50 protein-coding genes and 5 tRNA genes (2 of these 55 running past the window's edge) are annotated in these 57,671 nt (G+C 72.2%); 32 read left to right on the top strand and 23 right to left on the bottom strand.

What is annotated here, in order from left to right:
* The 3 genes from M1P99_RS03260 to M1P99_RS03250 form a co-directional block, all read left to right on the top strand.
* On the top strand, positions 1-696 hold the 3' portion of the coding sequence (locus M1P99_RS03260; protein ID WP_304451194.1) for a glycosyltransferase family 4 protein. It extends 492 nt beyond the left edge of the window; the window shows 696 of its 1,188 coding nt (coding positions 493-1,188); its start codon lies beyond the left edge, outside the window; the stop codon is at positions 694-696.
* A gap of 131 nt (positions 697-827) precedes the next feature.
* The gene (locus M1P99_RS03255; protein WP_304451193.1) at positions 828-2,096 is read left to right on the top strand and encodes a DUF5685 family protein; all 1,269 of its coding nucleotides are present in this window, start codon (positions 828-830) and stop codon (positions 2,094-2,096) included.
* A gap of 528 nt (positions 2,097-2,624) precedes the next feature.
* Complete coding sequence (locus tag M1P99_RS03250) at positions 2,625-3,962, top strand: TrkH family potassium uptake protein (protein ID WP_304455556.1); 1,338 nt, start codon at positions 2,625-2,627, stop codon at positions 3,960-3,962.
* 323 nt (positions 3,963-4,285) lie between these two features.
* On the opposite strand, the gene M1P99_RS03245 is transcribed toward M1P99_RS03250, so the two are convergent.
* The 5 genes from M1P99_RS03245 to M1P99_RS03225 all read right to left on the bottom strand — a co-directional run bounded on the left by M1P99_RS03245 (position 4,286) and on the right by M1P99_RS03225 (position 5,300).
* A tRNA-Val gene (locus M1P99_RS03245) sits at positions 4,286-4,362 on the bottom strand.
* Positions 4,363-4,390: 28 nt separating this feature from the next.
* Positions 4,391-4,462: transfer RNA gene (locus M1P99_RS03240), tRNA-Cys, on the bottom strand.
* Positions 4,463-4,511: 49 nt separating this feature from the next.
* Positions 4,512-4,584, bottom strand: a tRNA-Gly gene (locus tag M1P99_RS03235).
* A 67-nt stretch (positions 4,585-4,651) separates the two neighbouring features.
* Positions 4,652-4,724: transfer RNA gene (locus M1P99_RS03230), tRNA-Gly, on the bottom strand.
* Between the two features lie 144 nt (positions 4,725-4,868).
* A complete protein-coding gene (locus M1P99_RS03225) occupies positions 4,869-5,300 on the bottom strand; it encodes a roadblock/LC7 domain-containing protein (RefSeq protein ID WP_053615136.1) in 432 nt (143 codons plus the stop codon).
* 392 nt (positions 5,301-5,692) lie between these two features.
* Between M1P99_RS03225 and M1P99_RS03220 the strand changes: the two genes are divergently transcribed.
* A complete protein-coding gene (locus M1P99_RS03220; RefSeq protein ID WP_304451192.1) occupies positions 5,693-6,535 on the top strand; it encodes an aminotransferase class IV in 843 nt (280 codons plus the stop codon).
* A 140-nt stretch (positions 6,536-6,675) separates the two neighbouring features.
* Here the strand turns inward: M1P99_RS03220 and M1P99_RS03215 are convergent, their stop codons facing one another.
* Complete coding sequence (locus M1P99_RS03215; RefSeq protein ID WP_053615138.1) at positions 6,676-7,098, bottom strand: SsgA family sporulation/cell division regulator; 423 nt, start codon at positions 7,096-7,098, stop codon at positions 6,676-6,678.
* A 474-nt stretch (positions 7,099-7,572) separates the two neighbouring features.
* Here M1P99_RS03215 and M1P99_RS03210 point away from each other — a divergent pair.
* A tRNA-Val gene (locus M1P99_RS03210) sits at positions 7,573-7,646 on the top strand.
* A gap of 136 nt (positions 7,647-7,782) precedes the next feature.
* Here M1P99_RS03210 and M1P99_RS03205 read toward each other — a convergent pair.
* Positions 7,783-8,082: a PGPGW domain-containing protein gene (locus M1P99_RS03205; protein WP_304455555.1), complete on the bottom strand. Its 300-nt coding sequence runs from the start codon at positions 8,080-8,082 to the stop codon at positions 7,783-7,785.
* A gap of 527 nt (positions 8,083-8,609) precedes the next feature.
* On the opposite strand from M1P99_RS03205, the gene thrS reads away from it, so the two are divergent.
* Positions 8,610-10,586, top strand: a complete 1,977-nt coding sequence (thrS, locus tag M1P99_RS03200) for a threonine--tRNA ligase (protein ID WP_304451191.1) — start codon at positions 8,610-8,612, stop codon at positions 10,584-10,586.
* 216 nt (positions 10,587-10,802) lie between these two features.
* Here thrS and M1P99_RS03195 read toward each other — a convergent pair whose 3' ends face one another.
* The 6 genes from M1P99_RS03195 to M1P99_RS03170 form a co-directional block, all read right to left on the bottom strand.
* Positions 10,803-10,967 carry a hypothetical protein gene (locus M1P99_RS03195; RefSeq protein ID WP_304451190.1) on the bottom strand — a complete coding sequence of 55 codons (165 nt, stop codon included), beginning with the start codon at positions 10,965-10,967 and terminating at the stop codon, positions 10,803-10,805.
* 129 nt (positions 10,968-11,096) lie between these two features.
* Complete coding sequence (locus tag M1P99_RS03190; RefSeq protein WP_304451189.1) at positions 11,097-11,789, bottom strand: hypothetical protein; 693 nt, start codon at positions 11,787-11,789, stop codon at positions 11,097-11,099.
* Positions 11,790-12,393: 604 nt separating this feature from the next.
* Entirely contained in the window at positions 12,394-12,783 is a 390-nt protein-coding gene (locus tag M1P99_RS03185) for a hypothetical protein (RefSeq protein WP_304451188.1), read from the bottom strand.
* A 96-nt stretch (positions 12,784-12,879) separates the two neighbouring features.
* Entirely contained in the window at positions 12,880-14,037 is a 1,158-nt protein-coding gene (locus M1P99_RS03180) for an acyl-CoA dehydrogenase family protein (protein ID WP_304451187.1), read from the bottom strand.
* Positions 14,034-16,106, bottom strand: coding sequence for a biotin carboxylase N-terminal domain-containing protein (locus M1P99_RS03175; RefSeq protein ID WP_304455554.1), 2,073 nt, complete (start codon positions 16,104-16,106; stop codon positions 14,034-14,036). Before M1P99_RS03175 ends, M1P99_RS03180 begins: the two co-directional genes overlap by 4 nt.
* A 103-nt stretch (positions 16,107-16,209) precedes the next feature.
* A complete protein-coding gene (locus tag M1P99_RS03170; protein ID WP_304455553.1) occupies positions 16,210-17,820 on the bottom strand; it encodes a carboxyl transferase domain-containing protein in 1,611 nt (536 codons plus the stop codon).
* A gap of 136 nt (positions 17,821-17,956) precedes the next feature.
* On the opposite strand from M1P99_RS03170, the gene M1P99_RS03165 reads away from it, so the two are divergent.
* Both M1P99_RS03165 and M1P99_RS03160 read left to right on the top strand, forming a co-directional pair.
* Positions 17,957-18,556, top strand: a complete 600-nt coding sequence (locus M1P99_RS03165; RefSeq protein WP_304451186.1) for a TetR/AcrR family transcriptional regulator — start codon at positions 17,957-17,959, stop codon at positions 18,554-18,556.
* Positions 18,557-18,646: 90 nt separating this feature from the next.
* Positions 18,647-20,119: a catalase gene (locus M1P99_RS03160; RefSeq protein ID WP_304451185.1), complete on the top strand. Its 1,473-nt coding sequence runs from the start codon at positions 18,647-18,649 to the stop codon at positions 20,117-20,119.
* A gap of 66 nt (positions 20,120-20,185) precedes the next feature.
* Here M1P99_RS03160 and M1P99_RS03155 read toward each other — a convergent pair whose 3' ends face one another.
* Complete coding sequence (locus M1P99_RS03155) at positions 20,186-20,611, bottom strand: hypothetical protein (RefSeq protein WP_304451184.1); 426 nt, start codon at positions 20,609-20,611, stop codon at positions 20,186-20,188.
* A 303-nt stretch (positions 20,612-20,914) separates the two neighbouring features.
* Here M1P99_RS03155 and M1P99_RS03150 point away from each other — a divergent pair, with 303 nt between their 5' ends.
* Positions 20,915-22,291, top strand: coding sequence for an NAD(P)/FAD-dependent oxidoreductase (locus tag M1P99_RS03150; RefSeq protein WP_304451183.1), 1,377 nt, complete (start codon positions 20,915-20,917; stop codon positions 22,289-22,291).
* Here the strand turns inward: M1P99_RS03150 and M1P99_RS03145 are convergent.
* A complete protein-coding gene (locus M1P99_RS03145) occupies positions 22,276-22,947 on the bottom strand; it encodes a metal-sensitive transcriptional repressor family protein (protein WP_304451182.1) in 672 nt (223 codons plus the stop codon). The two genes, M1P99_RS03150 and M1P99_RS03145, sit on opposite strands and share 16 nt — an antisense overlap.
* 74 nt (positions 22,948-23,021) lie before the next feature.
* Positions 23,022-23,312, bottom strand: coding sequence for a metal-sensitive transcriptional regulator (locus M1P99_RS03140; RefSeq protein WP_121179995.1), 291 nt, complete (start codon positions 23,310-23,312; stop codon positions 23,022-23,024).
* A 271-nt stretch (positions 23,313-23,583) separates the two neighbouring features.
* Here M1P99_RS03140 and M1P99_RS03135 point away from each other — a divergent pair, with 271 nt between their 5' ends.
* Both M1P99_RS03135 and M1P99_RS03130 read left to right on the top strand, forming a co-directional pair.
* Positions 23,584-23,829 (top strand): DUF2630 family protein, encoded by a 246-nt coding sequence (locus tag M1P99_RS03135; protein ID WP_304451181.1) that lies wholly within the window; start codon positions 23,584-23,586, stop codon positions 23,827-23,829.
* Positions 23,830-23,946: 117 nt separating this feature from the next.
* Entirely contained in the window at positions 23,947-24,609 is a 663-nt protein-coding gene (locus M1P99_RS03130) for a DUF4126 domain-containing protein (protein ID WP_304451180.1), read from the top strand.
* 4 nt (positions 24,610-24,613) lie between these two features.
* Here the strand turns inward: M1P99_RS03130 and M1P99_RS03125 are convergent, their stop codons facing one another.
* A complete protein-coding gene (locus tag M1P99_RS03125) occupies positions 24,614-26,611 on the bottom strand; it encodes a Xaa-Pro dipeptidyl-peptidase (RefSeq protein WP_304451179.1) in 1,998 nt (665 codons plus the stop codon).
* Positions 26,612-26,828: 217 nt separating this feature from the next.
* Here M1P99_RS03125 and M1P99_RS03120 point away from each other — a divergent pair, with 217 nt between their 5' ends.
* From M1P99_RS03120 to M1P99_RS03110, 3 genes are all read left to right on the top strand, one after another.
* Positions 26,829-27,503 carry an HAD family hydrolase gene (locus M1P99_RS03120; protein WP_304451178.1) on the top strand — a complete coding sequence of 225 codons (675 nt, stop codon included), beginning with the start codon at positions 26,829-26,831 and terminating at the stop codon, positions 27,501-27,503.
* A 297-nt stretch (positions 27,504-27,800) separates the two neighbouring features.
* Positions 27,801-29,891, top strand: a complete 2,091-nt coding sequence (locus M1P99_RS03115) for an acetoacetate--CoA ligase (protein ID WP_304451177.1) — start codon at positions 27,801-27,803, stop codon at positions 29,889-29,891.
* Between the two features lie 93 nt (positions 29,892-29,984).
* Positions 29,985-31,250, top strand: coding sequence for a heparan-alpha-glucosaminide N-acetyltransferase domain-containing protein (locus tag M1P99_RS03110; protein ID WP_304451176.1), 1,266 nt, complete (start codon positions 29,985-29,987; stop codon positions 31,248-31,250).
* A gap of 43 nt (positions 31,251-31,293) precedes the next feature.
* Here M1P99_RS03110 and M1P99_RS03105 read toward each other — a convergent pair whose 3' ends face one another.
* The gene (locus tag M1P99_RS03105) at positions 31,294-31,983 is read right to left on the bottom strand and encodes a hypothetical protein (RefSeq protein WP_304451175.1); all 690 of its coding nucleotides are present in this window, start codon (positions 31,981-31,983) and stop codon (positions 31,294-31,296) included.
* 354 nt (positions 31,984-32,337) lie between these two features.
* Here M1P99_RS03105 and deoC point away from each other — a divergent pair, with 354 nt between their 5' ends.
* Genes deoC through M1P99_RS03075 form a run of 6 tightly spaced genes read left to right on the top strand, consistent with a single transcriptional unit; the run spans position 32,338 to position 38,844 of the window.
* A complete protein-coding gene (gene deoC, locus M1P99_RS03100; protein WP_304451174.1) occupies positions 32,338-33,285 on the top strand; it encodes a deoxyribose-phosphate aldolase in 948 nt (315 codons plus the stop codon).
* Between the two features lie 3 nt (positions 33,286-33,288).
* Positions 33,289-34,719, top strand: coding sequence for an aldehyde dehydrogenase family protein (locus M1P99_RS03095; RefSeq protein WP_304451173.1), 1,431 nt, complete (start codon positions 33,289-33,291; stop codon positions 34,717-34,719).
* Positions 34,712-35,656 carry an aldehyde dehydrogenase gene (locus M1P99_RS03090; protein ID WP_304451172.1) on the top strand — a complete coding sequence of 315 codons (945 nt, stop codon included), beginning with the start codon at positions 34,712-34,714 and terminating at the stop codon, positions 35,654-35,656. The genes M1P99_RS03095 and M1P99_RS03090 overlap by 8 nt, the downstream gene beginning before the upstream one ends.
* A 58-nt stretch (positions 35,657-35,714) precedes the next feature.
* Positions 35,715-36,362 carry a GNAT family N-acetyltransferase gene (locus M1P99_RS03085; RefSeq protein WP_304451171.1) on the top strand — a complete coding sequence of 216 codons (648 nt, stop codon included), beginning with the start codon at positions 35,715-35,717 and terminating at the stop codon, positions 36,360-36,362.
* Positions 36,359-37,156, top strand: a complete 798-nt coding sequence (locus M1P99_RS03080) for a purine-nucleoside phosphorylase (RefSeq protein WP_304451170.1) — start codon at positions 36,359-36,361, stop codon at positions 37,154-37,156. Before M1P99_RS03085 ends, M1P99_RS03080 begins: the two co-directional genes overlap by 4 nt.
* Before the next feature lie 17 nt (positions 37,157-37,173).
* Positions 37,174-38,844 carry a phospho-sugar mutase gene (locus M1P99_RS03075; protein ID WP_304451169.1) on the top strand — a complete coding sequence of 557 codons (1,671 nt, stop codon included), beginning with the start codon at positions 37,174-37,176 and terminating at the stop codon, positions 38,842-38,844.
* Positions 38,845-38,876: 32 nt separating this feature from the next.
* On the opposite strand, the gene M1P99_RS03070 is transcribed toward M1P99_RS03075, so the two are convergent.
* Entirely contained in the window at positions 38,877-39,368 is a 492-nt protein-coding gene (locus tag M1P99_RS03070; RefSeq protein WP_304451168.1) for an Lrp/AsnC family transcriptional regulator, read from the bottom strand.
* Between the two features lie 1,060 nt (positions 39,369-40,428).
* Between M1P99_RS03070 and M1P99_RS03065 the strand changes: the two genes are divergently transcribed.
* From M1P99_RS03065 to M1P99_RS03020, 10 genes are all read left to right on the top strand, one after another.
* Entirely contained in the window at positions 40,429-41,427 is a 999-nt protein-coding gene (locus M1P99_RS03065; RefSeq protein WP_304451167.1) for a thiamine pyrophosphate-dependent dehydrogenase E1 component subunit alpha, read from the top strand.
* Entirely contained in the window at positions 41,424-42,443 is a 1,020-nt protein-coding gene (locus tag M1P99_RS03060) for an alpha-ketoacid dehydrogenase subunit beta (RefSeq protein ID WP_304451166.1), read from the top strand. Before M1P99_RS03065 ends, M1P99_RS03060 begins: the two co-directional genes overlap by 4 nt.
* Before the next feature lie 7 nt (positions 42,444-42,450).
* Positions 42,451-42,789, top strand: coding sequence for a biotin/lipoyl-containing protein (locus M1P99_RS03055; RefSeq protein WP_304451165.1), 339 nt, complete (start codon positions 42,451-42,453; stop codon positions 42,787-42,789).
* Positions 42,790-42,928: 139 nt separating this feature from the next.
* Positions 42,929-43,702: an alpha/beta fold hydrolase gene (locus M1P99_RS03050; RefSeq protein WP_304451164.1), complete on the top strand. Its 774-nt coding sequence runs from the start codon at positions 42,929-42,931 to the stop codon at positions 43,700-43,702.
* Between the two features lie 312 nt (positions 43,703-44,014).
* Positions 44,015-45,064, top strand: coding sequence for a BMP family protein (locus M1P99_RS03045; RefSeq protein WP_304451163.1), 1,050 nt, complete (start codon positions 44,015-44,017; stop codon positions 45,062-45,064).
* A gap of 185 nt (positions 45,065-45,249) precedes the next feature.
* The gene (locus tag M1P99_RS03040) at positions 45,250-46,857 is read left to right on the top strand and encodes an ABC transporter ATP-binding protein (protein ID WP_304451162.1); all 1,608 of its coding nucleotides are present in this window, start codon (positions 45,250-45,252) and stop codon (positions 46,855-46,857) included.
* Positions 46,854-48,344 carry an ABC transporter permease gene (locus M1P99_RS03035; RefSeq protein ID WP_304451161.1) on the top strand — a complete coding sequence of 497 codons (1,491 nt, stop codon included), beginning with the start codon at positions 46,854-46,856 and terminating at the stop codon, positions 48,342-48,344. The genes M1P99_RS03040 and M1P99_RS03035 overlap by 4 nt, the downstream gene beginning before the upstream one ends.
* Complete coding sequence (locus M1P99_RS03030; protein ID WP_304451160.1) at positions 48,341-49,603, top strand: ABC transporter permease; 1,263 nt, start codon at positions 48,341-48,343, stop codon at positions 49,601-49,603. The genes M1P99_RS03035 and M1P99_RS03030 overlap by 4 nt, the downstream gene beginning before the upstream one ends.
* The gene (locus tag M1P99_RS03025) at positions 49,582-50,010 is read left to right on the top strand and encodes a cytidine deaminase (RefSeq protein WP_304451159.1); all 429 of its coding nucleotides are present in this window, start codon (positions 49,582-49,584) and stop codon (positions 50,008-50,010) included. Before M1P99_RS03030 ends, M1P99_RS03025 begins: the two co-directional genes overlap by 22 nt.
* Before the next feature lie 67 nt (positions 50,011-50,077).
* On the top strand, positions 50,078-51,367 hold the full coding sequence (locus M1P99_RS03020; RefSeq protein ID WP_304451158.1) for a thymidine phosphorylase: 1,290 nt from the start codon (positions 50,078-50,080) through the stop codon (positions 51,365-51,367).
* Positions 51,368-51,377: 10 nt separating this feature from the next.
* On the opposite strand, the gene M1P99_RS03015 is transcribed toward M1P99_RS03020, so the two are convergent.
* The 4 genes from M1P99_RS03015 to M1P99_RS03000 all read right to left on the bottom strand — a co-directional run bounded on the left by M1P99_RS03015 (position 51,378) and on the right by M1P99_RS03000 (position 54,751).
* A complete protein-coding gene (locus M1P99_RS03015; protein ID WP_304451157.1) occupies positions 51,378-52,409 on the bottom strand; it encodes a hypothetical protein in 1,032 nt (343 codons plus the stop codon).
* An 81-nt stretch (positions 52,410-52,490) separates the two neighbouring features.
* Positions 52,491-53,276, bottom strand: a complete 786-nt coding sequence (locus tag M1P99_RS03010; protein WP_304451156.1) for a class I SAM-dependent methyltransferase — start codon at positions 53,274-53,276, stop codon at positions 52,491-52,493.
* A 158-nt stretch (positions 53,277-53,434) separates the two neighbouring features.
* Positions 53,435-54,013, bottom strand: coding sequence for a hypothetical protein (locus M1P99_RS03005; protein WP_304451155.1), 579 nt, complete (start codon positions 54,011-54,013; stop codon positions 53,435-53,437).
* Positions 54,014-54,238: 225 nt separating this feature from the next.
* Entirely contained in the window at positions 54,239-54,751 is a 513-nt protein-coding gene (locus M1P99_RS03000) for a hypothetical protein (protein WP_304451154.1), read from the bottom strand.
* A gap of 120 nt (positions 54,752-54,871) precedes the next feature.
* Here M1P99_RS03000 and M1P99_RS02995 point away from each other — a divergent pair, with 120 nt between their 5' ends.
* Both M1P99_RS02995 and M1P99_RS02990 read left to right on the top strand, forming a co-directional pair.
* Positions 54,872-56,662 (top strand): acyclic terpene utilization AtuA family protein, encoded by a 1,791-nt coding sequence (locus tag M1P99_RS02995; RefSeq protein WP_304451153.1) that lies wholly within the window; start codon positions 54,872-54,874, stop codon positions 56,660-56,662.
* A gap of 29 nt (positions 56,663-56,691) precedes the next feature.
* Positions 56,692-57,671, top strand: partial view of an acyl-CoA carboxylase subunit beta gene (locus M1P99_RS02990; RefSeq protein WP_304451152.1) — the 5' portion only. Its footprint extends 670 nt past the window's final position; the window shows 980 of its 1,650 coding nt (coding positions 1-980); it begins with the start codon at positions 56,692-56,694; its stop codon lies beyond the right edge, outside the window.

The raw sequence follows: 57,671 nt of genomic DNA, 5'->3' as shown, positions 1-57,671 counted from the left end.
CCGCGGCTCGACGGCATGACCGTCCTGACCGAGGCGGACCGCGACGCCTACCGCGCGTTCCTGGGCGCCGCCCCGGGCTGGCTGACCGCGATGCCCAACCCGCTGCCCGACCGCGACTACCCCAGGTCCACGCAGGACAACCCGATCATCGCCGCCGCCGGCCGGATGGCGCCCGTCAAGCAGTACCCCAAGCTCGTGGAGGCCTTCGCCGTCGTCGCGGGCAAGCACCCGGACTGGCGGCTGCGCGTCTACGGGGGAGGCGGCAAGGACGGGGCCCTGCGCCGGAGGATCACCGACCTGGGGCTGAGCAACCAGGTCACCCTCATGGGACGTGTCGAGGACCTCACGGGGGAACTGGCCAAGGCCGCGATCCTGGCCGTCAGCTCCCGGGTGGAGGGTTTCGGCATGACGATCATCGAGGGCTTCTCGGTGGGCGTCCCCGCGGTGAGCTTCGACTGCCCGCACGGCCCTCGGGAGATCATCGAGGACGGGCGCGACGGGCTGCTCGTTCCCGACCAGGACGTGGACGCGCTCGCCACCGCGATGCTGCGCCTGGTCGAGGACCGCGACGAGCGGCTGCGGATGGGGCGGGAGGCGGTGCTGTCGGCGGGCCGCTACGCCATCGGCCCCATCGTGGAGCAGTGGGAGCGCTTCATCGGCGAGCGGTCGGCCGCGACCGGGCGCCGCCGTCGCTGATCCCGGCGCGGCCGTGCGGTGCCGTGAGGCGCCCTCCCGCGCGCGGAACCAGGGGAACGGGACCGGCGTCATATCCCGCTGGAGCCACCGGAGTCCCGTGGCCCGTGCCGCCAGGAGAAGAGGTCCCGCCCGTGTTCGGAATCCTGCGACCGTGCCGCCACACCCTGGCCGACGGACTGGCCGAGGAGTGGATGTCCCACATGTGCGGGCTGTGCCTGGCACTGCGCGACGACCACGGACAGGCCTCGCGCGTGGCCACGAACTACGACGGGCTGGTGGTGTCGGTCCTGACGGCCGCCCAGTCCGCGGAGTGCGCCGGGACCCGCACGGCCGGCCGTTGCCCCCTGCGCGGCATGCGCTCGGCCGAGGTCTCCGACGGCTCCGGCGCGCACCTGGCCGCGTCGGTGTCCCTCCTGCTGGCCTCCGCGAAGATCACCGACCACATCGAGGACGGGGACGGCCTCTACGGCCGCCGCGGCGTGCGCGCCCTCGCCGGGAGGGTCGCCGAGCGCTGGCGGCGCGGCGCCCAGGAGGCGGGCGCCGGGCTCGGATTCGACGGCGCCGCGCTGGCCGCGGTCGTGGACCGGCAGCGCGAGGTCGAACGCGCGGCGGGACCCGGCACCGACGTCCTGGCGGTGACGCGGCCGACCGAGGAGGCCACGGGCGAGGCGTTCGCGCACACCGCCGTCCTGGCCGGGCGCCCGGCCAACGCCGCGCCGCTGCGGGAGGCGGGGCGCCTGTTCGGACGGGTCGCGCACCTGCTCGACGCGGTCGAGGACCGGGAGGAGGACGCGGAGAAGGACGCCTGGAACCCGATCACCGCCACGGGCACCGACCTGCGCAGAGTCCGCGACCTCTGCGACGACGCCGTCCTGGGCGTCGGCCTGGCCCTGAGGGAGGCGGAGTTCGACGACGACCGCCTGGTCCGCGCGCTCCTGGAGCGGGAGCTGCACCGCGCCGTCGAGCGGGCCTTCGCCCACGGCGGATACCCCGGCCAGGGGCAGGGGCGCCCTGGCCAGGGGCACTCCGGGTACGGGCACCAGGGGCAGGAGTACGGACACCACGGCCACCCGCCGCACCACCGCCGACGCGAGCACCACGGCGGCCCCGGGGGCGGGCAGGAGGGCCACGACGGCGGATCCGGCCACGGCCCGGGTGGGGACGGGGGCAGCGGCACGTGCTGCTGTTCCTGCTCGTGCCAGACCCCACGAGAGGAGTTCCCGCCGAGGAAGCGGGGCGTGTTCTCCGGGTGCGCGGTCGCCCTGTTCATGTGCTGCACCTGCCAGTTCTGCTGCCGCGACCCGCACCCGGGGCCGTGGACGGGCCGACCGCGCAGCTCCTGGTGCGAGTGCTGCGAGTGCTGTAGCTGCTGTGAGGCCTGCACCTGCTGCTGCGACTGACCGGCCGGCGCGGCACCGGTGCGCCTCCGCCGGCACCCGGATCGGGTCCGACCCACTCCGGGTCGTGCACCCTGGGAGATGTGCGACTCGCCACATGCCCTCGCGGGTTCCCGTCCGTCCCCCTTCTGTCCTCCGCTCGACGGGGAAGCGGATGCCGGACCAGGAACGGGGCGCGGACTTCAGTTTTCGGCTGTTAAGAACGTGTTGTCATGATTTGCGCTGTTCGGTCCGTTGTCTCAGAGTCGAATCGGCGCGGGGCATGCGGGCGTCCGGCGACTCGCGGTACCCCGCCTGATCAGTACGGACGGCGCCGGTCACTAGCATCCCTTTTGCACCGGACGACGCGTCCGGCACTCGGTACGGAGGACGAACCACCCCTATGGACGAGCGACAACGGATCCTGGTCGTCGACGACCCTTCCCAGGGCACCGAGGGGACGAGAGGGTGAGGACCGTACGAGGGGCCCGGGAACGGGCGGTCCGCCTCGGGCGGAACACGCGGCAGCGGGCCGACCGGTTCCTCCAGAGCCTGTCCGGCTGGGCCAAGCCGCCCCAGCTCACGGCCGGGGCGTTCGCGACGGTGATCCTGCTCGGCACGGTCCTGCTGTCGCTGCCCGCCGCGACCGAGACGGGGGAGGGGGCCGGCGTCGTCACGGCGCTGTTCACGGCGACCTCGGCGGTGTGCGTGACCGGGCTGATCGTCGTGGACACCCCGGAGTACTGGTCGGCCTTCGGCGAGGCCGTCATCCTCGCCCTGATCCAGATCGGCGGTCTGGGCATCATGGTCCTGGCCACCGTGCTGACCATGGTCGTGGGCCGGCGGCTGGGCCTGCGGATGGCCGTGCGCACCAGCTCCGAGGCCAAGAGCCTGACCCTGGGCGACGTCCGCCAACTGGTCAAGGGAATCGTCACCGTCACACTCGTCGCCGAGGCGGTGCTCGCGGTCGTCCTCGCCCTGCGCTGGTGGCTGCACTACGGCGACCCGCTCGGGCACGCCGCCTACTTCGGGCTCTTCCACGCGGTGTCGGCGTTCAACAACGCCGGCTTCGCGCTGTACTCCGACAGCCTGGAGGGGTTCGTCACCGACCTGTGGATCTCCGTGCCGGTGGCCGTCGCGGTGATCGCGGGCGGGCTCGGGTTCCCGGTGTGGCTGGAGCTGTGGCGCTTCAGCCGCCGCCGGAGGGAGCGGTACCACTGGTCGCTGCACGCCAAGATCACCCTCGTGACCACGGCCGTGCTGCTGGTCGTCGCCTTCACGGCCTTCCTCGTGCTGGAGTGGCGCAACCCGGCGACGATGGGCGGCCTGGACCTGCGCGGCAAGATCCTCGCGGCGTTCTTCCAGGCCGTGATGCCCAGGACGGCCGGGTTCAACAGCCTGCCCTTCGGTGAGATGAACACCCAGACGCTCCTCGTGACGGACATCCTGATGTTCGTCGGCGGCGGCAGCGCCGGGACCGCCGGCGGCATCAAGGTCACGACGTTCGCCCTGCTGGCCTTCGTCATCCTCGCCAACGTGCGCGGCGAGCAGACCGTCCACGTGTCGGACCGGCGCCTGAGCGACGGAGTGGTCTCCCAGGCGACCACGGTCGTCCTGCTGGCCATCGGGCTGGTGATGACGGCGACCGTGGCTCTGATGACCATCACCCCGTTCTCGCTGGACGAGATCCTGTTCGAGACCACGTCGGCGTTCGGCACGGTCGGGCTGTCCACGGGCATCACCGGGGACCTGCCCGTCGCGGGGGAGTGCATCATCATCTTCCTGATGTTCGTCGGCCGTATCGGGCCCATCACCCTGGCCTCGGCCCTGGCCCTGCGCCGCCGTCCGCGCCGCTACGAACTCCCGGAGGAACGCCCGATCGTCGGCTAGCGGGCCCAGGAGGCCACCTCACGGACGCCCCGGTACGCCCCGCCCACCCAACCCCGGCCACCGCGGTGGCGGCGTCCGGAGTCCCTGGACCGGCTCCTGGGCTCCGCGTGGTCCACCACGCCCCCGGGGTCGCGGACCGCCGCAGGCATCGGACACCGGGACGGAGGACTGAAGGGGCCCGGGGGTGCGCGGGCGGCGTCGGAGGGTCGCGCACTGCTGCCGGACGCCGTGGTGTTCGGTGCGTTGTCGGCCGGGCGCGGGGACCGCCCTGGCACCCCGGGCACGCGAAAGGCCAGAGCCGAAGCTCTGGCCCGCGGTGATGCTGGTGGGCGATACAGGACTCGAACCTGTGACCTCTACCGTGTCGAGGTAGCGCTCTAACCAACTGAGCTAATCGCCCTCGTCCTCGTCGGGGGACGAGGCCTACGAGGCGGAGACGGGAATCGAACCCGTGTGCAGGGATTTGCAGTCCCTTACCTAAGCCACTCGGACACTCCGCCAGAAAGCACCGGTGGGAGCCGTGAAGTGACACCCGCATGGGCCTCTCCGAGCGGACGACGGGATTCGAACCCGCGACCCTCACCTTGGCAAGGTGATGCTCTACCAGCTGAGCCACGTCCGCGTGCGGCCGGAGCGCACTCCGGCCCGATGGCTCCGCCACCCTGGGGTGGCGGAACACACCGTTTCCGAGCGGACGACGGGATTCGAACCCGCGACCCTCACCTTGGCAAGGTGATGCTCTACCAGCTGAGCCACGTCCGCGCGGCGAGTTCCCGGGGCGTTCACCGGTGCGACCGGCTGTCCCCCTCGCTGCGTTAAGAACTCTAGCGGATACCCGGCCAAGCGCGAAATCGGATTGCTGAGGGCGCGCTCACACCCCCGGCGGGGCGGGCGCGAGCCGCCCGGCTACTGCTCCAGGTGCGCGGGCGTCGACGGCATGTCGGGGCGCGGCGGAGCGGACAGGTACTGCCCGACCCGTTCGATCACCTTGTTCATCTCGTAGGCGATGAGCCCCACGTCGCTGTCCGCGTCCGACATCAGGGCCATGCACGCCCCCTCGCCGGCGGCGGCCACGAACAGGAAGGCGCGGTCCATCTCGATGATGCTCTGCCGGATACCCCCTGCGGAGAACTGCTTGCTCGCGCCGCCCGCGAGGCTGTGCAGGCCCGAGGCGATCGCCGACAGGTGTTCCGCGGCGGGTCGGTCCAGTCCGCTGGAGGTGGCCATGAGAAGCCCGTCGGTGGACAGAACGATGGCGTGCTGTGTACCGGAGGCCCGGGTGAGGAGATCGTCCAGCAGCCAGCTGAGTTCTCCGCGGGCGGTGCTCGGTGGGGTCATGTCTCTCTTTGCTCTGTCTGTTGGTCGGGCGTGGGGGGACACGCGCACTCTGGACCGTTGGCCGGGCCTCTGTGGGGGAAGGCGCGGGCCAGCCGTCACTGGTCCCGCATAAGCGTTGCCCAGATGATAGCCATTCGTAACTTATCTGTCTGTGGGCCACAGCGTCACCAGGGTGGCCCACAGTCGTTTGGTGCTGGCCTGACCTGCGTTGACGCCCTCATCGTGGTCTGTCGGAATCCAGAACCGCGGCCGGTGCCGGACAAGGGCCTTGCCAACACGGTGTTGTCCCGGGTAGACCACCCTTCCCCGTCATGCGGCCCCGGACACTCCCGGGTGGGAGGATCGTGGTGTCGCCGCGGGTACGCGGACAGCCGAGAACTGGGGGGTTTGCCATGAGGGTGTGGATCGCTGGGGCCGGCTACGGCCGGGGGACGGTCGTCGATGGGTCCGAAGCCCGCATTCCGGTGTCCGACCACGGCATCACCGTCGGCGACGGTGTCTTCGAGACCGTGCGCGCCCAGGGCGGCCGACCGTTCGCGCTCACCCGCCACCTGCGCCGCCTGGCGCGGTCGGCGCGGGGCCTCGGCATGGCCGAACCCGACCTGGAGCTGATCGCCGACGGCGTCGCCCGGGCACTGGCGGCCAATCCGGACCTCACCGACGCGCGCGTGCGCGTCACCGTCACCGACGGGACCGGTCCCTTGGGGTCGGACCGCGCGTCGGGGGAGCAGACCGCCATCGTGGCGGTGGGCCCCTTCCCGTCCGTCCCGCCGCACACCGACGTCGTGGTGGCCCCCTGGCCGCGCAACGAGTTCGGCGCGCTGGCCGGCCTCAAGACCACCTCCTACGCCGACAACGTGCGCGCCCTGGCCTACGCCAAGGAGCGCGGCGGCAGCGAGGCGGTGTTCCGCAACATCGCCGGGAACCTGTGCGAGGGCACCGGCAGCAACATCTTCGTCGTCCTCGACGGCCGGCTCGTGACGCCGCCGCTGTCGGCCGGTCCGCTGGCGGGGATCACCCGCGAGCTGGTCCTGGAGTGGTTCGGCGGGGAAGAGGAGGACGTTCCCATGGAGCGCCTCCCGGAGGTCTCCGAGGCCTTCCTGACCTCCACCGGGCGCGACGTCCAGCCGATCCTGCGCATCGACGGCCGAGAGGTCTCCGCGGGCGTGGGGCCGGTGTCGGCCAAGGCGGCCGCGGTGTTCGCCGAGCACGCCGCCGAACGCCTGGACCCCTGACCGGGACCGGGCACGCCCGAGGGGCGGCGCTGTGGGCGCCGCCCCTCGGGCGTCGTCGTCCTGTGCCGTCGTCCGTTCCCCTGCGCGCGGGGCGCGCGGCGGGGACGGGGCGGGTGCGAAGGCCCGCCCGACGGCCGGTCCTAGGAGTACAGGTGCTGCTGGATCTCCTCGTCGAGGTCCACGAACTGCGCCTCCTGGCCGGCGGGCACGATCTCGTACGTGCGGTGCAGGAACTCCGCCAGGGGGGACACCTGCGTGTCGAACTCGGCCTGCCCGAAGGGCGAGGAGAGGGAGATGCTCACGGTGCGCTCGCCGCTGTCGTCCTTGGAGGGCCACACGCGCACGTCGCCCTCGCCGACCGGGCGGACGATGCCCACGGTGAGGAGCTCGCGGGCGAAGATCCACTCCACTGGGGTGTCCTCGCCCGTGTGGAACGCCACTCGGATCGCGTACGGGTCGCTCGCTCCGTAGTCGAGCCGTGCGACCAGGGGAACCGCGGTACGTTCCGGGACCACGAGCCGCAGGCCCAGCTCGGCGGTGGCAGTGGTGTCGCTACTGTTCATGTTCGCCAAACCTTTTCTCGTCCGGCCCAGCTGTTCCGGCGCGGGTCGGTTGCCGTCTCACTCGCTCCAACGCGCTCGTTCGCGGACTATGACGTGAGTACGGAGACTTTCTTGGTCGGGTGGGACCGGAGGTCTCGCTGCCCGCCCTGCGGGCCCAGCGCGCCGCATGGCGGCTCCACGATCCTTCGTCACTGTAATGACCAGGGGAAACCAAAGATTTCCCCATGTCGCGTGGCCCGCGTCACGTAATGGTAATGACTCGGGCCCCGCGGCGGGAGAGCGGGGGCTGGATCTCCTTCTGTGCGCGGGCTACATGACGGGGGAGCGACGTCCCAGCGAACGCACCGATCGTCGGGTGTGACCTCTGTCACAGTGTGGCCCCGCCGGCCGGTGGGGCGGTGTGCGCGGACCACCCCCGAACATGCGCTAGAGTTCTTGTTGTCCGGCCGACAGGGCGGACAGGGCAGCACATCGGGGCGATTAGCTCAGTTGGCTAGAGCGCGTCGTTCACACCGACGAGGTCACTGGTTCGAGTCCAGTATCGCCCACAGTGCAGAGGGGCCGACTCCGTTCGAACGGAGTCGGCCCCTCTTTCGTGGTTTCGGTCCGGTCAGGACCGGGCAACGTGGACGGTCGTGCCCGGAGCCGGGATTCGGTTTGCTGCAATCGGTGAATCGGGCGTGTCTATTTCGAGCGCGAGGACGTGCGGTGCCCCTTGGCGGCGCGGCGTGCCCGCCACCACCTGAGGTACTGGTCCTTCTTGCGGTGGCCGAAGCGCTCGGCACGCCTGCTCCAGACCCGCACCGGTCGCACCAGGCTGTTCGCCCACCGGAACTCGGTGCTGAGGATGACCAGGCCCAGCAGGACCGAGGCGATCCCCGGTCCGGGGAAGACCATCATGACCAGTCCCGCGAGGATGACGACGGCGCCGACCGTGCCGACGAGCACCCGCCAGGGGAGATGGAGTGCCGGGTGGGTGTGCATGCGCCTGCGGAAGAGGCGCAGCCGTGCGCGCAGGCGCCGCCATCGGCGGACGCGGGCATGGCGGGTGGGGGATGTCTCCGGGGCCGGTGGGCCGCCGCTCGTTGGGCTCGGTGACATGCGCTCACAGTATTCGGTCGGAGTGAGTGGGAGCATTCGGTCGGCCAAGGAATGGGGTCGGATGTCTGCTGATTGTCACTGATCCCGCATCCGTGATCAATGGCCTCCCGGCGCGCTGTGGGTGAGTTCCAGCGAACGTGATGATTCGTGACAGATCGTCCATCCGTGTTCTCCGATCTCCGTCCTGTCCGGTGATGGGCGCATCTCGTGGGGTGGCCGAATCATTCGGGCCGAATCGTCCGCCTTGTCCCCCGAGGTGCCCGCCCCCCCGCCTGTGGACGGCCGAAGCGGACCCGGTTCGGAGCCGATAGCATCGAAGGCGAAACGCCAGGCCGCCCGCGGTGGTGGCACGTGATCGCGTGCGCAAGCCCTGGCGTCCCACCCGACCCACGTCATCACTAGGAGTCACCGTGTCCGCCGCGCCTGAGCTGCACATCACCCTCGCCGGAACCCCGCGTGCGGTGGCGGCCACGACCACGGCGGGACAGGCGCTGGACGCCGACGGCAGGACCGTCATCGCGGCACTGGTCAACGGCGAGCCGCGCGATCTCGCGCGCGAGCTGGCCGACGGCGACGTCGTGGAGCCGGTCACCATCGAGTCCGAGGAGGGCCGGGCGATCCTGCGCCACTCCACCGCGCACGTCCTCGCCCAGGCCGTCCAGGAGCTCTTCCCCGAGGCCAAGCTCGGCATCGGCCCGCCCGTGGAGAACGGCTTCTACTACGACTTCGACGTCGCCGAGCCGTTCACCCCCGCCGATCTCAAGAGCATCGAGAAGAAGATGCAGCAGATCGTCAAGCAGGGGCAGCGCTTCGACCGCCGCGTCGTCACCGACGACGAGGCCCGCGCCGAGCTCGCCACCGAGCCCTACAAGCTGGAGCTCATCGGTATCAAGGGCAGCGACGCGGCCGAGGCGGCCGAGGGCGCCGGCGTGGAGGTGGGCGCGGGCGAGCTCACCATCTACGACAACGTCCACCCGCGCACGGGCGAGCAGTGCTGGAAGGACCTGTGCCGGGGTCCGCACGTGCCCACCACCAAGGCCATCCCGGCCTTCAAGCTCATGCGTACCGCCGCCGCCTACTGGCGGGGCAAGGAGACCAACCCCCAGCTCCAGCGCGTCTACGGCACGGCCTGGGAGGACAAGGACGCCCTCAAGGCCTACCTCGCCTTCCTGGAGGAGGCGGAGAAGCGCGACCACCGCAAGCTCGGCTCCGAACTGGACCTGTTCTCCATCCCCGACGAGATCGGCTCCGGCCTGGCGGTGTTCCACCCCAAGGGCGGCACCATCCGCCGCGTGATGGAGGACTACTCGCGCCAGCGGCACGAGGAGAGCGGCTACGAGTTCGTCTACTCCCCGCACGCCACCAAGAGCACGCTGTTCGAGAAGTCGGGGCACCTCGACTGGTACGCGGACGGCATGTACCCCCCCATGCAGCTCGACGGCGGTCAGGACTACTACCTGAAGCCGATGAACTGCCCGATGCACAACCTCATCTTCGACGCCCGCGGACGCTCCTACCGCGAGCTGCCGATGCGCCTGTTCGAGTTCGGAACCGTGTACCGGTACGAGAAGTCCGGCGTGGTGCACGGGCTCACCCGCGCCCGCGGCTTCACCCAGGACGACGCGCACATCTACTGCACCAAGGAGCAGATGGCGGACGAGCTCGACTCGCTGCTGACCTTCGTGCTCGACCTGCTGCGCGACTACGGCCTGGACGACTTCTACCTGGAGCTGTCCACCAAGGACCCGGAGAAGTACATCGGTGACGACACGGTCTGGGCCGAGGCCACCGACACCCTGCGCCGGGCCGCGGAGAAGCAGGGCCTGGAGCTGGTCATGGACCCGGGCGGCGCCGCCTTCTACGGCCCCAAGATCTCGGTCCAGGCCAAGGACGCCATCGGCCGCACCTGGCAGATGTCCACCATCCAGCTGGACTTCAACCTGCCCGAGCGCTTCGACCTGGAGTACACCGCCGCGGACGGCACCCGCCAGCGTCCGGTGATGATCCACCGGGCCCTGTTCGGCTCCATCGAGCGGTTCTTCGCGGTCCTGCTGGAGCACTACGCGGGCGCCTTCCCGGCCTGGCTCTCCCCGGTGCAGGCGGTGGGCATCCCCATCGCCGACGAGCACGTGCCCTACCTCCAGGAGGTGGCCGCGAGGCTGCGCGCGGAGGGTGTGCGGGTCGAGGTCGACGCGAGCGACGACCGCATGCAGAAGAAGATCCGCAACGCCCAGAAGCAGAAGGTCCCGTTCATGCTGCTGGCCGGCGAAGAGGACATCAGCAAGAACGCCGTGTCCTTCCGCTACCGCGACGGCTCCCAGAACAACGGTGTGCCGATCGACGAGGCGGTGGCCGAGATCGTGGCCGCCGTCCGCGAGCGCCGCTAGGGCGTCCGCGGAACACGCCCTAGGACGACACAGGAGCGCCCGCCCGGTTTCCCCGGGCGGGCGCTCCTTCGTGTGCGGGACCGGTCGGCCGGGGGCGACCCCTGTCCGCGCGTCGGGGCCGGGGTCCGCCGACCGTCGGGGGCGGGGCGGATCGGGGGAGGGGCGCCCAGTGGACGGTGTGCGCCCGGAGGAGCCGGGGCCGGACCGGAGGCAGGATCAGGAGCGTTCCTGCGGCGCCTGCGGCTCCTGGTCGTCCCGGAAGAGGTCCTCACGGGAGATGCGCGCCGTCGCGTTGGGGTCCGGGGCGGCCGCGGTCTCCTCCTCGTCGTCGCGGAAGAGGTCCGCACGCGAGATGCGGTGGGTCGCGTTGGGGTCGCTCATGGGTTCTCCTTGTGCGTTGGGGCAAGCCGGAGTTTATCCCGATCACATGACGAACACCGCACGTCGGCGGCCGTTCACGGGGAGTTCCAGGCCACCCTCCGGGGTGACTCCGTCCTCCCTCGGACGGTGTCAGGCACCGGGGGCGCGCCGCTGCCACGCCTGTGCCGGGATCCGGTTGACGAGTTCGATGAGGTAGTCGGCGGCGGTCAGGGCCCGGTCCGGATCCAGGCCCATCGGGGCCCAGGTCAGGACGTAGTCGCCGGTGAAGCGCACCGGCAGCGACCGCGACCGGGCGTCGGCCAGCAGCCAGGCCGCGGTGTCGTGGTCCAGGACGGAGCGGGTGAACTCGGCGTCGCTGCCCACAGCGTGGAAGGCGGTGCCGAAGGCCGGATCCACGTCGCCTGAGCCGTCGCCCGCCCCGTGGTCGGGCGCGGTGCGGGCCAGGTCCCGGCGGCGGATCTCCAGGTCGGCGGCGGGACCGGGGGTGCGCACGGCCACCACGCGGTAGGTGTGCCGGGCGCGGCCGGTGCCGCGCCGGTCCGGGGCGGAAGCGGTGTGGGTGTGCTCGAACGCGGTGACCAGGTACTGGCCGCGCCGACCGGTGAGGACGTGCTGGGCGCGAGCGTGCTCGCCGCGCAGGGGCCGGGGGAGGACGGCGTCCTCCAACGGGCGCGGGTGGTGTTCTGTGTAGTGCCAGCCGTGCTCGCGGGCCCAGGCGCGCATCTCGGAGGAGCGTTCGGTGCGAAAGTGCGCGGCGACGGTGATCGCCCCCGCGGAGCCCACGACGGCGACCAGCGCGATGACGGCGAGTACGCCTTCCATCTGGTGACTCCTCCGGCCGGGTAGATGGTCGACCATGGACTCGCGGCGGGGCCCGCTCTGGGCGGGACGGGTCGTCGGATCCGGTGCTCGTGGGACCCGCACTGGCCGTTCAGATCCATTCTGTGTCGGTTGCGAGTACTTGTCACCCCTTCGGGTCGTCCCCCGATGACTCTCGGGCACCACCGGTGGCCGTGGGTCCCTCCCGTTCTTCGCGTCCCGGGAGGCACACGGCGGACACCGCGCCGCGCGCGCGTTTCCGACCAGCTCGAATCCGCTGCTGGGGCGGGCTTCGCGGTGCGCGGCCGCGCGGAGCGGACCGGCCCGGGCACGGTGTGCGGGGTCCCGGCCCTCGGCCGGATTCGGTCCTGACCGGAACCGGCCACCGGCCACCGGCCACCGGCCACCGGCCGCCGGCGGCCGGGCGGCCTCCGCGGCCCGGGGGCGTGGCCGGCTGTCGGGGACCGGGGCGCGTGTGCCGCCCGGTCGGCGGCCCCGGAAGGGACGCGGAGAGCGTCGAAGCGGCACCGGGGCACCCCCGGCTTTCCCCGGACGCCCGGCGGCGCGGGCCGGGCGCGGTCCCTTCCCCCCGGGGGCGAGCGGACCCTCAGGGGGCGGTGCCGTCGCGGTTCACACAGTGGTAGGAGCCGTCGTCACCGCGCCCCACGCTGTCGTAGGACCAGCAGTGCAGCGCGGGCGCGAGCGTCCACACCCGCAGTGCCATGAGCACGACCAGGCAGGCGGTGGCGGCCCGACCGCCGTAGGACCGCCAGCCGGTGAACAGCAGCCCGCCGACGGCCGCCGGGGCCGCGAGCACCAGCAGGGAGACGACCATCCACGCCCTGTTCTCCCGCAGCCCGGGAAACGTCTCCATCTCGATGGTCGCCCCGAAGCTGATCAGCACCAGGAGTAGGGCGAAGCCCAAGAGCGCGATGGCGGCGCAGCCGCGGAGGGCCCGGATCATCGGTGGGTCGGGCGCGGACGGTCGGTCTTTCATCGGTGCTCATCCTCGCAGCTCCCGACCGCCCCGCTCACCACGCGCACGGGCTCCGGGCGGTCGCCGTCGATCGCCCGGAGCCCCGCCCCTCCGGGTCTACGCGGGAAGGCCCAACTCGCGGGCGATGAGCATCTTCTGCACCTCGCTGGTGCCCTCGCCGATCTCCAGGATCTTGGCGTCGCGGTAGAACCGGCCCACCGGGAACTCGTTCATGAACCCGTAGCCGCCGAACACCTGCGTCGCGTCACGGGCGTTGTCCATCGCCGCGTTGGACGCGATGAGCTTGGCGATCGCCGCCTCCTTCTTGAACGGCTCGCCCGCCAGCATCCGCGAGGCCGCGTCGTAGTAGGCCAGGCGTGCGGTGTGCGCCCGGGCCTCCATCTCGGCGATCTTGAACTGGATCGCCTGGTACTCGCCGATGGTGTGCCCGAACGCGCTGCGCTCGTGGGCGTAGCGCACGCTCTCGTCCACGCACCCCTGCGCCAGGCCCACCGAGAGCGCGGCGATGGCGATCCGGCCCTCGTCCAGGATCCGCAGGAACTGGGCGTACCCGCGCCCCTGCTCGCCCACGAGGTTGGCCTCGGGCACCCGGCAGTCCTCGAACACCAGCTCGTTGGTGTCCGAGGCGTTCCACCCCACCTTGGAGTAGTGCTGGCCGAGCGAGAACCCCGGTGTGCCCGCGGGAACCAGGATCGCCGAGATCTCCGGGCGCCCGTCCTCGCGCCGTCCCGTCACGGCCGTGACGGTCACCAGGGAGGTGATGTCGGTGCCGGAGTTGGTGATGAACGACTTCGTCCCGTTGATCACCCACTCCCCGTCCTCCAGGCGCGCCGTGGTCCGGGTGCCGCCCGCGTCCGAGCCGGCGCCGGGCTCGGTCAGCCCGAACGCCCCCAGCGCCTCGCCGGAGCACAGCCGGGGCAGGTAGGTCTTCTTCTGGTCCTCGGACCCGAACCGGTACAGCGGCATCGCGCCCAGCGACACCCCGGCCTCCAGGGTGATCGCCACCGAGGAGTCCACCCGGGCCAGTTCCTCCAGGGCCAGGCACAGCGCGAAGTAGTCGCCGCCCATCCCCCCGTGCTCCTCGGGGAAGGGCAGCCCGAACAGCCCCATCCGCCCCATCTTCGCGACGATGTCGTAGGGGAAGGCGCCCCGCTCGTAGAAGTCGCCGATGACCGGGGCGACCTCGGTCCGGGCGAACTCCTCCACGGCGGCCCTCAGGTCGGCGTGCTCGGTCGACAGTTCGTGACGGTTCATGGCTGGTTCTCCTCGCTGGTGGCGGGGTGGGAGTCGGACGCGGCCGGCGGGTGAGCCGCGGCGTCCGGGGCGGGCTCGACGGTGACCAGGACGGCGTCCATCGGTACGGACGCCCCCGGCCGGACCGCCACGGTGGCGACGGTTCCGTCGATCGGGGAGGGCACGGAGTGCTCCATCTTCATCGCTTCGACGACGGCCAGCGGCGTGCCCGCCGCGACCGTCTGCCCCACCTCGACCGGGACGGCGAGCACCGTGCCCGGCATGGGGCTGCGCACGGTGCCGTCGCCCGCGGCGGCGTCGTCGCGCAGGGCGGCGGCCACGGGCTCCTCGTGCAGGGTCCACGCGGTGCCGTCCGCGCCGAGCCACCGGTGGTCGGTGGCCGGGTCGAAGGCCCTCGTGTAGGTGCGGCTGCGCCCGTCGTAGCCGACCGTCAGCCGTGTGCCGTCCGCGGTCCGGCGTGCGCGGGCCGGGACGGGATCGACCGGCGCCGCCGAGCCCGCCGGATCCCCCGGCGCGGGCGCCGCGTCCTCCTCCACCCGGACCAGGAAGCTTCCGGGGCCGGTGCGGCGGACCCGCACCACGGCGGAGTCGTGCCGGGGCGCGCGCAGCCGCCACCGGGTCCAGGCCGGTCCGCCCATGCGCCAGCCGTCGGGGACGGCGAACCGGTCCGCCGCCGTGCCGTCGGCCTCCTCCAGGTCGAGCTGGTGGTCCAGGGCCGCCGCCGCGTACACCTCCGGGGGCACGCGGTCGGGCGCGGGCTCCGGGGGCTCGGACTCGATGAGGTCGGTGCTCAGGTCGCCGGCCACCACGCGCGGATGGCGCAGCAGGCGGCGCAGGAACGCGGTGTTGGTGACGCAGCCCAGCAGCAGGTACGCCGCCAGGGCCTCGTCCATCCGGCGCAGTGCCTCGGCGCGGTCCGCGCCCCACGTGATGACCTTGGCGAGCATGGGGTCGAACGACGACGTGACCGCGCCGCCCTCGGTGATCCCCGAGTCCACCCGCACCAGCGGGCCCGAGGGCTCCGACAGTGACAGGATCGGCCCGCCCGTGGGCAGGAAGCCCCGGTCGGCGTCCTCGGCGTAGATCCGGCACTCGACGGCGTGCCCCCGCAGCGACACGTCGGCCTGGCCGAACGGCAGCGGCTCGCCCCGGGCCACCCGGATCTGCAGCTCGACCAGGTCGACGCCGCGCACGCCGTCGATCGACACGACCTCCTCGGTCACCGGGTGCTCCACCTGCAGGCGGGTGTTCATCTCCAGGAAGGAGAACGACAGGGACCCGTCCGGGTCGGCCTCGGCGATGAACTCCACGGTGCCAGCGCCCACGTAGCCGCAGGCCCGGGCGGCGGCGACCGCGGACTCGCCCATGAGGGCCCGCTGGTCGGCGGTCAGCAGCGGCGAGGGCGCCTCCTCCACCACCTTCTGGTGCCGCCGCTGCAGGCTGCACTCGCGCTCGCCCAGGTGGACGACGTTGCCGTGGGCGTCGGCCAGGACCTGTACCTCGATGTGGCGCGGGCGCTGGACCAGGCGCTCCACCAGGAGTGTGGCGTCGCCGAAGGAGGCCGCGGCCTCCCGTCTGGCGGCCGCGACGCTGGTGACCAGGTCGTCGGGGGAGTGCACCGCGCGCATCCCCTTGCCGCCGCCGCCCGCCGACGGCTTGATGAGCAGCGGGTATCCGGTGTCGCGGGCCGCGGCGAGCAGTTCCTCGTCGCTCATCGGCTGCCCGGGCTTCTCGGTGAACCCGCCCAGGATCGGCACTCCGGCGCCGGCGACGGTGTCCTTGGCGCTGATCTTGTCGCCCATGGCGTCGATGGCGGTGGCGGGCGGACCGACGAAGACCAGGCCCGCCTCGGCGCAGGCGCGGGCGAAGGCGGCGTTCTCCGACAGGAAGCCGTAGCCGGGGTGGATCATCGTGGCGCCGCTCTCGAGGGCCGCGGCGACGATCGCGGCGGCGTCGAGGTAGCCGTCCACGCGCATCGCCCGGTCGGCGGCCAGGGTGTGCGGGGCGTCGGTGTCGGGCTCGGTGAACACGGCCACCGATCCCAGGCCCATCCGGCGGAGCGTGCGCATGACGCGCAGGGCGATCTCGCCCCGGTTGGCGACCAGCACGGTGGCCGGGGGGTCGACGGGTACCGGAGGTACGGAGGGTGCGGACGTCGTTGTCAAGGGTTCCTCACATCCGGAAGACGCCGTAGCCCACCGGCTCCAGCGGAGCGTGGCGGGCGGCGGACAGGGCCATGGCGAGCACGTCGCGGGTGTCGGCGGGGTCGATGACCCCGTCGTCCCACAGGCGCGCGGTGGAGTAGTACGGGCTGCCCTGCTCCTCGTACTGGTCGCGGATGGGCGCCTTGAATGCCTCCTCGTCCTCGTCGGACCACTCCTGGCCGCGCGCGGAGAGCTGGTCGCGGCGCACGGTGGACAGCACCGAGGCCGCCTGCTCCCCGCCCATCACGGAGATGCGGGCGTTGGGCCACATCCACAGGAAGCGGGGCGAGTAGGCGCGGCCGCACATGCTGTAGTTGCCCGCGCCGAAGGAGCCGCCGATGACCACGGTGAACTTGGGGACGCGGGCACAGGCCACGGCCGTGACCATCTTGGCCCCGTGCTTGGCGATGCCGCCGGCCTCGTAGTCGCGGCCCACCATGAACCCGGAGATGTTCTGCAGGAATACCAGCGGGATGGAGCGCCGGTCGCACAGCTCGATGAAGTGCGCGCCCTTGAGCGCGGACTCCGCGAACAGGATGCCGTTGTTGGCGATGATGCCCACGGGATGCCCGTGGATGTGCGCGAACCCGGTGACCAGCGTGGTGCCGTACTCGGCCTTGAACTCGGTGAACTCGCTGCCGTCCACGACCCGGCCGATGACCTCGCGCACGTCGTAGGGCGTGCGGGTGTCGGCGGGCACCACGCCGTACAGATCCTGTGGGTCGTGCGCCGGCGGGCGGGGCTCGCGCACCTCCCAGGCCGGGTCGCCGACCGGGCCGAGGGTGTCGGCCACGCGCCGCACGATCGTCAGCGCGTGGGCGTCGTCGTCGGCCAGGTGGTCGGTCACGCCGGACACGCGCGAGTGCAGGTCGCCGCCGCCCAGCTCCTCGGCGGTGACGACCTCGCCGGTGGCCGCCTTCACCAGCGGCGGTCCGCCCAGGAAGATGGTGCCCTGGTCGCGGACGATGACGGCCTCGTCGCTCATCGCCGGGACGTAGGCGCCCCCGGCCGTGCACGAGCCCAGCACCGCGGCGATCTGGGGGATGCCCATCCGGGACATGGTGGCCTGGTTGTAGAAGATGCGCCCGAAGTGCTCGCGGTCGGGGAACACGTCGTCCTGCATGGGCAGGAAGGCGCCGCCGGAGTCGGCCAGGTAGACGCACGGCAGCCGGTTGTGCAGTGCCACCTCCTGCGCCCGCAGGTGCTTCTTGACCGTCATCGGGTAGTAGCTGCCGCCCTTGACCGTGGCGTCGTTGGCGATCACGACCGTGGGGCGGCCGGCGACCCGGCCCACACCCGCGATCATGCCCGCGCCCGGTGCGTCCCCGCCGTCCGCGCCGTAGAGCCCGTAGGCGGCCAGGGGCGCGATCTCCAGGAAGGGGGAACCGGGGTCGAGGAGGAGGTCGACGCGGTCGCGCGGCAGGAGTTTGCCGCGTTCGACGTGTCGTGCCCGGGTTTTCTCCGGGCCGCCCAGGGCGGCGGTCGCGATCCGCTCGCGCAGCTCCAGGGCGAGGGCGCGGTTCGCCGCGTCGTTGGCGGCGAACGCGGGCCCGGCGGTGTCCACCGCCGAGCCGAGCACGGGTGCCCTGCTCATGGTGTCCTCTCGTGGAGGGATGTTAATGCTCACTAACATCAGTGATGTTAGTAACGACTAACATGTGTGTCCAGACCGGCGCGCGATCCGAGCGTGACAACCGCGGAGGAGGCGGGCGTAGATGGGGGCCAGACCGACGGGGGAGCGCCGGACGGCGATCCTGGGGGCGGCCGCGGAGCTGTTCGCCGAACGCGGGTTCCGCGGGGTGACCATCGACGACCTCGGCCGCGCCGTGGGAACGAGCGGTCCCGCCCTCTACCGGCACTTCCCCGGCAAGGAGGCGCTGCTGGGCGAGGTCCTGGTGGACATCAGCGACCGGCTGGCCCGCCAGGGCGCGGAGCTGGTGGCCACGGCGCGGGGGTCGCGGGAGGCCCTGGACCTGCTGCTGCGCGGTCACATCGCCTTCGCCCTGGACGAGCCCGCGCTCATCACGGTCCACGACCGCGAGCTCGGCCACCTCACCGAGGCCGACCAGCACCGCGTCCGGCGCCTCCAGCGCGGCTACGTCGAACAGTGGGTCGGCGTGCTGGCCGATCTGCGGCCCCACGACTCCGACGAGGTCCTGCGCGCCGCCGTGCACGCCGCGTTCGGGCTGCTCAACTCCACCCCGCACAGCCGCGGCGGCCTCGGTCGCCAGGACATGGCGGCCCTGCTGCTGACCATGGGCACCGCCGCGCTCACCGCGCCGGTCGCCGCAGCGGCGAACGGTGCGGCTCTTTGACCGTAGCTTGACTCCGTGGCGGGTACGTCGGCGGCCGAGAGCTCCCCCGGGAGCCACGGGGGAGAGCAGGCGATCGAGGGAGACTGTTCCATGTCCGACGGACCGAACACGCGTCCCGGCGCGTTCACCACGACCAACTCGGGACGCCCGGCGCCCAGCGACGAGAACTCGCTGAGCGTGGGCAGGGACGGGCCCGTGGTCCTGCACGACGCGTACCTGATCGAGAAGATGGCGCAGTTCAACCGTGAACGTGTGCCCGAACGGGTCGTGCACGCCAAGGGCGGCGGGGCCTACGGGACCTTCCGCGTGACCGGCGACGTACGGGAGTTCACCCGCGCCGACGTGTTCCAGCCCGGACGGGAGACGCCCCTGCTGGCGCGGTTCTCCAGCGTCGCGGGGGAGATGGGCAGCCCGGACACCTGGCGCGACCCCCGCGGGTTCGCGCTGAAGTTCTACACGCGCCACGGCAACTACGACATGGTCGGCAACAACACCCCGGTGTTCTTCATGCGCGACCCGCAGAAGTTCCAGGACTTCATCCGCTCCCAGAAGCGCGACCCCCGGACGGGCCTGCGCGACCACACCATGCAGTGGGACTACTGGTCGCTCTCGCCGGAGTCGGCGCACCAGGTCACCTGGCTCATGGGGGACCGCGGTATCCCCAGGAACTGGCGCCGCATGGACGGGTTCAGTTCGCACACGTACATGTGGGTCAACGCCGAGGGCCGCCGCGTGTGGGTGAAGTACCACTTCCTCACCGACCAGGGCAACGACTTCCTGCCGCAGGCGGAGGCCGACCTCCTGGCGGGGCAGGACGCCGACTACTACCGGCGCGACCTCTACACCGCGATCGCCGGGGGCGACCACCCGTCGTGGACGCTCAAGGTGCAGATCATGCCGGAGGAGGACGCCGCGGACTACCGGTTCAACCCGTTCGACCTGACCAAGGTGTGGCCCCACGCGGACTACCCGCTGATCGAGGTCGGGCGGATGACGCTGAACGAGAACCCGGAGAACCACCACATCCACATCGAGCAGGCGGCCTTCGAGCCGTCCAACCTCGTGCCGGGCATCGGCCCGTCGCCGGACAAGATGCTGCTGGCGCGCATGTTCTCCTACCCCGACACCCACCGGTACCGGATCGGCGTCAACTACGACGAACTGCCGCCCAACCGGCCGCGCGTGCCGGTGCGCTCCTACGCCAAGGACGGGCAGATGCGGTCCTTCGCCCCGGACACCGGCGCCGTCTACCACCCGAACTCCTTCGGAGGTCCGGACGCGGTCGAACAGAGCGGCGCGGACGAGGCATCGTGGCCGGTCGAGGCGGGCGAGCTGGTGCGTGAGGCCTACAGCAAGCACCGGGAGGACGACGACTTCGTCCAGCCCCGGGCACTCATCCGCGACGTCATGGACGACGCGGCGCGCGAGCGGCTGGTGTCCAACATCGCCGGGCACATGTCGACGGTCGCCGACGACGGAGTCCTGTCCCGCGCCCTGAAGTACTGGCGCGACGTCGACTCCGACATCGGTGAGCGGGTGGCCGCCAAGCTCAACGGCGGCTGACCCCGGGCCGGCGCACGAGACGGGGCGGACGGTCCCCGCGGCCGCCCGCCCCGTCCCCGGTGCCTCCTACGGCAGGGCGCCCGTGACGTCCCCGACGCCGCCGACCGGTGCCTCCGGCGTCTCGACCGGTGCCTCGGGAAGTTCGGCGTCCGGGAGCTCAGCGGGCGCCTCCGGCAGCTCGACCGCCTCCAGCGCGGCCAGCGGGTCCTCCATGGCGGCCAGTTCGGTGATGACCGCCAGGGCGTCCTCGTCGCTGAGGAGCTCGACCACGGCCGGGTCGCTCAGGAGGGCGACGACCTCCTCGTCCTCCAGCAGTGCCTGGGCCTCCTCCGACAGCTCGCCGGTGGTCGCCTCGGCGGTCTCGGCACCGCCCTCGACGGCGTCGACGGCCGCCTCCTCGGGCGGGGGCTCGGCGAGAGCGGTGCCGGATCCGGCGAGGGACAGCCCGCCGGCCACGGCGGTGGCGACGGCGATCTTGGTGAACGCACGCATACGCGTTGTCAGTCCTTCCGGTGAGAGGGCCATGCATCTGGTCATCGCATGGCCACACACAGTGAACAAGTCTGCGTGTCGTGCGGTCATGCGGGGGTTACATGGCGGAGAAGCGGCGGTATTCCTTTTCGCGCCAGGTCAAAAGACGGACAAAGAGCACGGAACGCCCCGCGCGGGAACGCGGGCCAACGCTCCCCCCACCCGTACATTCGGCCGCGGTGCAGTGGGTACGCCCCACGTCCCGGCCTCGTCCGGGTGCGATGCACGTACCGCACCACGACACGAAGAAGGAGCGATGTACTCATGTCTCGGCCTCGGATCGTGGTGGTAGGCGCGGGCTTCGGCGGCGTCCACACCCTTCGTCACCTCGAACGCCGCATCCCGACAGGGGCGGCCGACATCGCCCTCGTCGCACCACACGACTACATGCTCTACAGCCCCTTGCTGCCCCAGGTGGCCTCGGGCCTGCTGACGCCCCAGTCGGTCGCGATGTCCGTGCACCGGCTCACCCGGGACACCCGGCTGATCCCCGGACACGCGGTCGGCGTCGACACCGCCGACCGCACGCTCGTCGTGCGCCGCTCCACCGGGGAGTTGGCTCCGGTGCGCTACGACCGGCTGGTCCTGGCCCCCGGCGGCCTGACACGCGGCTTCGACATCCCCGGCCTGACCGAGCACGCCTACGGCGCCAAGACCCTGGCCGAGGCCGTGCTGTTGCGCGACCACGTCCTGGCCCAGCTCGAACTGGCCAACGACAGCCGCGACCCGGTCGAACGCGAGGAGCGCTGCCGCTTCATCGTCGTCGGCGGCGGCTACACCGGCGTGGAGACCGCGGCCTCGCTCATGCGCCTGACCGAGGAGGCCGCCCGGCGCTACCCCGAGCTGCGGTCGGTGATCCGCTGGCACCTGGTCGACATCGCGCCCAAGGTGCTGCCGGAACTCGGCGACCGTCTCGGCCGCAGGGCGCTGGACATGCTGCGCTCGATGGGGATCGAGGTCAAGCTCAAGGTCAGCGTCCGCGAGGTGACCGCGGACAAGGTCGTTCTCACCGACGGGCGGGCCCTGCCCTGCCGCACGCTCATCTGGACCGCCGGCATGGCGCCCAGCCCGCTCATGGAGACGTTGGGCAAGCCCACCCAGCGCGGCCGCCTGGAGGTGGACTCCGACCTGCGCGTCCCGGGGCTGCCCGAGGTGTTCGCGGTCGGGGACGCGGCGGCGGTGCCCAACCTCTCCCACCCGGAGACCCCGTACTGCCCGCCGACCGCCCAGTACGCGAGCCGGCAGGCGGCGACCGCGGCCGAGAACGTGTGCGCCTCGATCCTGGGCCGTCCGCTGCGGGAGTTCCGGCACCGCGACATGGGCCTGGTCGTGGACCTGAGCGGCAAGGACGCCCTGGCCCGCGTGCTCAACGTCGAGCTCACCGGGCTGTCGGCGCTGGCCGTCACCCGCGGATACCACGTGGCGGCGGTGCCCTCGGCGCCCGCCCGGGCCCGCATCATGGCCAACTGGGCGATCAGGGCGGCCACCGGCGGGGAGGTCTCCCGTCTCGGCTTCGCCGACGACGGGCGCCCGGCGTCGTTCGTGGCCAACGAGGAGGTGGAGTACCTGGACACCGAGAGCGCCGGCCGGGAGGGCTCCCGGCTGCTGGAGAACCTGCGCGAGCGCTACGGCGAGGACTGAGCCGGACTCGGTGGTCCGGTCCGCGCCCGCGCGGCGCGGACCCGCCGCCAGCGGTAGGCCAGGACCACGGCGGTGGCGGCCGCGGTGAGCCCCACCGCCAGCGCGGTCGGCCAGGGTTCCAGAAGGGCGATGGCCTCCTCGGCGTAGCCGCGGCCGGCCGAGGCCGGGTCGGCCAGGACCGCGGTCACGAACACGGCCGCCAGCAGGGTCGTCGTGGCCGCGACCATCCGGCCGAGCCGGCCGGTCAGGCCCATACGGCGGCGCAGGACGCCCCCCGCCTCGATGATGCGGGTGACGCGCAGCAGCGGAAGGGTCCCGAACACGCGCACCAGCCGCAGGACCTGGGCCGGACCGAGAGCGAGGAGGACGGCGGGTACGGTCACGGCCGCCACGACGGTCGCCCACCAGTGCGTGCGCAGCCACTCCCGCTTGTTGTCGGCCAGCGCGATCAGCATGATCCACTCGGCCCACAGGACGATGCCGGCCGCCCAGTTGATCCGGTCGCCGGCCGTGGCCCAGATCCCCTCGCCCCAGACGCCGAGGAAGAGGGCCGGCACGGACACCACCGCCGCGACCAGGACGGGAACCGCCAACCGCCGCTCCAGGGCGGTGGAACGGCGGTTGGGCGCGGGGGGACGCGACTGTTCGGGGGACATGGCGCCCAGAATAGGCGGTGGCTCACCGCCCGGTCCGCCGCCTCGGGAGGCGGCCGGAACCGGTCACGCGCTCCTCAGGAGCGGACCAGTCGGGCGATGGCGTCGGAGGCCTCGCGGACCTTCTCGTCGGCCTCGTCCCCGCCGTTGGCGACCGCGTTCGCCACACAGTGCTTGAGGTGTTCGTCCAGCATGGACAGTGCGAAGGAGCGCAGCGCCTTGTTGACCGCCGACGTCTGCGTGAGGATGTCGATGCAGTACTGGTCGTCCTCGACCATGCGCTGCAGGCCGCGGATCTGTCCCTCGATGCGGCGCAGCCGGTTGATGTGGCTCTGCTTGTCGTCGCTGTAACCGTGGTTGCCCACCATGCCGTCGTCTCCGTGTCGTCCCTGAACAGATGCCACAACCATACCCCCTCAAGGTATCCAACCGCGGAGGTTCGGACGGCATTCCGCGCGCACGTGCCCACGTGCCGCTCCGCACCGTGAACACGGCTGTAGTAGGAGTTTCCCAGACAATCGGGGGACCGATACCCCGTGACGGGCCCCGTACGCGGATGCTCGTCAACTTCGGGTCCGCACTCGACAAGCCGGGGCACGGAGCCTTGCCCCGGGCACCGGGCGTGCCGACCATGGCGGTATGAGCCACAGCGCCGAGAACGAGATCCTGTCCACCGTGAGGGCCCTGATGGAGGAGGAGCACACGCTCCGCTCACGGCCCGGAGGGCTGGAACCCACCGAACGGTCCCGGATGAGGGAGGTGGAGGAGTCGCTCGACCAGTGTTGGGACCTGCTCCGGCAGCGGCGTGCCCGCAGAGAGCACGGACAGGACCCCGACGGGGCCGAGGTCCGCCCGGTGCCCGAGGTCGAGCAGTACTGGCAGTAGCGGAGGAGGCGAAACCACAGGGGCTTCGCGAGCGTCCACTCCGGATAGGACGGCGCCACGGCGGGGGCCGCGCCCGAACGCGGCCCCCGCCGTCGCACGCAGCTCACGAAGGAAGCCATGATCGCCACGCTCACCGGCCTGGGACTGTCCTCAGCGGCAGGGCTCAACGCCTACATCCCCCTCCTCGCGGTCGGGTTGATCGCACGCTTCACCGATCTGATCCCCCTGGGCGCGGCCTGGCAGTGGCTGGAACACCCGGTCACCCTCGTGGTCCTCACCGTGCTCCTGGTGGTCGAGTTCGCCGCCGACAAGATCCCCGCCCTCGACAGCCTCAACGACGTCGTCCAGACGGTGGTCCGGCCCTCCGCGGGCGGCATCACCTTCGGCGCCGGTGCCTCCGCGGTCGACCTCGCCGAGCTCACCGGCACCGCTTCCACCTCCGCGGCCGGGGCCGGCGACGGTGTGAGCTGGCTCCCGGTCGTCGCGGGCATGGTGATCGCGCTGGTCTTCCACGCCGTCAAGACCCTGGCGCGGCCGGTCCTGAACTCCCTGAGCTTCGGCGCGGCCGCCCCGGTGGTGTCGTTCGTGGAGGACGTGGTCAGTGTCGTGGCGTCCCTGGTGGCGATCCTGCTGCCGTTGCTCGTCCTGGTGGTGTTCCCACTGATGGTCGCGGCCGGGGTCTGGGCGGTACGCGGGCGCCGCCGGCGCCGTGCCGGGAAGGCGGCGGACGACGGCGCCCCCGCGCGGGGGCGGGGGCGCCTGGGCCGCGGCGACGGGTGACCGGTCAGCCGAGGGCGTCGTGCCCGGAGGCGACCGGCAGGGTCACGTGCGCGGTGTTGGTGTCGACGCTCACCTCGGTCCCGGCCGGGTAGCGCAGGGTGTGGTCGTGGTCGGTTGAGACCACCATGACCCCGATCCGGTGCCCGGCCGGGAACACGTGGTCGCCCGGCTGCAGGTCCCACCGGTAGCGGTAGTACTGCCCGGCCACCACGGGCCGCTGCCGCTCCCACGAGGTGCGGTTGCGCGCGTCCAGCCAGCCGCGCGCGACGATCGCGTGATCGGCCTCCTCGGTGACGTGGTGCCCCGTCGGGACGCAGCCGGTGTCGCCCGGAACGGACTCGCCGTAGCAGTTCATGTCGTCGAAGTCGTACCGCAGGCGTCCGGTCGGCCGCTCGGCGGTGCCCAGGTCGACCAGGGCGGCGGTGAGGAACGGCGAGGGGCCGTCCATCGCCGCGCGCACCGAGATCCGCGCCGAACCGCTCAGGCGCACGTCCTCGCTCAGCTCCTCGGTCACGTAGACCAGTGACGTCGTTCCGGGGGAGTCCGGGTCGCCGAGCAGGTCGTCCGGTGAGAGCGTGCGGCCCTGGTCGGTGAAGGACTCGGCGCCGTCGCGCACCGGCCGCGGACGCGGTGCGAGTCCGCCGGTGGCGGTGTCGGAACCGGTGTTCAGGTGCAGCTTGACCGGCACCGTCCCCTCGCCCGGCCAGTCCGCCTGGGCCGTCCACGTTCCGTCGGTGCCCTCCACGTCCACGGCGGGCTCGTCGGTGATGCCGTTGTCGACCTCGTAGAGCCAGTGGTCGAACCAGCCGTGCAACTGGTCCAGCCACGGGTCGGTGCGCAGGTAGAGCTGGTTGATGTGCGCGCCCTGGTGCAGCCACAGCTTGCGCGGGACGTCGTTCTCCTCCAGGGCCGCCCACAGGTCGGCGGCCTGGCCCGGCATGACGTTGCGGTCGTTGAGCCCGTGCACCAGGAACACGCTCGCCCGGATCTCGTCGGCGTCGTCGAGGTAGTTCCGCTCGGCCCAGAACTCCGAGTAGTCGCCGCTGACGCGGTCCTGCTCCTCGGTGAGCGCGTCGATCACCGGCCGGCAGATCTCCTCGTCCTCGCGCGTGTACACGTACTCGGCCAGGACGTCGGCGTCCTCGCCCTGGTAGCCGCCGGGGGCGCGCACGGCGCCGCCCTCGCGGTAGTAGCCGTACCAGGAGGAGATCGCCGCCTGCGGGACGATCGTCTTCAGCCCCTCCACACCGGTCGTGGCGGCGGCGGTGGGCAGGGTCCCGTTGTAGGAGATCCCGGTCATCGCGGCCGCGCCGTTGGACCAGTCGGCGGTGACCTCCTCCCCGTCGGCGTCCCAGCCGACGGCGTCGCCGGTCAGCCACTCCACGGCCGCCTTGGCGCCCAGCGACTCGTTGTGCGCGCCCGAGGTGGGGCAGCCGGTGGAGTCGCCGCTGCCCAGGCTGTCGAGTTGGGCCACGGCGTACCCGCGCGGCAGGAAGTAGTTGTCGTAGTAGCCGGAGAACGACGTGCGGGGACCGGAGCGCGCGGCCGCGGCGTCCGGGCCGCCGGTGCCCGCGGGGTCCAGGGCCGCGCCCAGGGCGGTCCCGTCGGCGCGCGGTCCGCCCCGCGGGACCGTTCCGGCCTCGTCGGTGTCCAGGTCCACGTCGTGGTTGGTGACCGGGTTGCCGCCCGCCCAGTAGGGGCTGGGCTCGATGATGGTGGCGACGTCCAGACCCGCGTCGCTCTCCTTGGGGCGCAGGATCCGCATGCGGACCGTGTCGAACTCGCCGTCGCCGTCGCTGTCGGCCTCCGTCCGTATGTCGACCTCCTGGTAGATCGCGTCCGCGAACTCGAAGGCGACCTGGGTGCGGCCGTCCTCGATCACCAGAGAGGGGGATTCGGCGGCCGCCGGAGCGGTCAGCACCGCGGCGGCCGTCAGCGCGGCGGTGGCGACGGTGCCCGCGCGCGTGAGGAGGGATCGTGCGTTGCCGGGGGAGGGTGGCAAGGGGGTGGCTCCTCGTCGAAGGGGATCCGAGCCGGGCCATCGTCTCCGAAGCCGACCGTCCGTCCAAGGGGGCCAACGCCGCGTTATCGAAAGCGCTATGGCCGCCGTCGTGTCCTGGGACACTCTTGCGGTGCGAGTACGCGAACGCACGGAAGCGACGCAGGTCATCCCGGAAAAACAGGGCGTCACACCGGGCGATTGTCCTAAAGTGCGACCAATGACTGAGATGACATTCGACCGAAACGACATCACGCACATCGTCTGGGACTGGAACGGCACCCTCCTGGACGACAACCACGCCAACCTCGCCGCGGTGAACGCCGTGTGCGCCGCGTTCGGCCGCCCCCCGGTGGAGCTGGAGTACTGGCGGTCGGTCTTCCGGCGCCCCCTCGTCCCCTGCTACGAGGAGCTCCTCGGGCGCCGCTTCGTGGACGGCGAGTGGGAGCGGGCCGAGCGGCTCTACGACGCGCACTACCTGGAGCACCTGCCCTCCTGCTCCCTGTCCGAGGGCGTGCCCGACGTGCTGCACACCTGGCGCGACGGCGGCGGAAGCCAGTCCCTGCTGTCCATGGCCTCGCACGACCACCTGGTGCCGCTGGTGTCCGAGCGCGGCCTGACCGGCCACTTCGAGCGGGTCGAGGGGCGCAGGTTCGAGGCGGAGCAGGACTCCAAGGCCGAGCACCTGGTCCACCACCTGGACCGGCAGGGCATCGACCCCGCCAAGGTCGTCCTCATCGGTGACATCGACGACGACGCCCGGGCCGCCCGAGAGGCGGGCGCGAACGCCATCCTGGTCGCGGGCGGCCTCATGGCCCGCGAGCGCCTGGCGGCCACCGGCGCTCCGGTCGTGGACACTCCCGCGGCGGCCGTCGCGGCACTGCGCGCCGTCTGAGGGCGGCAGCGGGGGTCGCGTGCGCTCCGCCGCACCCGGCCGTCACACCACGCGAGGTGGGATGGTCCCACCACTCATGGCACGCATCGTCCGGCGGTTGTCAATGGGGGACCTCCACCCTTGGCGCACACCCGGCACGTGGGGCTCCCACAGCCCCACGACCCCCATGGTGACCTGCGCACACGCCTCCGCGTCCCGGTGCTCGCCAGTGCGAGGCCGGGGCTCCGCCGCCCCCGGGCCGTGTTGTTAGATGGGTCTCAGAGCCACACGCAACACACTGATCTGGAAGGCGGGCCAATGACGGAGAGCAGCGTCCCCCGGGTGCTCTGGGAGCCCGACGAAGCGACGGTCGAGTCCTCCAACATCGTCGCGTTCGCCCGATGGGCCGCGGACAATAAGGGGGTGCGGGCCTTCGGCGGGCCAGGGGCGTCCCCGGACGCGGCCGGGGCCTTCGACTACGACGCCCTGTGGCGCTGGTCGACCACCGACATCGAGGACTTCTGGGCCGCGATCTGGGAGTACTACGGCGTCCGAGCCGACACCCCCTACGACGAGGTCCTCCCCGAACGGGCCATGCCCGGGGCCCGCTGGTTCCCCGGGGCCACCCTCAACTTCGCCCGGCACGTGTTCGCCGACCGCGACGACGACAGGGTCGCCATCCGTCACGCCACGGAACTGCGGCCGCTCGCCGCCTGGACCTGGGGCGAACTGCGCCGGCGCACCGCCGCCATCGCCGCCGGCCTGCGCGATCTCGGCGTCGGACCCGGCGACCGGGTGGTCGGCTACCTGCCCAACCTGCCCGAGACCGTCGCCGCGTTCCTCGCCGTGTCCTCCCTGGGCGCGGTGTGGTCCTCCTGCTCACCGGACTTCGGCGTGCGCAGCGTCATCGACCGCTTCGCCCAGATCGAGCCGAAGGTCCTGCTGGCCGTCGACGGCTACCGCTACGGCGGCAGGGACTTCGACCGCCGCCCGGTGGTCGAGGAGCTGCGCGCCGCGCTGCCCACCGTCGAGCACACCGTGCTGCTGGACTACCTCCGGCCGGGCCTGCCGATGGAGGGCACCGTCGAGTGGGGCGACCTGGAGGCGTCCGGCGGGGAGGACGCGGAGCTGGAGTTCGCCTCCGTGCCCTTCGACCACCCCCTGTGGGTGCTGTACTCCTCGGGCACCACCGGCCTGCCCAAGGCGATCGTGCACGGGCACGGCGGCATCCTCCTGGAACAGCTCAAGAACCTGCACCTGCACCTGGACGCCCACGAGGACGACCGGGTCCTCTGGTTCACCACCACCGGGTGGATGATGTGGAACTTCCTCGTCAGCGTGTTGCTGACCGAGGCCTCCATCGTCCTGTACGACGGCAGCCCCGCCCACCGGTCGCCCGCCGCCCCTGCGGCACCGCGGGGCGGCGGGCCCGCCCCCCTCGACGGACGGCCGTCGGCCGCGGCACCCGCTCCGGACCTGGGCGGGCTGTGGGACCTGGCGGCCGAGGCCGGGGTGACGGTGTTCGGTACCAGTGCCGGGTACCTGTCCTCCTGCATGAAGGAGGGCGTGCACCCCGACCGCGGGCGCGACCTGTCGCGGCTGCGGGCCATCGGCTCGACCGGCTCTCCGCTCAGCCCGGAGGCCTTCGCCTGGGTGTACGAGGAGTTCGGCGACGACCTGTGGCTGTTCTCCACCAGCGGCGGCACCGACGTGTGCAGCTGTCTGGTGGGCGGCACGCCGACCCTGCCGGTCTACGAGGGCGAGATCCAGTCGCGTGCCCTGGGCATGGCCGTGGCCTCCTGGGACCCGGACGGCAAGGAGCTGGTGGGCGAGGTCGGAGAACTCGTGGTCACCGAGCCCGCGCCGTCCATGCCGGTCTTCTTCTGGGGCGACGACGACGGCGAGCGGCTGCGCGACAGCTACTTCTCCGTCTACCCCGGGATCTGGCGCCACGGCGACTGGATCGAGATCACCGAGCGCGGCACCGCCGTCATCTACGGCCGCTCGGACTCCACCATCAACCGCGGCGGCGTGCGCATGGGCACCAGCGAGATCTATCGGGCGGTGCTGGCCCTGGACGACGTGCTCGACGCCCTGGTCGTGGACGTGCCCCAGGGGGACGGGTCGTCCCGGATCGAGCTGTTCACCGTGCTGCGGCCCGGCGCGGACCTGGAGGGCGACCTGCCCAAGGAGATCGCCCGGAGGATCCGGACCGACTGCTCGCCGCGGCACGTGCCCGACCGGGTGCGCGCCATCAGCGCGGTGCCGCGCACCCTGTCGGGCAAGGTCCTGGAGGTCCCGGTCAAGCGCATCCTGATGGGCGAGAGCCCCGACAAGGTGGCCAGCCGCGACTCCCTGGCCAACCCGGAGGCGCTGGACCACTTCAGCGAGCTCGCCGACCAGGAGTGACCCGTGCCGGGTGGGAGGCGGTGGCCCCCGCCTCCCACCCGGTCCGACATGCGGCCTTGGGCGGCTGAACGGAACGCGCATACTCTGACGAACGTGGCACAGAACCGATCCGACGACGCCGCCGCCTCCCCCGACGCGGCCCCCTCCGGACCCGCGCGCATCGACGGTGTCGACGCCGCGCGCGCGCTCGCCGTCTTCGGCATGTTCGCCGTGCACCTGGGCGTGGAGTCCATGGGACTGCTGTCCCCGGAGGGCTACGCGTGGACCCTGCACGGCCAGGTGCGCGGCAACTCCTCGGCGCTGTTCGCGCTGCTGGCCGGGCTCTCCCTGGCGCTGATGACCGGCCGGACCTCCCCCGTCACCGGCGACGGCCGGCGGCGCGCCGCCGTGCGGGTGCTCACGCGCGCCGTGCTCATCGGACTGCTCGGCATCCTGTTGGACTTCACCGGCGTGCCGGTCGCCATCATCCTCACCTACTACGCCGGCTACTTCGTCCTGGCCCTTCCGCTGACCCGCCTGCGCTCGGGAGCGCTGTGGGCGGTGGCGGGCGCCCTGGCGGTGGTCGGGCCGCCGCTGTCCTTCCTGCTGCGCGACACGGTCGTGGAGGCCGGCCCCCGTACGTCCTCGCTGTCCTCGCTGACCGAGTTCCTCCTCACCGGCTACTACCCGGCGATCACCTTCATGGCGTTCGTGGCCGCGGGCCTGGCCGTGGGCCGGATGGACCTGCGCTCCACGGCCGTGCGGCTGCGCCTGCTGGGGATCGGCGCCGGCCTGTCGGTGTTCGCCTACGGGGGGTCCTGGCTGCTGCTCCACCCGCTGGGCGGGCTCGACCGTCTGGTGGAGCAGGGCACCGCGTTCATGGGGGGCTTCCCCATCACGCCGGGCATGGACCCCGTCCTGCTGGACCGACTGCGCGCGGGCGTGATGGACGAGGCCAACTCCATCTCCGGCCAGGTCCCCACCGACAGTTGGTGGTGGCTGGCGGTGAACACGCCGCACACCGGGACGACCTTCGAGATCGCCGAGGCGGTCGGGCAGGGCCTCATCGTGCTCGTGGCCTGCGTGTGGCTGGCCGAGCACGCGCGGTGGCCGATGTACCCGCTCGCCTCCGTGGGACGGATGCCGCTGACGGTCTACACGGGGCACATCCTGGTCCTGATGGTGCTCGTCGCGGGCGACGCGGTCGGGTGGCGCCAGCCCTGGCTGCTGGAGTGGTTCGTGTTCGGCGCGCTCGTCTTCGCCACACTGTGGCGCCTGATCGCGGCCCGGGGGCCGGCCGAGGCCGGCTTGGCGGCGGCCGCCGACGGCGCGGTGGCCATCGTGGAGGAGCGGTTGGAGGAGCGGCGCCGGGCGCCGTGAGCATGCGGACCCGCGGCCTCCCGCGCCCCGGCCCCTGCGCTAGCTAGGACTCGTGGCCGGGGCGGGTGATGTGGTGCGAGGTGCGGTCGCGCAGGGCCAGGGAGTCGGTGGTGGTGCGCGTGTTCTGCCGGATGAGGCGGCGCGCGTCGTCGGCCGCGGAGCGGGCCACCGCGCGGCTCGCCACGGGGCGCTGCGCGACCTCGGCGTCCTCGGGCAGACCGATGTCCATGGGGAGCCCCGCGCGGCTGATCACACGCAGCTGGGCGGCCTCCTGCGAGTGCGAGGGCCGGATGTCGCCGTTGGCGGTGCGCCAGGCCCCCAGCCGCGCCTGGAGCCAGTCGGTGCCCTGGTAGTCCGGGCCCTCGGGCCAGGCCGCGCCGTCGGGCCGCGAGGCCAGGGCGTGCAGTACGTCGGCGACGGTCCACCCGGCGGAGAAGAACCGCGCGGTGACGTCGCGCAGGACCCGGAAGTCCACCCGGCGCAGCGAATCGTCCTCGCGGCGCAGGTACTCGCACGCCTCGTGCACGGCGCGCGGCGTGTGCCGGGGGCGGTGCAACGGGTCGACCTCGCGCTTGCGCAGCAGTGCGTCGTCGACGGTGACGATGACCTCGCCCCGGCGGTTGTCCCAGATGCTGACGTCCTCGCGGGCCCAGCCCTGGGACTCGGCCAGCGCCGTGGCCATCCTGCGCAGGTCGACCTGTGTGTCATCGCTACTGATCCGGAACTCCGCCATGCCCCCAGGTTAGGACCTCCGCGCGGCCGGACACGCGGTGGACTGTCCGGTCTAGACCGCGAGGGCGCCGACTCCGGTGCGGAGGCCGCGCGAAGAGCCCGTTCCCAGGGATTTCCGGCAGGGGATTGGAGGATGCGCCAAAGGTGGGACGACTGTCGTGTTGGAGTCTTCTCCAACCTTCGGCGGTGCGGTCCGGGCGGGTACTGACGTCGGCGGCGCCCGGGGTTATGGTGACTGCCTGACGGCCCCGGGCCGGGGGAGACCCCGCCGGAGCCGGACCGCCGAGGCCCACGTTCTTGCTGGCCACAGCACTCGTGGGCCCCGTGACCAGCACACCGACCCACCGAGCAGTAGGTGCCCGTGTCCCACACCGCAACAGCGCCGGAGGCGACGACCAACCGCGCGCTCCGGGCGTTCCTGCACGGCCTCCCGGGCGTGGACGAGGTCGGCGCGCGTGCCCGCGCCCAGGACCTGGCCACGCGGTCGATCAAGACCACGGCCAAGGCCCAGGCGATCGACCTCGCCATCTCGATGGTGGACCTGACCACCCTGGAGGGCGCCGACACGCCCGGCAAGGTGCGCGCCCTGTGCGCCAAGGCCGCCCTCCCCGACCCCGCCGACCGCACCGTGCCCCGCGTGGGCGCCGTGTGCGTGTACCCGGACATGGTCGCCACGGCCGTCGAGGCCCTGCGCGGCACCGGTGTCGGCGTCGCCTCGGTCGCCACCGCCTTCCCCGCGGGCCGCGCTCCGCTGGAGGTCAAGCTCGCCGACACCCGGCGGGCGGTGGCCGACGGGGCCGTCGAGATCGACATGGTGATCGACCGCGGCGCGTTCCTGTCCGGGGACTACCTGAAGGTCCACGACGAGATCGTCGCCGTCAGGGAGGCCTGTGGACCCGCCCACCTGAAGGTCATCCTGGAGACCGGCGAGCTGGTCACCTACGACAACGTGCGCCGCGCCTCGCACCTGGCCGTCCGCGCCGGTGCCGACTTCATCAAGACCTCCACCGGCAAGGTGGCGCCCGCCGCGACCCCGCCCGTGGTCCTGGTCATGCTGGAGGCCGTGCGCGACCACCACGCCGCCACCGGCGCCCGCGTGGGAGTCAAGCCCGCGGGCGGCATCCGCACCACCAAGGACGCCATCCGCCAGCTGGTGCTGGTCAACGAGATCGCCGGCCCCGCCTGGCTGACCCCGGACCTGTTCCGGATCGGTGCCTCCAGCCTGCTCAACGACCTGCTCATGCAGCGCACCAGGCTGACCACGGGCACCTACCCGGGCCCCGACTACTACACGCAGGACTGAGCCGTGATCTTCGAGTACGCGCCCGCGCCGGAGTCCCGCTCCGTCGTCACCCTGCGCGAGACCTACGACCTGTTCGTCGACGGCGGGTTCGCCCCCGCCGAGGGCGGTGAGTACCTCACCACCCTGAACCCGGCCGATGAGACCAAGCTCGCCCAGGTGGCCGTCGCGGGCGAAGCCGACGTCGACCGCGCCGTCACCGCCGCCCGCCGCGCCTACGACACCGTGTGGAGCCGGATGAGCGGCGCCGAGCGCGGCAAGTACCTGTTCCGCATCGCCCGGATCATCCAGGAGCGCTCGCGCGAACTGGCCGTGCTGGAGTCCATGGACAACGGCAAGCCCATCAAGGAGACGCGCGACGTCGACCTGCCGCTGGTCGCCGCCCACTTCTTCTACTACGCGGGCTGGGCCGACAAGCTCCGCCACGCGGGCCTGGGCCCCGACCCGCGCCCGCTGGGCGTGGCCGCCCAGGTCATCCCGTGGAACTTCCCGCTGCTCATGCTGGCGTGGAAGGTCGCCCCGGCGCTGGCCACCGGCAACACGGTCGTGCTCAAGCCCGCCGAGACCACTCCGCTGACCGCGCTGGTCTTCGCCGAGATCTGCCAGGAGGCCGACCTGCCTCCGGGCGTGGTCAACATCCTCACCGGCGCGGGCCCGACCGGCCGCGCCCTGGTGGAGCACCCCGGCACCGACAAGGTCGCCTTCACCGGCTCCACCGAGGTCGGCCGGAGCATCGCCCGCTCCGTCGCGGGCACCGACAAGCGCCTCACCCTGGAGCTGGGCGGCAAGGGCGCCAACATCGTCTACGACGACGCGGCGATCGACCAGGCCGTCGAGGGCATCGTCTCCGGCATCTTCTTCAACCAGGGCCACGTGTGCTGCGCCGGGTCCCGGCTGCTGGTCCAGGAGTCGATCGCCGGGGAACTGCTGCCCCGGTTGAAGGACCGCGTGGCCAAGCTGCGGCTGGGCGACCCGCTGGACAAGAACACCGACATCGGCGCGATCAACTCCGCCGCCCAGCTGGAGCGCATCCGCGAGCTGACCGACTCCGGGGCGGAGGAGGGCGTCGAGCGCTGGTCGCCGCCCTGCGCGCTGCCCTCCACCGGCTACTGGTTCGCGCCGACCCTGCTGACCGGTGTCAGCCAGGCCCACCGGGTGGCCCGCGAGGAGATCTTCGGCCCGGTGCTGTCCGTGCTGACCTTCCGCACGCCGGAGGAAGCGGTGGCCAAGGCCAACAACACCCCCTACGGCCTGTCCGCGGGCGTGTGGACCGAGAAGGGCTCACGCATGCTCTGGACCGCCGAGCGCCTGCGCGCCGGCGTCATCTGGTCCAACACGTTCAACAAGTTCGACCCGACCAGCCCCTTCGGCGGCTACAAGGAGTCGGGATACGGCCGCGAGGGCGGACGGCACGGATTGGAGGCCTACCTTGGCTGAGCGGCGCAAGGGCAATGCCGGGAAGAACCCCGGGAAGGGTGCCGCGGAGGCGGCGCCGGTCCCCGGGCGCCTGGCGGTCCGCAAGACCTACAAGCTCTACCTGGGCGGGGCCTTCCCACGCTCGGAGTCCGGCAGGAGCTACCCGGTGACCTCAGCCAAGGGCGACCACCTGGCCAACGCCTCCCTGGCCTCGCGCAAGGACGCGCGCGAGGCCGTCGTGGCGGCCCGCAAGGCCTTCGGCGGCTGGTCGACGCGTACCGCCTACAACCGCGGCCAGATCCTGTACCGGGTCGCCGAGGTACTGGAGGGCCGGCGCGAGCAGTTCACCGCGCAGGCCGTGGCCGCCCAGGGGCTTTCGCGGGGCGCCGCCGAACGCGTGGTCTCGGCCGCCGTCGACCGCTGGGTGTACTACGCCGGCTGGACCGACAAGGTGGCCCAGGTGCTCGGCGGGGCCAACCCGGTCTCGGGGCCGTACTACAACCACTCCGCGCCCGAGCCCACCGGGGTCGTGGCCGTGTTCGCGCCCCAGAACGCCCCACTGCTCGGCCTGACCAGCGTGGTCGCCCCGGTCATCGCCACCGGCAACACCGCGGTCGTGGTCACCTCCGAGCACGCGCCGCTGGCCGCCGTCGACCTGGCCGAGGTCCTGGCCACCTCCGACCTGCCCGGCGGCGTCGTCAACCTGCTCACCGGACGCGCGGGAGAACTCGGACCGCACCTGGCCGCGCACGCCGACGTCAACGCCCTGGACCTGACCGGCGCCGGGGACCTGGCCACGGAGTTCGAGCGGACCGCGGCGACCACCCTGACCAGGGTCGTGCGCCCGGGCCCGGAGTCGGGGGCGGGCGAGGACGCCTGGCTGGACGCCGACCCCGGCACCTCCCGGATGACACCGTTCCTGGAGACCAAGACCGTCTGGCATCCGATCGGGGTGTGACACTGTCGGACCGGGGCCCGCCCGGGCCCCGGTCCGACGTGGCCGACGAGGAGTGAAGGTGCCGACCGACACGCGAGGACAGACAGACCCCGAGCGACCCGACGCCGAGGGCGTCACCGGGCTGCGCCTGGTGCGCCTGGACCGGACCACACCGGAGGTCGCGCTGCTGCGCCGGGCCGTGCTGCGCCACCGGCTGGCCCCCGGGCAGTCCAGGTACACGGGGCTGCCCGTGGCCACGCTGCCCGCCGCCGACGCCGACCCCGACCGCTTCCCCTTCGCGGTGCTGCTCACCGGTGCGGCGCCCACCGATCCGGCCGCGGCCAGGAAGGCCTGTGTCGGCTTCGGCATCATCGACCGGGGCGGTGCCCTCACCCCTCTGGTCGACGCGCCGAAGCGCGCGGTACTGCTGCGCGCCTACTACGTCACGCCAGAATGGCAGGGCCGGGGGGTCGGGCGGGCGGCGTGCGCCGCTCCGCTGCTGGACCTCCTGGTCGCGGGCGTGGCTCCCACCACCGCCGAGATCGTGCTGTGCGTCAACGAGGCCAACCACCAGGCGGAGCGCGTCTACGCGGCCGCCGGGTTCGCCCCCACCGGGCGGCGGATCGTGGAGAGCGCCGGCCCGCAACTCGTCATGTCCCGCCCCCTGTCCACGGGAGTGCACCACGCGCCGCTCCCGCGGCACGAACGAACGGAGAACACCCAGTGACTCGCACACCCCAGGCCGCCGCCGCGGAGGCCGCAACCGAGCTGCGCTCGCGCACCGGTGTGGACGGCTACGACGTGGCCCTGGTCATGGGCTCGGGCTGGGCCCCCGCCGCCGACCTCCTCGGCGACTCCACCCACGAGTTCCCCGCCTCCGATCTCCCGGGCTTCCTCCCGCCGGGGGTCGCCGGCCACAGCGGCACCGTGCGCAGCATCAGCGACGGCGACCGCCACATCCTCGCCTTCCTCGGCCGCACCCACCTGTACGAGGGCCACGGCACCGACGCCGTCGTCCACGGGGTGCGCACCGCCGTGGCCGCCGGGGCGCGCACGGTCGTGCTCACCAACGCCGCGGGCGGCATCAACCCCGCCTACCCCGTGGGCTCCGCCGTGCTCATCGCCGACCACATCAACATGACCGCCCGGTCCCCGCTGACCGGCGCCACCTTCGTCGACCTCTCCGACACCTACTCCAGCGAGCTGCGCGCGCTGGCCCGCTCGATCGCGCCGGAGCTGCCCGAGGGCGTCTACGCCGCCATGCCCGGCCCGCACTTCGAGACCCCCGCCGAGATCCGCATGCTCCGGTCCATGGGCGCCGACCTGGTCGGCATGTCCACCGCGCTGGAGGCCATCGCCGTCCGCGAGGCGGGGGCCCGGGTGCTCGGGCTGTCCCTGGTCACCAACGTCGCCGCCGGGCTGGAGGGCGCCGACCTCGACCACGAGAAGGTGCTGACCACCGGCCGCGACGCCGCCGGGACCGTGGGCCGCCTGCTCACGGACATCGTCGCCAAAGTATGAAGGGACCCCGACCGCCGATGACCGACGCCGAACTCCTCACCCGGGCCCGGGACTGGCTCGACCAGGACCCCGACCCCGCCACGCGCGCGGAACTGGCCGGGCTGCTGGCCCTGGCCGAGGACGGAGGGGAGGCCGCGCTGGCCGACCTCCGCGACCGCTTCGCCACGAGTCTGGAGTTCGGCACGGCCGGACTGCGCGGGGCGCTGGGCGCCGGCCCCAACCGGATGAACCGGGCCGTGGTCATGCGGGCCGCCGCCGGGATCGGCGCCTGGCTCGGCGGCGGCCGGCACGTGGTCATCGGCTACGACGCCCGGCACCGCTCCGCGGACTTCGCGGCCGACAGCGCGGCCGTGCTCACCGGGGCCGGGCACCGGGTGTCGGTCCTGCCCGGACCGCTGCCCACCCCGGTGCTGGCCTTCGCCGTGCGCGACCTGGCCGCCGACGCCGGGATCATGGTGACGGCCAGCCACAACCCGCCCCAGGACAACGGCTACAAGGTCTACGTCGGCGGCACGGGCCCCGACGCCGGGGCCCAGATCGTCTCACCGGTCGACACCGAGATCGCCGCGGCCATCGACGCCGTCGGACCGGTCGGCTCGCTGCCCCTGGGCGAGGGCTGGACGGTCCTGGGGGAGGAGGCGGTGGAGCGCTACCTGGCCGCGATCACCGCACTGCCGCTGGGCACCGAACGCGACCTGTCGACGGCCTACACGGCCATGCACGGCGTGGGCGGCCGGGTGCTGCTCCGCGCCATGGAACGGGCCGGGTTCGCCCGCCCGGCCGTGGTCGCCGCCCAGTTCGATCCGGACCCGGACTTCCCGACCGTGGAGTTCCCCAACCCCGAGGAGCCGGGCGCCATGGACATGGCCGCCGCGGAGGGCGAGGCGGCGGGGGCCGACCTGGTGATCGCCAACGACCCGGACGCGGACCGCCTGGCGGTGGCCGTGCCCGGGTACGGTCTGCTCACCGGCAACGAGGTCGGCGGTCTGCTGGCGGAGTACGTGCTCGACCACACGTCCGGTCCGGAGCGCGTGGTGGCCACCTCCATCGTCTCCTCCAGCCTGCTCGGCAAGATCGCGGCGGACCGCGGAGTGCACTACGAGGAGACCCTGACCGGGTTCAAGTGGCTGGCACGGGCCGGGGCGCCGGGGCAGCGCAGGGTGTTCTGCTTCGAGGAGGCCCTGGGGTACTGCGTCGGCGGCGACGGCGGCCGACCGGTGGCCGACAAGGACGGGATCAGCGCGGCGCTGGCCGTGGCGGCGCTGGCGGCGGACGCCAAGCGCGGGGGGCTGACCCTGGTCGACCTGCTCGACGCGCAGGCCCGGCGGTACGGGCTGCACCTGAGCGACCAGCTGTCGGTGCGGGTGGACGACCTGGCGGTCATCGCCGCGGCGATGCGGCGGTTGCGCGCCGAACCGCCCACCGCGTTCGGCCCCCTGAAGGTCGCGGGAGTCGATGACTTCGCGGGTGGCCGGGGGGATCTGCCGCCGACCGACGCGCTGCGCTTCCGTGTGGAGGGCAGCGTCCTGGGACGCGTGACGCTGCGGCCCTCGGGCACCGAGCCCAAGTTGAAGGCCTACGTCGAGGTGGTGTTGGACGTGGACGGCGACGTGGCGGCCACCCGCGCGCGCGGCTCGGAACTGCTGTCCGAGCTGATGGCCTCGGTCGCCGGTGCGGTCAGTGCGTGATCGGAGGCCGCTGAGGACCCTCCGCACGCGCGTTAGTCACCCGTGGAGGGCTCCACGACCGGTCGGTGTACGACCTCGTCAATGACGGTGAGCGTCTGGGTGGACGTCACACCGGGGAGCGACTGCAGGCGGGTCAGGATCAGGTCGCGCAGCTGGTTGGTGTTGGCGACGCGGACGAGTAGGACGATGTCGGCGGAGCCCACCACGTACCAGCAGTACTCGATCTCCGGGTAGGAGGACAGGATCTCCCTGTTGGCCCTCCAGTCGGGCTGGCTGCCGGAGATGAGGACGAGAGCGGTGACCCCCAGTCCCATCTTGGAGTGGTCCGTCACCACGGAGTACCCGCGGATGACGCCCTCGTCGGTGAGCCGCTTGATCCGGTTGTAGGCAGTGGCCCGGGAGACGTTGGCGAGCGCGGCGATCTCCGTGATCCCGGTTCGCGCGTCCTTGGCGAGCGCGCTGAGGATCGTCTGGTCGGTCGTATCCGGCCGCCGGCCGTTCCTGCGCTGTTCGCCCATGGCCATGTGCGTGCTCCTCGTGTGCTCTTGTCGTAGCTGCTGACCCCTGGTGTCGTCATTGACTGGGGCTAACGAACTACCAGGTAAACGTTGTTTTCTTCCATTGTCGTCTCATTCGGTGAGACGTCTGGATCGGAATGCGGAACCAGCGGGAGTCGGGTCGGGGGAGCCGAACGGAGCGGGTGCGTGGTCCCCGTCCTCGCCCGACGTGCAGGGGAGCGCGCCGGGCGTCTGACTGTACTCATGGTGGATGCCTGGGATGGGAGGGGGGTTTCCCTGACTGGTGAGTAACTACACGGGGCCGCGAAGAACCTGGCAGAAGTTCTCGTCCCGCGCCGTTTCCAGGTCTGTTTGTCGCGTCAATCGGCTATTTCGTCGACGAGTGGTAAGTGGGAGCGCCACCATGGCCGTTCTGGTCCAGTCGGTCACCGGGGGTGTTCGGGGTGGTTCAGGAGTGCGTCCGTCGAGGGGCGATCGGTGATGGTTCGTGGATGTACAGGCCGTGGTGTCCTTTTCGGGCTCCGGGTGCCCCTCATGTTGGACGATGGAGAACGATCTGTCCTGATCGGTGCTCGTATGTATCAAGTATGAGCGGATATCTAGCGGATCTGTCGAGTCTTGCGGAGAATCAGAGGTAGACCGTGAATCACCCCGAGCCCTGACCGCGCGAGCGACGGGGCCACGTTGGGAGCCGCTCACCATGCCCACCCGTCGCCCGCCATCGCCCCAGGGCCCCCATGGGAAGAGTGGGGCTACCCCCCTCAACGGAGGCGCTGCGCGCCCGGAGACTCCCGATCGTCGCCCGCCATCGCCCCAGGGCCCTCATGGGAAGAGTGGGGCTACCCCCCTCAACGGAGGCGCTGCGCGCCCGGAGACTCCCGATCGTCGCCCGCCATCGCCCCAGGGCCCTCATGGGAAGAGTGGGGCTACCCCCCTCAACGGAGGCGCTGCGCGCCCGGAGACTCCCGATCGTCGCCCGCCATCGCCCCAGGGCCCTCATGGGAAGAGTGGGGCTACCCCCCTCAACGGAGGCGCTGCGCGCCCGGACGCCCCCGGATCCATCGCCGTGGACCACCTGCCGGCCGACCTCACCCGCGAGCTCTACCGCCACATGCGGACCGCGCGCGACCTCGACACCGAGGCCATCGCCCTGCAGCGCCAGGGCGTCTTCCCCGCCTACGTGTCGGTCCGCGGCCAGGAGGCCGCCCAGGTCGCCAGCGCCTCGGCCCTGGACTCCACGCGCGACTTCGTCTTCCCGACCTACCGTGAGATGGCCGCCGCCCTCGCCTACGGCGTGGAGATGGTCGGCTACATGTCCACTCACCGCGCCCTGTGGCACGGCGGCCTCTACGACGTCATGGCCTCGCGCTTCGGCGCCGTCAACGCCGTCGTCGGCGGCCCCGTCCCGCACGCGGTCGGCTGGGCGGTGGGCGAGCGGCTGCGCGGCGACGACGGCGTCGCCCTGGCCTACTTCGGCGACGGCGCCAGCTCCGAGGGCGACGTCCACGAGTCGATGAACTTCGCCGGCGTCTTCCGGGCCCCGGTCGTCTTCTTCTGCCAGAACAACCAGTGGGCGCTCTCCGTCCCCAACGACCGCCAGGTCGCGGGCGGCTCGGTCGCCGCGCGCGCCGAGGGCTACGGCCTGCCCGGCGTGCTGGTGGACGGCAACGACGCCGGGGCCGTCTACGAGGCCACCGCCGAGGCCGTGGCCCGTGCCCGCCGCGGAGGCGGGCCCACCGTCATCGAGGCGCTCACCTACCGCGTCGAGCCGCATTCGACCTCCGACGACCCCACCCGCTACCGCGACGGAGCCGAGACCGCCCGCTGGCGCGAGCGCGACCCCGTCACCCTCCTGCGCCGCGCCCTGCTCTCCGCCGGGCACGCCGCGGAGGCGGACCTGGCCGAGGACGACGCCCGCGCCCGCGAGCACGCGGCGCGGATCCGCGACGGCGTCGCCGCCGCCCCCGAACCGGACGGGTCCGACCTGTTCACCCACGTCTTCCGGGAGACCACCGAGGAGCTGTCCCGGCAGCGCCGTACCTGGCAGGAAGAGGTCGAGCTGTGACCGAGCTGATCGAGCGCGACGACGCCACCACCGAGCCCCCGGCCGCCGAACTGTCCATGCAGCAGGCGATCAACCGCGCTCTGCGCGTCCTGCTGGCCGAGGACCCCGCGACCCTCGTCTTCGGCGAGGACGTCGGCGCCCTCGGCGGCGTCTTCCGGGTCACCGACGGCCTGCAGAAGGAGTTCGGCGACCAGCGCGTCTTCGACACGCCCCTGGCCGAGTCCGCCATCATGGGCATGGCGGTCGGCCTGGCCATGAACGGCTGGCGGCCCGTCCCCGAGCTCCAGTTCGACGGCTTCGCCTATCCGGCCGTCGACCAGATCGTCAACCAGGTCGCACGGATGAACTACCGGACCCGCGGCGCCGCGCCCATGCCGATCACGCTGCGCCTGCCCTCCTTCGGCGGGATCCAGGCCCCCGAGCACCACGGGGAGAGCCTGGAGGCGCTGTTCGCGCACACGCCCGGGCTCAAGGTCGCCGCGCCCTCCGACGCCGCCGAGGCCTACAGCCTCCTGCTGCAGTCGGTGCGCAGCGACGACCCGGTCGTCTACATGGAGCCCAAGGCGCGTTACTGGGACCGCGGGCCGGTCGAACTGCGCGAGCCCACCGATCCCATCGGTACCAGCCGTATCGTGCGCCATGGTCGCCACGCCACGCTCATCGCCTGGGGCGCGATGGTGCACCGGTGCCTGAAGGTCGCCGAACTGGCCGCCGAGGACGGTGTGGACCTGGAGGTGCTGGACCTGCGCTGGCTCAAGCCGATCGACGCCGCCGGGCTCGCCGCCTCCGTCTCACGGACCAGGAGGGCGGTGGTCGTCCACGAGGCGCCGCTCACCGCCGGGCTGGGCGCCGAAGTGGCCGCCCTGGTCACCGAGAACTGCTTCCGGGACCTGGCCGCACCGGTCCAGCGCGTCACCGGCTTCGACGTGCCCTACCCCGCCGGACCCCTCGAACCGCAGTACCTTCCCACCATCGACCGCGTCCTGTTCGCGGTCCAACGGACCCTGGAGTACTAGACCGACCATGGCAGAAGAGAACGTCACCTTCACGCTTCCGGACCTGGGCGAGGGCCTGGTCGAGGCGACCGTCCTGGAGTGGCAGGTCGCCGTCGGCGACCGCATCGAGCGCAACGCCCCGCTGGTGGAGGTGGAGACGACCAAGTCGGCCGTGGTCATCCCCTCGCCCAAGGAGGGGCGGGTCGTGGAGCTGCACGCCGCCGAGGACGAGGTCGTGGCCGTGGGCGCGCCCCTGGTCACCTTCGCCGTCGCCGCGGACGCGCCGCAGGCGGGCATCGTGGGGCGCGTGCCCGCCGAGGAGGCCCGGCCGACCCGTCGGGTCCGCCTCAAGCCGCCCACGGACTGACGTTTTCGCGTCGGCCGCCCGGACTGGACGTGGCCACAAACCGGGCGGCCCTTCCGGGCGGCACTTTTATAGGAACATCTGAATGGTCCTTCGGATTTTTCGGATCATTCCCCAACCCCGGCAAAGGACTGAAGGAAACATGACCGCGAATCTCGCCGGAGACGTAACAATGCGCTATGTGGATTTGCGGCCGGAGGAGCCGTCCGAGGCGCTCCCCGTCCTTCTCCTGCACGGTTTCGGCACCACCTTCGACATGAATTGGCGGGCCACGGGCTGGACGCAGGCCCTGGCGGACGCCGGGCACCGCGTCCTGGGGCCCGACCTGCGCGGCCACGGAGCCAGCGACAAGCCCGGCGACAGCGGCTCCTACCTGCCCGAACACTGCGTGGCCGACCTGGTGGCGATGCTCGACGAGCTCGGTGTGGCACGGGTGGACGCGGTCGGCTACTCCATGGGCTCGCGCCTGGCGTGGGAGCTGGCCGTGCGGCACCCCGGGCGGGTGCGCTCCCTCGTCCTGGGCGGTTTCGGTCCGGGCGACGCCTTCGCCGGTACCGACCTGTCCGATCCGGGCTCCGGCGACACTCCCTTCGACCACGTGTTCCGCACGGTCGCCGCACTGCCGGGCAACGACCCGGCAGCGCTGGCCGCCTGCGCGCGGGGTCAGGCCGCGCGCCCGTTCAGCGCCGATCCGCTCCCCGTCGGCGTGCCCGTCCTCCTGGTCTCCGGGGCCCGGGATACCCTCGCCGCGGGTGCGGAGGGTCTGGCGTCGCGCTGCGGCGGGACGCATGTGGAGGTTCCGGGGAGGGACCACGCCAACGCGGTCTCCTCACGGGTCTTCAAGCAGGCCGTCGTGGAGTTCCTGGGGGAACGGGCCCGCGGACGGGGCGCCGGGACGGCTCCGCCGGTTGGGTAGTCCGGTCTAGACCGGTCGCCGTGACATGCGTCTCGGCACGGTCGGTCACCCATCGGGCGCACGGGGTGGTAGTGGCTGCCAGGAAGGGGGAACGGGAGGTCGAAAACGGTCTTCTGATTCCGGACCGCCTCGTCCGAGTGTGCTCTTGGTAACTTCCGAGTAAGGACCCGTGTCGCTCTGCTCTCGCCTTCATAACAACTCCGCCCGTTGGTTAGGTGTACTTTCGGCCAGCGGATATTGTCCGGCAGCAGAACTCAGGTCGGTTCCGCACGAATGTGGGCCGCTGAGAGGGCGAAGGGGAGAGTTAACGAAGTGAAGCGCAGCAACGCAGCCAAGTTCGCCGCGATCGCGGCAGCGAGTGTGCTGGCCCTCACCGCATGCGACAGTCCGGCCGAGGAGAGCGGCTCCGAGGCGGAGGGCGAGGAGTCCTCCGACGTCCGTGTGGGGTTGGCCTACGACGTCGGCGGTCGTGGAGACCGCTCGTTCAACGACTCCGCCTACCGCGGCCTGGAGCGTGCCGCGGACGAGCTCGGGGTGGAGACCCGCGACTTCGAGCCGAGTGACGGTGAGGCCGACTCCGCCAAGGCCGAGCGCCTGGCCACCATGGCCGAGGAGGGCTTCGACGTCGTCATCGCCGTCGGGTTCGCCTACGCCGAGTCCGTCCAGTCCGTGGCCGCCGACTACCCGGACGTCCAGTTCGCGATCGTGGACTCCGAGATCGAGGACATCGACAACGTCACCAGCCTGGTCTTCGCCGAGGAGCAGGCCTCCTTCCTGGCCGGCGCCGCCGCGGCGCTGTCCACCGAGGAGGACCACGTCGGCTTCATCGGCGGTGTCGAGACCCCGCTGATCCAGAAGTTCGAGGCCGGGTTCGTCCAGGGCGTGGAGCACGTCGACTCCGACATCAACATCGAGATCGACTACCTGAGCCAGCCGCCGGACTTCAGCGGCTTCTCCGACCCGGCCCAGGGCCGTGAGGCCGCCCAGGCCCAGTACGACCGCGGTGCCGACGTCATCTACCACGCGGCCGGCGCCTCCGGCAACGGTGTCCTGCAGGCCGCCGAGGAGAACGACTTCCTCTTCGTCGGTGTCGACAGCGACCAGTACGAGAACGCCGAGGACTCCCAGAAGCCCTACGTCCTCACCTCCGCCATCAAGCAGGTGGACGTGGCCGTCTTCGAGATGATCGAGGCCGTCGTGGAGGGCGACCCGCAGTCGGGCATCCAGCGCTTCGACCTGGCCGACGGCGGTGTCGACTACACCACCTCCAACGAGGAGCTGATCAGCCCGATCCAGGAGGAGCTGGACGGCCTCAAGCAGCAGATCATCGACGGCGAGATCGAGGTCTCGTCCACGCCGTAGCGTGAACCGTGCGCGGCCCGCGTGAGGTGGAACGCCCCCTCGCGGGCCGTCGGACACACCCGAGGGCGGCACCGGGAAACGGGAGTGATCCCGCCTCCCGGTGCCGCCCCGGTCGCCGTTCCGCGCCGGTGGCGGGCACGCCCGGAGCAGGCCCCGCCCCCGCCGCGATTCCCACAAGGAGACAGATGAGCAGCACGCCATCGGGCGTGGAGACCTCCGGTCCTCCCGCCGTTGAGCTGCACGGGATCACCAAGCGTTTTCCCGGCGTCGTGGCCAACCACGACATCGACATCACCGTGGCTCCCGGTACCGTGCACGCCATCGTCGGCGAGAACGGGGCGGGCAAGTCCACCCTGATGAAGACCCTCTACGGCATGCACCGCCCGGACGAGGGACGCATCCTCATCCGGGGCCAGGAGGTGCGCTTCCACTCGCCCTCCGACGCCATCAGGCACGGCATCGGCATGGTGCACCAGCACTTCATGCTGGCCGACAACCTCACCGTGCTGGAGAACGTGGTCCTGGGCGCCGAGCGCGAGTACGGCATCGGCCGCCGCGCCCGCGCCCGCATCCAGGAGCTGTCCGACCAGTACGGGCTCGGGGTCGACCCCGACCGCCTGATGGAGGAACTGGGCGTCGGCGACCGCCAGCGCGTGGAGATCCTCAAGGTCCTCTACCGCGGCGCGAAGACGATCATCCTCGACGAGCCCACCGCGGTGCTGGTCCCCCAGGAGGTCGACGAGCTCTTCGACAACCTGCGCGAGCTCAAGCGCGAAGGCCTCACCGTCATCTTCATCTCGCACAAGCTCGACGAGGTCCTGTCCGTCGCGGACGAGATCACCGTCATCCGGCGGGGCACCACCGTGGCGACCGCCGACCCGGGTTCCACCACCGCCCGCGAGCTGGCCACGCTGATGGTCGGCGGCGAGCTCCCCGTGCCCGAGCTGCGCGAGTCCACGGTCACCGACCACGTGGTCCTGTCCCTGGACGACGTCACGGTCACCTCCCCCGAGGGCCGCCCCGTCGTGGACGGCGTCAGCGTCGACATCCACCAGGGCGAGATCGTCGGCATCGCCGGCGTCGAGGGCAACGGCCAGTCGGAACTGATCGCGGCGATCATGGGCATGCGTCCGGTCGCCTCGGGCTCCATCGTCCTGGAGGGCCGGGACATCACCGGCTGGTCCACGCTCAAGGTGCGCGAGGCCGGCGTCGGCTACATCCCCGAGGACCGTCACCGGCACGGCGTGCTGCTGGAGTCCCCGCTGTGGGAGAACCGCATCCTGGGCCACCAGACCAAGGCGCCCAGTGTGCGCGGACGCTGGATCAACAAGGCCGGTGCGCGCGCCGACTCCGAGCGGATCGTCGAGGAGTACGACGTCCGCACGCCCAACATCGACGTGATCGCCGACGCGCTCTCCGGCGGCAACCAGCAGAAGTTCATCATCGGCCGGGAGATGAGCGGTACGCCGCGCTTCCTGGTCGCCGCGCACCCCACCCGGGGTGTGGACGTGGGGGCCCAGTCCGCGATCTGGGAGCAGCTGCGCGAGGCCCGGACCGCCGGTCTGGCCGTGCTGCTGGTCTCGGCCGACCTCGACGAGCTGATCGGCATGTCCGACACCCTCCACGTGATCCTGCGCGGCCGCCTGGTCGCCCAGGCCGACCCGACCACCGTCACCCCCGAACAGCTGGGCTCGGCCATGACCGGCGCCGGCCTGCACGGGGGGGACGGTCCAACAGAAGGTGACAGCGGTGCTGACGGTGCCGACCGAAGCGAGAACGGGGGCGGAGCATGAGTGACACGACCCGTCCCACCCGGACCATGCCGGGCCCTGTCGCCCTGGCCATCGCGGCCGTGCTGGGCACGGCGGTCACCTTCGTCGCCGACACGGGGCTGCTCTGGTGGGCCGCGCTCATCATCGGCGTCGTCGTGGCCTTCGCCTTCGTGGGCCTGACCAGGCACATGGTGCCCGAGGAGTTCCGTGCCGGGGCAGACGGCACCAGTGAGGAGGGCACGGCCCTCCACAACACCCTGGTCGTCCCGATCGCCCTGGTCCTGTCGGTCGTCGGCGGCCTGCTGTCCGCCTGGGTGCTGGACCTGCAGCTCATCGAGCCGGTCGCGGCCGCCCTGGGCGGCCTGATCGGTTCGGCCCTGGCGTTCGTGCTGTTCCACCGGCTGGGCGCGATGCTGGCCCTGTCCTTCGCGGCGGTCATGATCGCCGGTGTGATCGCCACGGGCGTGACCGCCGCGGTCCTGTTCTTCAGCGGGATCGCCCCGACGGCCACCTTCGCCCGCATGCTGGAGTACGGGACCCGGCCCGACAGCATGGTGCAGATCATCAACGACAGCACCACCTACTACCTGGCCGCCGTCGCCGTGGCGATCGGCTTCAAGATGAAGCTGTTCAACATCGGCGTGGACGGCCAGTACCGGCTCGCGGCCCTGCTCGCGGCGGCGGTCGGCGGCTATCTCGTCCTGCCCCCGGTCCTGAGCCAGATCGTCATCATCGCCACGGCCGTGGCCGTCGGCGGCGTCTGGGCGGGCATCGCCGGGTACCTGAAGGTGGCGCGCGGCGTGTCCGAGGTGATCTCCACGATCATGCTCAACGCCATCGCCACCGGCATCACCGCCTACCTGCTCAACACCGACCGCCTCGCGGTGCAGATCAGCACCAACAACATCGGCACCCCGCCGATGGAGGAGTCCTCGTGGGTGCCCGGCATCCCCGCGGGCTTCCTCGGCTCGGACAACGAGATCTTCGGCCTGGTGTTCCTGGCCGCCGCGGTCGGCATCGCCTACTCGGTGATGCTCAACCGCACGCGCTTCGGCTTCGAGCTGCGGGCCACCGGCCAGTCGCAGTCGGCCGCCGAGGCCAGCGGTGTCAACGTCAAGAAGATGGTGTTCCTGTCCATGCTCTTCTCGGGCATGGTCGCCGGGCTGGTGGGCCTGCCCCAGCTGCTCGGGCACTCGCACTACTACGCGCTGGACTTCCCGACCGGGATCGGCTTCATCGGCATCGCCATCGCGCTGCTGGGCCGCAACCACCCGGTCGGCATCGTCTTCGCCGCCCTGTTCTGGTCCTTCCTGAACCAGGCGGCGGGCATCCTGCCCTTCGACGCCATCCCGCAGGAGATCGCGGTCATCGCGCAGGCCACCATCGTGCTCACCGTCGTGGTCGTCTACGAGGTCGTGCACCGTTGGGGCCGGCGCTACCAGCAGCAGCAGATCGGTCGACAGCTCGGCGGAACCGTCGAGACCACGGGTGGCGGTGAGGCGAAGTGAGCCAGGAACTCGACGTGATGGAACCGGTCCGCAGGCCCGCGGCCCGTCCCTCCGGACGCAGCCGGTGGCGCTTCCTGTCCCTGGTGGGCGCGGTGTTCGTGTCCCTCGCGGGGCTGCGGGTCATCACCGGCCAGGACATGCTGACCGACGCCGGAACGATCAACACCACGCTCACCTTCGCGGTGCCCATCGGCCTGGCGGGCCTGGGCGGCCTCTGGTCCGAGCGCGCGGGCATCATCAACATCGGCCTCGAAGGCATGATGATCCTGGGCACCTGGTTCGGGGCCTACTTCGCCTGGACCTTCGACAACCCCTGGATCGGCCTGATGGCGGGCGTCCTGGGCGGCATGGCGGGCGGCCTGCTGCACGCCGTGGCCACCGTGACGTTCGCGGTCGACCACATCGTCTCCGGCGTGGCGATCAACATCCTCGCGCTCGGCGCGATGCGCTACATGTCGATCCTGCTGTACTCGGACGTGCCCGGCGCCGGCGCGGCCCAGTCGCCGAGCACGCCGGGCTTCCCGACACTCGGCCTGCCGTATGTGGGGGACCTGCTCGGCCCGGTGGCGGACCGCGGCTGGTTCCTGGTCAGCGACCTGGCCTCGCTGGTGGTCGGCCTGACCACCCGCATGTCGGCGCTGACGCTCGTGGCGCTCCTGATGATCCCGCTGACCTACGTGGTGCTGTGGCGGACCGCGTTCGGTCTGCGGCTGCGCTCGGTGGGCGAGAACCCCGACGCCTCGGAGTCCCTCGGTGTCCGGGTCTACAGCCTCAAGTACGCCGCGGTCGTGGTGTCCGGCGGGCTGGCGGGCATGGGCGGCGTGTTCCTGGCGCTGGTGGCCTCCAACATCTACCAGGAGGGGCAGACGGGCGGACGCGGGTTCATCGGTCTGGCCGCGATGATCTTCGGCAACTGGCGCCCCGGCGGGGTCGCCATGGGCGCCGGACTGTTCGGCTACACCGACGCGCTGCAGCTCCGCGGCGGCGGCGAGGCCATCCACGCGCTGCTGCTGCTCCTGGCGGCCGTCCTGCTGGCCGTGGCGGTCTGGCAGGTCCGCAAGGACCGCAAGGGGATCGCCATCGCCAGCGTGGTCGCGGGCGTGCTCCTGCTCCTCTGGTACTTCACCACCGACTCGCTGCCGCGCGAGCTGGCGACCTACAGCCCGCACATCACCACGCTGCTGGTGCTGTCACTGGCCTCCCAGCGGCTGCGGCCGCCGGCGGCCATCGGCAAGCAGTGGAGGGCGAGCCGCTCATGACCGACACGGCACCGGAGCCCGGCTCCGTGGACTGGGCCGCGCTGCGCCAGGCGGCCCGGGAGGCCATGGGACACGCCTACGCGCCCTACTCGCGGTTCCCGGTGGGGGCGGCGGCCCTGGTCGACGACGGCCGGACCGTTACCGGCTGCAACGTGGAGAACGCCTCCTACGGTGTGGGGCTGTGCGCCGAGTGCGGACTGGTCAGCGCGCTGCACTCCACCGGCGGCGGCCGACTGACCGCCTTCGCCTGCGTCGACGGCCGGGGCGAGCCCCTGATGCCGTGCGGGCGCTGCCGGCAGCTGCTCTTCGAGCACGGCGGGCCGGACCTGCTGATCGACACCCCCGAAGGGGTCTGGACCCTGGACCGGGTCCTGCCGCAGGCCTTCGGACCGCACAACCTCGCCTGATCCGCACTGGGCGTCCCCCCGGCACCACCGGGGGGACGCCCTTCTCCGTTCAAGAAGGGCACAGGACATGGACGTCATCGAGGTCATCCGCGCCAAGCGCGACGGGGCGGAGCTGACCCCGGAGCAGATCGACTGGGTGATCGGCGCCTACACCCGCGGCGAGGTGGCCGAGGAACAGATGTCGGCGCTGGCCATGGCGATCTACCTGCGGGGCATGAACCGGACCGAGGTCAGCCGCTGGACCCTGGCCATGCTGGCCTCCGGCGACCGGCTCGACTTCTCCGACCTGGGTCGGCCCACCACCGACAAGCACTCCACCGGCGGCGTGGGCGACAAGATCACGCTGCCGCTCACCCCCACCGTCGCCGCCTGCGGGGCCGCCGTGCCGCAGCTCTCGGGGCGCGGGCTCGGCCACACCGGCGGCACGCTGGACAAGCTGGAGTCCATCCCCGGGTGGCGGGCGGAGCTCTCGCCGGAGGAGATGCGCGGGGTACTGGACACCACCGGTGGTGTCATCTGCGCGGCCGGGACCGGGCTGGCCCCCGCCGACCGCAGGCTCTACGCGCTGCGGGACGTCACCGGCACCGTGGAGTCGATCCCGCTGATCGCGGCCTCCATCATGAGCAAGAAGCTCGCCGAGGGCACCGGTTCGCTGGTGCTGGACGTCAAGGTGGGATCGGGCGCGTTCATGAAGGACGTCGCCTCGGCCCGCGAGCTGGCCCGCACGATGGTGGACATCGGCAACGACAACGGGGTGCGCACGGTCGCCCTGCTCACCGAGATGGGCACGCCCCTGGGCCGTGCGGTGGGCAACGCGCTGGAGGTGGCCGAGGCCGTGGAGGTGCTCTCCGGCGGCGGTCCGGCCGACGTCGTGCGGCTGACCGTGGAGCTGGGGCGCGAGATGCTGGCCGCCGCGGGTCTCACCCCCGGCGAGAACGGCGTGAAGGACCCGGCCGAGGCGCTGCGCGACGGCAGCGCTCTGGCGTCCTGGGAGGCCCTGGTGCGGGCGCAGGGCGGTGACCCCGCGGCGCCGCTGCCGCAGGCGGCCGAGCGCCGGGTGGTGCTAGCGCCGGGCTCAGGGACGCTCACCCGGCTGGACGCCTACCAGGTGGGGCTGGCCGCCTGGCGTCTGGGCGCCGGCCGGGCCCGCAAGGAGGACGCGGTGTCCTTCGGCGCCGGGGTGACCCTGCACGCCAAGCCCGGGGAGGAGGTGGCGGCGGGCGAACCGCTGTTCACCCTGCACGCCGACGATCCCGAGCGCTTCGACCGCGCCGCCCAGGCCCTGGAGGGCGCCTTCGACATCGGGGCCGCCGCCTCCTTCGAGGAACGCCCCCTGGTCATCGACCGCGTCGCCTGAGGGCGCGCCGTCACGTGAGGTCGGCCGCTCGCGACAGCCAGCGGCCGGCCTCGACGGCCTCGCGCACGCTCTCGTCCCGGACCCGCTGGATGGCGATCAGTTCGGTGGCGTCCGGTTCGTCCTCGACCCGCGCGCACGCCTCGGCGAGGTGGTCCCCGTAGGCATGGTCGCGTGCGCGGGTGCGCTCGACCTGTTCCCATTCCCGCTGCTTGTGGGCGGCCCGGGACACCGTGTCCCCGTAGGCCCGGATGGTTCGCACGCGCTGCTCGGCGACGTCCATGGCGGCGCGTACCGCCTCGGCCTGGGGTCGGAGGGCCGCTCTGACGGTCTCGGACACCGCGGCGCGGGAGCGCGCCCGCAGTTCCTCCCGCAGTTCGGTCTGCGTGCGGAGGAACCGTGCCAGCCGCCACTCCTGCTCGGCGAGGGCCCGGGCGGCTCCGGCTCCGTCGAAGTGCGCTCCCAGGACCGGTGCCTGTCCGTCCACGTCGCGCCTGACCGAGCGGACGCGTTCGAGCAGCCGTCTCTCTTGCGCGCCGAAGTCCTGGGACACCAGGTAGCGGCCGTGGTAGGCCGCGGGCAGCCGTTGACCGTGGTACCAGCGCGCCAGGCGGCCCGTCCCCACGAGGCCGGCCAGAGCGGCCACGGAGGTGACCGTGACGACCATGCCCGTCGGACCCAGCCAGCCGGACGGGGCGACGAGCCCCGCCGCGGCGATGAGCGACAGCAGGCCGGACACCGGCCCCCGGTCACGCAACACCGCGAACGAGCCCACGGCCAGCAGGACCAGGCTGAGGACCATCAGGGTCGCCAGGACGTGGGCGGTCAGGAAGAGGACGGCCGCGGTGAGGGCGGCGGCGGCCAGAAGCCCGGCCGCCGCGACCGCGACCAGGGAGGGCAGGAGCGGGACCCGCGGTCGGGCGGGCGCGTCGTCCGCGCGCAGGAGCCGGCCGGAGCGTGCGGAGAGGGCGGCGATGCGTCGCGGGCCCAGCGCCGGATCGAAGAACGGGCCGACGGACTCCTCCTGCGCCAAGGTCTCGGACACCGTCGCCGCCTCCCGTCCGTGCCGGGACGCCGGTCGTCCCGTTCCGCCGCGTGAACGTGCAACAGTCTGCCGTGTCGGGTGTCAGGCGCGCGCGGTGACCCGGATCTTCGACTGGCCGTGCGGCCGTTCCTCCCAGTCCCGCATGAACCGGGCGGAGAGCCCGTGCCGCTCCGCGAGGGACAGCAGCGTGCTCGTCCGGTAGTAGAAGTCCTCACGCAGGACGTGGTGCTCCGTGCCCTCGGTGCGGTCGAAGGTGAAGTCGAAGAAGCCGCCGGGGGCCAGGACGCGGCCGACGTGGGCCAGGCACTCGTCGATCACCTCGATCGGCGAGTGGGAGAAGACGCTGTGCGCGTGGACGACGTCGAAGTGGTGCTCGGGCAGGAAGTCGAAGGTCAGGTCGCGGGTGACGGTCAGGTGGGGCAGCTTGTCCTGGAGCCCCCGCGCGACCAGTTCCTTCTTGGCCTCGATCACGATGTCGGGCGAGATGTCGATGCCGTAGTAGCCGCCCGCGTCCAGGTAGGAGATGACTCGCCAGCCGGCCCTCAGATTCCCGCAGCCGATGTCCAGGAGCCGGTGCTCCGGCCGCAGGCCGTGCTCGACGAGGTAGTCGAACTGCATCTTGCCGAGTGCGAGCCACCGCTCCTCGTTCCGGCTGCCCACGGCCGCCTTCGGGTCGCGCGCGATGTCGGAGGCCATCACCGCGCGGTAGTAGGCGACGTGGTCGCGGTGGAGGAACCGCAGGCGAAGGTCGCGTGCCCCGCGCCGGACGTAGGGCAGGATCCGGCCGGGATGGCGCGCCGCCCGCCGGATCCTGTGCCGCCAGGACGCGCGGTTCACACGAAGGGATTCGGCCGTCCTCGTCGTCATGGTGTCCCCCTCGGAGCCGGTGCCGGTGCCCTCACACCGTGTACACGGTTCCGGTTGTAGCAGGTGGGACGCTCTTCGGAACGGACGCCCGGGCCCGCGCGGGTGTCGCGTGGACGCGACGGGCCCGGCTCGACCGAGCCGGGCCCGTGGAGTCGGGGTCAGCCCATCGGCATCATCGGGGGCTGCTCCACGCCCGCGGGGACCATGACGTAGGTCGCGACCGCGACGAGGACGAACAGCAGACCCGTGATCAGCGTCGCCGACGCCGTCCACCGGGCCCAGGTACGGGTTCCCGCGCCGGACAGCACGAGGGAGAGCACCGCGAAGAGGACGGTGATCGCGGCCATCGCGCCGCTGGTGGTGATCTGCGTGTTGAGCTGGGCCACCTGCGCGACGGCGACCTGCTGGTCGCCGATGGAGGCCACGGTGGCGAAGAGTTCGACCAGCCGGCCCGAGAGCATGGTCAGGATGAGCAGGAAGAGCGCGACCAGGCTGAAGGTCTCCGAGGAGAGCGCGCCGCCGGGGCGGGGATCGAGCATGGTCGCGGCCGCGGGCTCCTCCGTTCCGGTCGCGGCCTCTCCGGTCGCGCCCGGCCCCTCCACGGCCGTCTCCTCGACGGCCACCTCCTCCGTGGTGGCCGAGTCAGCCGCGGTGCTCGGCTCGGTGGCGGTCTCCGCGTCCTCGTCGGGCCGTGGTGTGTTGTCAGTGGGACCGTTGTTTTCTGGTGAGGTACTCACGCCGCCAACGTACCCACGACTTCCCGTAAACCCCGCCTAAGAATCGCCTGGTCAGCCGAGGACGGCTCCGTTCTCGCCGCGCGTGACCCGGTCGGCGGCCGCGCGATCGTCCCGCACCGTGGCCGGTGCGCGGGCCAGGTGCGCGTCTGCGAGTCCTGGGGCGTCCGTGCCCTCCGGCCGCATCGGCCGCATCGGCCGGTCCCGCGGCTCCGGGCGGACCGTCGGCTAACCGGCGGCGGGGACGCTCACGAGGGTGATGACGGCGAGGGCGACGAACACCGTGCCCGCCAGCACCGTCGCCGAGGCGCCCCACCGGGCCCAGGCCCGGGTCCGGGCGTTGCCCAGGAACAGCGAGAGCGCGCCGACCAGCACGGCCAGGGCGCTGAGCCCGCCCGCCACGGTGATCTCGGCGTTGAAGAGCGCGACCTCCTCGGCCGTGGCCGTCCCGGCGTCGGTCAGCCCGAACCAGGCGAAGAGCGTGAACAGGCGCGAGTTCACGATGACGGGGCCCAGCAGGAGCAGCCCCAGCCCGCTGAAGCTCTCGGCGGAGAACACGCCGCCCAGGGCGGGCACGGGCGAGACCGGCGTGCCCGAGACGAAGGCGCCGCTCGCGTCCGGGGTGGCGGCGTCGATCGTTCCCGACGCGTCGGACGCGGCGGAGGTGTCGGTCGCTTCGGGAGAAGAGGAAGAGGCGGGGGCCTCACCGGGGGTGCTGGTGTCTTCCTTGGAGGTACTCACCGCGCCAAACTACCGTGCCGCTCTCCCCACCTCCGAGAGGTGCAATCCACTCTCTGTGGCCACATTCGGCCATACCGTGACCACCCAGGCTAAAACAATCACCGATGCTTGTTTTTTGGTGTGTCCGGTGTCACTCTCATCAGCATGACTGCGACACCAGCGCCCCCGCTGCGGGTCGGGAACGCCTCCGGCTTCTACGGAGACCGCCTCGCCGCCGTCCGCGAGATGCTCCAGGGCGGACCGGTCGACGTCCTCACCGGCGACTACCTGGCCGAACTGACCATGGCCATCCTCGGCCGCGACCAGCTCGCCGACCCCTCCCGCGGCTACGCCCGGACCTTCCTGCGCCAGATGGGCGAGTGCCTCGCCTTCGTCATGGAGCGCCGGATCAGAGTGGTCACCAACGCCGGAGGCCTCAACCCCCGCGGGCTCGCCGAACGGCTCACCGAGCTCGCCGAGGGCCTGGGGTTCGATCCCCGCATCGCGTGCGTCACCGGCGACGACCTCCTGCACCGCGCGGAGGAGCTGCACCTGGGATCGCCCCTGACCGCCAACGCCTATCTGGGGGCCTTCGGTATCGCGGCCTGCCTCGACGCCGGCGCCGACATCGTGGTCACCGGACGCGTCACCGACGCCTCCCTGACGGTGGGGCCCGCCATCTCCCACTTCGGCTGGACGGACGCCGACCTGGACGCCCTGGCCGGGGCCACCGTCGCCGGGCACGTCATCGAGTGCGGCGCCCAGGCCACCGGCGGCAACTACGCCCTGGCCGACGACCTGCTGGGCGCCGGACACCGCCTCGACCACCCCGGCTTCCCCCTCGCCGAGATCCACGCCGACGGCACCTCCGTCATCACCAAGCACCCCGGCACCGGCGGCGCGGTCACCACCGGGACCGTCACGGCCCAACTGGTCTACGAGATCGCCGGTCCCCGCTATCCCGGCCCCGACGTCACCGCGCGCCTGGACACCGTCCGCCTCACCCAGGAGGGGCCGGACCGGGTCCGGCTCAGCGGCACGCTCGGGGAGGCGCCACCGCCCGACCTCAAGGTGGGGCTGACCGGCCTCACCGGCTTTCGCAACGAGGTCGAGTTCCTCATCACCGGCCTGGACGCCCGCGTCAAGGCCGACCTCGCCGAGGCCCAGCTGCGCGCGGCCCTGGACCACCGCCGCCCCGGGGAGCTGAGCTTCGAGTTCGCGCCCGCGGAGGACCCGCACGGACCCACCCAGGACGCGGCGACCGCCCGCCTGCGCGTGGTCGCCCGCGACCACGATCCCGCCACCGTCGGCCGCTCCTTCGGCGCCGCCGCGGTCGAACTCGCGCTGGCGAGCTACGCGGGTCTGCACCTCACCGCGCCGCCGCGCGAGGCCCGCCCCGACGGGGTCGCCGTCACCCACGCGCTGGTACCCGCGGCCGAGGTCGAGCACACCGCGGTGCTGCCCGACGGAGACCAGGTCACCGTGCCCCACCCCGCGCGCACCCGGGAGGCCACCGAACTCCCCGAACCGCCGCCGCCCCCGCCCCCCGCCTCAGAGGCGCCCCTGCGCGAGGCTCCCCTGGGCGCGGTCCTGGGCGCCCGCAGCGGCGACAAGGGCGCCGACGCCAACCTGGGCGTGTGGGCGCGCGACGAACGGGCCTGGCCCTGGCTGGTCCACACGCTGACCACCGACCTCCTGCGCGACCTCCTGCCCGAGACCGCCGACCTCAGGATCACCCGCCACCTGCTGCCGAACCTGTACGCCGCCAACTTCTGGATCGAAGGGCTCCTGGCCCCCGGGAGCGCCCGGCGCGAGGGCCCGGACCCCCAGGCCAAGGGGCTGGGGGAGTGGCTGCGCGCCCGCCTCGTCCTGATCCCCGAGGACCTGCTGCCGCCACCTCCGCCCCCCGGACGCGGGGGGCGACGGCCGTGACCGCCCCTTTCACCCCCGACGGAGAGCCGATGCCCGCCCCCGTACTCGCCACGCGCCTGGACACCTCCGCGCCCGCCTACGCCGAGGCCCGGGAGTCCATGCTCGCCCAGCTCGCCGAGATCGAGACCGAGCACGCCAAGGCCCTGGCCGGCGGCGGGGAGCGCTACGTCCAACGCCACCGTGCCCGCGGCGGCCTCCTGGCGCGGGAACGGATCGAACTGCTCCTGGACACGGGCAGCCCCTTCCTCGAACTGTCCCCGCTGGCCGCCTGGGGCAGCGACTTCCAGGTCGGCGCGAGCGTCGTCACGGGCGTCGGGGTCGTCTCCGGTGTCGAGTGCGTCCTCATCGCCAACGACCCCACCGTGCGCGGCGGCTCCAGCAACCCGTGGACCCTGCGCAAGTCGGCCCGGGCCGCCGAGATCGCCGGGGCCAACCGGATGCCGCTCATCAGCCTGGTGGAATCCGGTGGTGCCGACCTGCCCACCCAGAAGGAGATCTTCGTCCCCGGCGGACGCACCTTCCGCGACCTGACCCGGCTCTCCGCCGCCGGGGTGCCCACCATCGCCCTCGTCTTCGGCAACTCCACCGCCGGGGGCGCCTACATCCCCGGCATGAGCGACCACGTGGTCATGGTGCGGGACCGCTCCAAGGTGTTCCTGGGCGGCCCGCCGCTGGTCCGGGCGGCCACCGGCGAGGACAGCGACGACGAGTCCCTGGGCGGGGCGCGCATGCACGCCGAGGTGTCCGGGCTCGCCGACCACCTGGCCGAGGACGAACACGACGCCCTGCGCATCGGGCGCCGGATCGTCGCCCGCCTGAACCACCGAAGACCCGCGGCCGTCGCCCACCACCCTCAGACGCCTTCGGCGCGGCACCACCCGCTCCGGCCCGCCGGATCCGCGCCCGAACCCCTCCACCCCGCCGAGGAGCTCCTGGGAGTGATGCCGCCCGACCTGCGGGTGCCGGTCGACCCGCGCGAGGTCATCGCGCGCATCGTCGACGGCTCGCG

It is taken from the genome of Nocardiopsis sp. YSL2 (genome assembly GCF_030555055.1).
In the GTDB taxonomy this organism is placed as follows: domain Bacteria; phylum Actinomycetota; class Actinomycetes; order Streptosporangiales; family Streptosporangiaceae; genus Nocardiopsis.
The sequence above is the reverse complement of the archived record's forward strand: the minus strand, read 5'-3'. Positions and strand labels throughout refer to the sequence as shown.

Coding starts and splice junctions, on each gene's coding strand:
- M1P99_RS03220 (WP_304451192.1), top strand. CDS start 5,693: ATGAGGGTGTGGATCGCTGGGGCCGGCTACGGCCGGGGGACGGTCGTC.
- M1P99_RS03130 (WP_304451180.1), top strand. CDS start 23,947: ATGATCGCCACGCTCACCGGCCTGGGACTGTCCTCAGCGGCAGGGCTC.
- M1P99_RS03020 (WP_304451158.1), top strand. CDS start 50,078: ATGGACGTCATCGAGGTCATCCGCGCCAAGCGCGACGGGGCGGAGCTG.
- M1P99_RS03155 (WP_304451184.1), bottom strand. CDS start 20,611: ATGCGTGCGTTCACCAAGATCGCCGTCGCCACCGCCGTGGCCGGCGGG.
- M1P99_RS03205 (WP_304455555.1), bottom strand. CDS start 8,082: ATGCACACCCACCCGGCACTCCATCTCCCCTGGCGGGTGCTCGTCGGC.
- M1P99_RS03145 (WP_304451182.1), bottom strand. CDS start 22,947: ATGTCCCCCGAACAGTCGCGTCCCCCCGCGCCCAACCGCCGTTCCACC.
- M1P99_RS03010 (WP_304451156.1), bottom strand. CDS start 53,276: ATGACGACGAGGACGGCCGAATCCCTTCGTGTGAACCGCGCGTCCTGG.
- M1P99_RS03050 (WP_304451164.1), top strand. CDS start 42,929: ATGACCGCGAATCTCGCCGGAGACGTAACAATGCGCTATGTGGATTTG.
- M1P99_RS03160 (WP_304451185.1), top strand. CDS start 18,647: ATGTCCGACGGACCGAACACGCGTCCCGGCGCGTTCACCACGACCAAC.
- M1P99_RS03105 (WP_304451175.1), bottom strand. CDS start 31,983: ATGGCGGAGTTCCGGATCAGTAGCGATGACACACAGGTCGACCTGCGC.
- M1P99_RS03135 (WP_304451181.1), top strand. CDS start 23,584: ATGAGCCACAGCGCCGAGAACGAGATCCTGTCCACCGTGAGGGCCCTG.
- M1P99_RS03195 (WP_304451190.1), bottom strand. CDS start 10,967: ATGAGCGACCCCAACGCGACCCACCGCATCTCGCGTGCGGACCTCTTC.
- M1P99_RS03140 (WP_121179995.1), bottom strand. CDS start 23,312: ATGGTGGGCAACCACGGTTACAGCGACGACAAGCAGAGCCACATCAAC.
- M1P99_RS03190 (WP_304451189.1), bottom strand. CDS start 11,789: ATGGAAGGCGTACTCGCCGTCATCGCGCTGGTCGCCGTCGTGGGCTCC.
- M1P99_RS03165 (WP_304451186.1), top strand. CDS start 17,957: ATGGGGGCCAGACCGACGGGGGAGCGCCGGACGGCGATCCTGGGGGCG.
- M1P99_RS03150 (WP_304451183.1), top strand. CDS start 20,915: ATGTCTCGGCCTCGGATCGTGGTGGTAGGCGCGGGCTTCGGCGGCGTC.
- M1P99_RS03055 (WP_304451165.1), top strand. CDS start 42,451: ATGGCAGAAGAGAACGTCACCTTCACGCTTCCGGACCTGGGCGAGGGC.
- M1P99_RS03115 (WP_304451177.1), top strand. CDS start 27,801: ATGACGGAGAGCAGCGTCCCCCGGGTGCTCTGGGAGCCCGACGAAGCG.
- M1P99_RS03175 (WP_304455554.1), bottom strand. CDS start 16,106: ATGCGCACGCTCCGCCGGATGGGCCTGGGATCGGTGGCCGTGTTCACC.
- M1P99_RS03075 (WP_304451169.1), top strand. CDS start 37,174: ATGACCGACGCCGAACTCCTCACCCGGGCCCGGGACTGGCTCGACCAG.
- M1P99_RS03035 (WP_304451161.1), top strand. CDS start 46,854: ATGAGTGACACGACCCGTCCCACCCGGACCATGCCGGGCCCTGTCGCC.
- M1P99_RS03120 (WP_304451178.1), top strand. CDS start 26,829: ATGACTGAGATGACATTCGACCGAAACGACATCACGCACATCGTCTGG.
- M1P99_RS03040 (WP_304451162.1), top strand. CDS start 45,250: ATGAGCAGCACGCCATCGGGCGTGGAGACCTCCGGTCCTCCCGCCGTT.
- M1P99_RS03185 (WP_304451188.1), bottom strand. CDS start 12,783: ATGAAAGACCGACCGTCCGCGCCCGACCCACCGATGATCCGGGCCCTC.
- M1P99_RS03180 (WP_304451187.1), bottom strand. CDS start 14,037: ATGAACCGTCACGAACTGTCGACCGAGCACGCCGACCTGAGGGCCGCC.
- M1P99_RS03225 (WP_053615136.1), bottom strand. CDS start 5,300: ATGACCCCACCGAGCACCGCCCGCGGAGAACTCAGCTGGCTGCTGGAC.
- M1P99_RS03215 (WP_053615138.1), bottom strand. CDS start 7,098: ATGAACAGTAGCGACACCACTGCCACCGCCGAGCTGGGCCTGCGGCTC.
- M1P99_RS03070 (WP_304451168.1), bottom strand. CDS start 39,368: ATGGCCATGGGCGAACAGCGCAGGAACGGCCGGCGGCCGGATACGACC.